This is a genomic window from Erythrobacter fulvus (assembly GCF_028595285.1).
Taxonomy (GTDB): Bacteria; Pseudomonadota; Alphaproteobacteria; order Sphingomonadales; family Sphingomonadaceae; genus Erythrobacter; species Erythrobacter fulvus.
In genome coordinates, this window is sequence record NZ_JAQQXQ010000013.1 from 1 (window position 1) to 57,081 (window position 57,081).

At 65.5% G+C, this 57,081-nt stretch carries 49 protein-coding genes and 1 tRNA gene (1 of these 50 only partly in view); 25 read left to right on the top strand and 25 right to left on the bottom strand.

Going from position 1 to position 57,081, the window contains the following annotated elements; translation table 11 throughout:
- Positions 1-204 precede the first annotated feature (204 nt).
- Positions 205-507, bottom strand: coding sequence for a hypothetical protein (locus tag OIK40_RS13810; protein ID WP_273678938.1), 303 nt, complete (start codon positions 505-507; stop codon positions 205-207).
- A 314-nt stretch (positions 508-821) separates the two neighbouring features.
- Here OIK40_RS13810 and OIK40_RS13815 point away from each other — a divergent pair, with 314 nt between their 5' ends.
- The 6 genes from OIK40_RS13815 to OIK40_RS13840 are packed head-to-tail and all read left to right on the top strand — an operon-like array spanning position 822 to position 7,910.
- Positions 822-989 (top strand): hypothetical protein, encoded by a 168-nt coding sequence (locus OIK40_RS13815; protein WP_273678939.1) that lies wholly within the window; start codon positions 822-824, stop codon positions 987-989.
- Between the two features lie 3 nt (positions 990-992).
- Positions 993-2,453 (top strand): cytosine permease, encoded by a 1,461-nt coding sequence (locus OIK40_RS13820; protein ID WP_273678940.1) that lies wholly within the window; start codon positions 993-995, stop codon positions 2,451-2,453.
- Positions 2,450-3,823: a peptide MFS transporter gene (locus tag OIK40_RS13825; RefSeq protein ID WP_273678942.1), complete on the top strand. Its 1,374-nt coding sequence runs from the start codon at positions 2,450-2,452 to the stop codon at positions 3,821-3,823. Before OIK40_RS13820 ends, OIK40_RS13825 begins: the two co-directional genes overlap by 4 nt.
- 60 nt (positions 3,824-3,883) lie before the next feature.
- Positions 3,884-5,221, top strand: coding sequence for a DUF418 domain-containing protein (locus tag OIK40_RS13830; RefSeq protein ID WP_273678943.1), 1,338 nt, complete (start codon positions 3,884-3,886; stop codon positions 5,219-5,221).
- A complete protein-coding gene (locus OIK40_RS13835; RefSeq protein WP_273678944.1) occupies positions 5,119-6,567 on the top strand; it encodes an MFS transporter in 1,449 nt (482 codons plus the stop codon). The genes OIK40_RS13830 and OIK40_RS13835 overlap by 103 nt, the downstream gene beginning before the upstream one ends.
- Positions 6,564-7,910 carry an APC family permease gene (locus tag OIK40_RS13840; protein ID WP_273678945.1) on the top strand — a complete coding sequence of 449 codons (1,347 nt, stop codon included), beginning with the start codon at positions 6,564-6,566 and terminating at the stop codon, positions 7,908-7,910. The genes OIK40_RS13835 and OIK40_RS13840 overlap by 4 nt, the downstream gene beginning before the upstream one ends.
- Before the next feature lie 488 nt (positions 7,911-8,398).
- Here OIK40_RS13840 and OIK40_RS13845 read toward each other — a convergent pair whose 3' ends face one another.
- The 5 genes from OIK40_RS13845 to OIK40_RS13865 all read right to left on the bottom strand — a co-directional run bounded on the left by OIK40_RS13845 (position 8,399) and on the right by OIK40_RS13865 (position 14,317).
- The gene (locus OIK40_RS13845; RefSeq protein WP_273678946.1) at positions 8,399-9,595 is read right to left on the bottom strand and encodes an ABC transporter permease; all 1,197 of its coding nucleotides are present in this window, start codon (positions 9,593-9,595) and stop codon (positions 8,399-8,401) included.
- Complete coding sequence (locus tag OIK40_RS13850; RefSeq protein ID WP_273678947.1) at positions 9,595-10,308, bottom strand: ABC transporter ATP-binding protein; 714 nt, start codon at positions 10,306-10,308, stop codon at positions 9,595-9,597. Before OIK40_RS13850 ends, OIK40_RS13845 begins: the two co-directional genes overlap by 1 nt.
- Complete coding sequence (locus OIK40_RS13855) at positions 10,308-11,624, bottom strand: efflux RND transporter periplasmic adaptor subunit (RefSeq protein ID WP_273678948.1); 1,317 nt, start codon at positions 11,622-11,624, stop codon at positions 10,308-10,310. The genes OIK40_RS13850 and OIK40_RS13855 overlap by 1 nt, the downstream gene beginning before the upstream one ends.
- On the bottom strand, positions 11,621-13,075 hold the full coding sequence (locus tag OIK40_RS13860; protein WP_273678949.1) for an efflux transporter outer membrane subunit: 1,455 nt from the start codon (positions 13,073-13,075) through the stop codon (positions 11,621-11,623). Before OIK40_RS13860 ends, OIK40_RS13855 begins: the two co-directional genes overlap by 4 nt.
- Positions 13,076-13,285: 210 nt before the next feature.
- Entirely contained in the window at positions 13,286-14,317 is a 1,032-nt protein-coding gene (locus OIK40_RS13865; protein WP_273678950.1) for a LacI family DNA-binding transcriptional regulator, read from the bottom strand.
- 211 nt (positions 14,318-14,528) lie between these two features.
- On the opposite strand from OIK40_RS13865, the gene OIK40_RS13870 reads away from it, so the two are divergent.
- Entirely contained in the window at positions 14,529-15,578 is a 1,050-nt protein-coding gene (locus OIK40_RS13870; protein WP_273678952.1) for a diacylglycerol/lipid kinase family protein, read from the top strand.
- Positions 15,575-16,483, top strand: a complete 909-nt coding sequence (locus OIK40_RS13875; RefSeq protein ID WP_273678953.1) for a hypothetical protein — start codon at positions 15,575-15,577, stop codon at positions 16,481-16,483. The genes OIK40_RS13870 and OIK40_RS13875 overlap by 4 nt, the downstream gene beginning before the upstream one ends.
- Positions 16,484-16,489: 6 nt before the next feature.
- Here the strand turns inward: OIK40_RS13875 and OIK40_RS13880 are convergent, their stop codons facing one another.
- Positions 16,490-17,020, bottom strand: coding sequence for a DUF2141 domain-containing protein (locus OIK40_RS13880; protein ID WP_273678954.1), 531 nt, complete (start codon positions 17,018-17,020; stop codon positions 16,490-16,492).
- A 257-nt stretch (positions 17,021-17,277) separates the two neighbouring features.
- On the opposite strand from OIK40_RS13880, the gene rpe reads away from it, so the two are divergent.
- From rpe to dxs, 7 genes are all read left to right on the top strand, one after another.
- Entirely contained in the window at positions 17,278-17,940 is a 663-nt protein-coding gene (gene rpe / locus OIK40_RS13885) for a ribulose-phosphate 3-epimerase (protein ID WP_273678955.1), read from the top strand.
- Positions 17,940-19,811, top strand: a complete 1,872-nt coding sequence (locus tag OIK40_RS13890; protein ID WP_273678956.1) for a heparinase II/III family protein — start codon at positions 17,940-17,942, stop codon at positions 19,809-19,811. Before rpe ends, OIK40_RS13890 begins: the two co-directional genes overlap by 1 nt.
- A gap of 9 nt (positions 19,812-19,820) precedes the next feature.
- Positions 19,821-21,419 carry a bifunctional phosphoribosylaminoimidazolecarboxamide formyltransferase/IMP cyclohydrolase gene (gene purH, locus OIK40_RS13895; RefSeq protein ID WP_273678957.1) on the top strand — a complete coding sequence of 533 codons (1,599 nt, stop codon included), beginning with the start codon at positions 19,821-19,823 and terminating at the stop codon, positions 21,417-21,419.
- Positions 21,420-21,653: 234 nt separating this feature from the next.
- Positions 21,654-21,842: a hypothetical protein gene (locus OIK40_RS13900; RefSeq protein WP_273678958.1), complete on the top strand. Its 189-nt coding sequence runs from the start codon at positions 21,654-21,656 to the stop codon at positions 21,840-21,842.
- The gene (msrA, locus tag OIK40_RS13905) at positions 21,842-22,525 is read left to right on the top strand and encodes a peptide-methionine (S)-S-oxide reductase MsrA (RefSeq protein ID WP_273678959.1); all 684 of its coding nucleotides are present in this window, start codon (positions 21,842-21,844) and stop codon (positions 22,523-22,525) included. Before OIK40_RS13900 ends, msrA begins: the two co-directional genes overlap by 1 nt.
- 49 nt (positions 22,526-22,574) lie before the next feature.
- Positions 22,575-23,045, top strand: a complete 471-nt coding sequence (locus OIK40_RS13910; protein ID WP_273678960.1) for a Fur family transcriptional regulator — start codon at positions 22,575-22,577, stop codon at positions 23,043-23,045.
- Positions 23,046-23,113: 68 nt separating this feature from the next.
- Positions 23,114-25,036: a 1-deoxy-D-xylulose-5-phosphate synthase gene (gene dxs / locus OIK40_RS13915; protein WP_273678961.1), complete on the top strand. Its 1,923-nt coding sequence runs from the start codon at positions 23,114-23,116 to the stop codon at positions 25,034-25,036.
- A 15-nt stretch (positions 25,037-25,051) separates the two neighbouring features.
- Here the strand turns inward: dxs and OIK40_RS13920 are convergent, their stop codons facing one another.
- A complete protein-coding gene (locus OIK40_RS13920) occupies positions 25,052-26,017 on the bottom strand; it encodes an MlaA family lipoprotein (RefSeq protein ID WP_273678962.1) in 966 nt (321 codons plus the stop codon).
- 77 nt (positions 26,018-26,094) lie between these two features.
- On the opposite strand from OIK40_RS13920, the gene OIK40_RS13925 reads away from it, so the two are divergent.
- Positions 26,095-26,892: a crotonase/enoyl-CoA hydratase family protein gene (locus OIK40_RS13925; protein WP_273678963.1), complete on the top strand. Its 798-nt coding sequence runs from the start codon at positions 26,095-26,097 to the stop codon at positions 26,890-26,892.
- On the opposite strand, the gene OIK40_RS13930 is transcribed toward OIK40_RS13925, so the two are convergent.
- The 4 genes from OIK40_RS13930 to OIK40_RS13945 all read right to left on the bottom strand — a co-directional run bounded on the left by OIK40_RS13930 (position 26,893) and on the right by OIK40_RS13945 (position 32,010).
- The gene (locus OIK40_RS13930) at positions 26,893-27,570 is read right to left on the bottom strand and encodes an NnrU family protein (RefSeq protein WP_273678964.1); all 678 of its coding nucleotides are present in this window, start codon (positions 27,568-27,570) and stop codon (positions 26,893-26,895) included. It abuts the gene before it with no gap.
- A gap of 53 nt (positions 27,571-27,623) precedes the next feature.
- Positions 27,624-28,940 carry an amidohydrolase family protein gene (locus OIK40_RS13935; protein WP_273678965.1) on the bottom strand — a complete coding sequence of 439 codons (1,317 nt, stop codon included), beginning with the start codon at positions 28,938-28,940 and terminating at the stop codon, positions 27,624-27,626.
- Entirely contained in the window at positions 28,937-30,352 is a 1,416-nt protein-coding gene (locus tag OIK40_RS13940) for an amidohydrolase (RefSeq protein ID WP_374211818.1), read from the bottom strand. The genes OIK40_RS13935 and OIK40_RS13940 overlap by 4 nt, the downstream gene beginning before the upstream one ends.
- Positions 30,353-30,459: 107 nt before the next feature.
- Positions 30,460-32,010, bottom strand: coding sequence for a peptide MFS transporter (locus OIK40_RS13945; RefSeq protein WP_273678967.1), 1,551 nt, complete (start codon positions 32,008-32,010; stop codon positions 30,460-30,462).
- A gap of 174 nt (positions 32,011-32,184) precedes the next feature.
- Between OIK40_RS13945 and OIK40_RS13950 the strand changes: the two genes are divergently transcribed.
- Positions 32,185-32,538 carry a GntR family transcriptional regulator gene (locus OIK40_RS13950; protein ID WP_273678968.1) on the top strand — a complete coding sequence of 118 codons (354 nt, stop codon included), beginning with the start codon at positions 32,185-32,187 and terminating at the stop codon, positions 32,536-32,538.
- A 211-nt stretch (positions 32,539-32,749) separates the two neighbouring features.
- Positions 32,750-33,031 (top strand): integration host factor subunit beta, encoded by a 282-nt coding sequence (locus OIK40_RS13955; protein ID WP_273678969.1) that lies wholly within the window; start codon positions 32,750-32,752, stop codon positions 33,029-33,031.
- 103 nt (positions 33,032-33,134) lie between these two features.
- Here the strand turns inward: OIK40_RS13955 and OIK40_RS13960 are convergent, their stop codons facing one another.
- Positions 33,135-34,826: a cation:proton antiporter domain-containing protein gene (locus tag OIK40_RS13960; RefSeq protein WP_273678970.1), complete on the bottom strand. Its 1,692-nt coding sequence runs from the start codon at positions 34,824-34,826 to the stop codon at positions 33,135-33,137.
- A gap of 105 nt (positions 34,827-34,931) precedes the next feature.
- On the opposite strand from OIK40_RS13960, the gene OIK40_RS13965 reads away from it, so the two are divergent.
- A tRNA-Leu gene (locus OIK40_RS13965) sits at positions 34,932-35,013 on the top strand.
- Positions 35,014-35,168: 155 nt separating this feature from the next.
- Entirely contained in the window at positions 35,169-35,810 is a 642-nt protein-coding gene (locus OIK40_RS13970) for a PilZ domain-containing protein (RefSeq protein ID WP_273678971.1), read from the top strand.
- A 12-nt stretch (positions 35,811-35,822) separates the two neighbouring features.
- On the opposite strand, the gene msrB is transcribed toward OIK40_RS13970, so the two are convergent.
- The 4 genes from msrB to OIK40_RS13990 all read right to left on the bottom strand — a co-directional run bounded on the left by msrB (position 35,823) and on the right by OIK40_RS13990 (position 40,144).
- Positions 35,823-36,320 carry a peptide-methionine (R)-S-oxide reductase MsrB gene (msrB, locus tag OIK40_RS13975; RefSeq protein WP_273678972.1) on the bottom strand — a complete coding sequence of 166 codons (498 nt, stop codon included), beginning with the start codon at positions 36,318-36,320 and terminating at the stop codon, positions 35,823-35,825.
- Positions 36,321-36,397: 77 nt separating this feature from the next.
- Positions 36,398-37,753 carry a cytochrome P450 gene (locus OIK40_RS13980; protein ID WP_273678973.1) on the bottom strand — a complete coding sequence of 452 codons (1,356 nt, stop codon included), beginning with the start codon at positions 37,751-37,753 and terminating at the stop codon, positions 36,398-36,400.
- Positions 37,754-37,856: 103 nt separating this feature from the next.
- Positions 37,857-39,137 (bottom strand): ABC transporter permease, encoded by a 1,281-nt coding sequence (locus OIK40_RS13985; protein ID WP_273678974.1) that lies wholly within the window; start codon positions 39,135-39,137, stop codon positions 37,857-37,859.
- Positions 39,134-40,144: an ABC transporter ATP-binding protein gene (locus tag OIK40_RS13990; RefSeq protein WP_273678975.1), complete on the bottom strand. Its 1,011-nt coding sequence runs from the start codon at positions 40,142-40,144 to the stop codon at positions 39,134-39,136. Before OIK40_RS13990 ends, OIK40_RS13985 begins: the two co-directional genes overlap by 4 nt.
- Positions 40,145-40,190: 46 nt before the next feature.
- On the opposite strand from OIK40_RS13990, the gene queG reads away from it, so the two are divergent.
- Positions 40,191-41,243 carry a tRNA epoxyqueuosine(34) reductase QueG gene (queG, locus tag OIK40_RS13995; protein ID WP_273678976.1) on the top strand — a complete coding sequence of 351 codons (1,053 nt, stop codon included), beginning with the start codon at positions 40,191-40,193 and terminating at the stop codon, positions 41,241-41,243.
- Here the strand turns inward: queG and OIK40_RS14000 are convergent.
- From OIK40_RS14000 to OIK40_RS14020, 5 genes are all read right to left on the bottom strand, one after another.
- Positions 41,236-42,480: an NAD(P)/FAD-dependent oxidoreductase gene (locus OIK40_RS14000; RefSeq protein WP_273678977.1), complete on the bottom strand. Its 1,245-nt coding sequence runs from the start codon at positions 42,478-42,480 to the stop codon at positions 41,236-41,238. The two genes, queG and OIK40_RS14000, sit on opposite strands and share 8 nt — an antisense overlap.
- Positions 42,481-42,563: 83 nt before the next feature.
- On the bottom strand, positions 42,564-47,291 hold the full coding sequence (locus OIK40_RS14005) for an NAD-glutamate dehydrogenase (protein WP_273678978.1): 4,728 nt from the start codon (positions 47,289-47,291) through the stop codon (positions 42,564-42,566).
- A gap of 141 nt (positions 47,292-47,432) precedes the next feature.
- Positions 47,433-48,428: an LLM class flavin-dependent oxidoreductase gene (locus OIK40_RS14010; protein WP_273678979.1), complete on the bottom strand. Its 996-nt coding sequence runs from the start codon at positions 48,426-48,428 to the stop codon at positions 47,433-47,435.
- Positions 48,425-49,294 (bottom strand): tetratricopeptide repeat protein, encoded by an 870-nt coding sequence (locus tag OIK40_RS14015; protein WP_273678980.1) that lies wholly within the window; start codon positions 49,292-49,294, stop codon positions 48,425-48,427. The genes OIK40_RS14010 and OIK40_RS14015 overlap by 4 nt, the downstream gene beginning before the upstream one ends.
- Positions 49,295-49,303: 9 nt before the next feature.
- A complete protein-coding gene (locus OIK40_RS14020; RefSeq protein WP_273678981.1) occupies positions 49,304-50,038 on the bottom strand; it encodes an alpha/beta fold hydrolase in 735 nt (244 codons plus the stop codon).
- Between the two features lie 81 nt (positions 50,039-50,119).
- Here OIK40_RS14020 and OIK40_RS14025 point away from each other — a divergent pair, with 81 nt between their 5' ends.
- The 4 genes from OIK40_RS14025 to OIK40_RS14040 all read left to right on the top strand — a co-directional run bounded on the left by OIK40_RS14025 (position 50,120) and on the right by OIK40_RS14040 (position 55,714).
- The gene (locus OIK40_RS14025; protein ID WP_273678982.1) at positions 50,120-51,784 is read left to right on the top strand and encodes an alkaline phosphatase D family protein; all 1,665 of its coding nucleotides are present in this window, start codon (positions 50,120-50,122) and stop codon (positions 51,782-51,784) included.
- Positions 51,785-51,962: 178 nt separating this feature from the next.
- Positions 51,963-52,616 carry a hypothetical protein gene (locus OIK40_RS14030; protein ID WP_273678983.1) on the top strand — a complete coding sequence of 218 codons (654 nt, stop codon included), beginning with the start codon at positions 51,963-51,965 and terminating at the stop codon, positions 52,614-52,616.
- 356 nt (positions 52,617-52,972) lie between these two features.
- Positions 52,973-54,961, top strand: a complete 1,989-nt coding sequence (gene thrS, locus OIK40_RS14035) for a threonine--tRNA ligase (RefSeq protein ID WP_273678984.1) — start codon at positions 52,973-52,975, stop codon at positions 54,959-54,961.
- Positions 54,962-54,970: 9 nt separating this feature from the next.
- Positions 54,971-55,714, top strand: a complete 744-nt coding sequence (locus OIK40_RS14040) for a TSUP family transporter (protein WP_273678985.1) — start codon at positions 54,971-54,973, stop codon at positions 55,712-55,714.
- Here OIK40_RS14040 and OIK40_RS14045 read toward each other — a convergent pair.
- The 3 genes from OIK40_RS14045 to OIK40_RS14055 all read right to left on the bottom strand — a co-directional run.
- Complete coding sequence (locus OIK40_RS14045; RefSeq protein ID WP_273678986.1) at positions 55,711-56,451, bottom strand: DUF1223 domain-containing protein; 741 nt, start codon at positions 56,449-56,451, stop codon at positions 55,711-55,713. The two genes, OIK40_RS14040 and OIK40_RS14045, sit on opposite strands and share 4 nt — an antisense overlap.
- Positions 56,452-56,521: 70 nt before the next feature.
- Positions 56,522-56,656 carry a hypothetical protein gene (locus OIK40_RS14050; protein ID WP_273678987.1) on the bottom strand — a complete coding sequence of 45 codons (135 nt, stop codon included), beginning with the start codon at positions 56,654-56,656 and terminating at the stop codon, positions 56,522-56,524.
- A 36-nt stretch (positions 56,657-56,692) separates the two neighbouring features.
- On the bottom strand, positions 56,693-57,081 hold the final stretch of the coding sequence (locus OIK40_RS14055) for an agmatine deiminase family protein (protein WP_273678988.1). 601 nt of this gene lie beyond the right edge of the window; the window shows 389 of its 990 coding nt (coding positions 602-990); its start codon lies beyond the right edge, outside the window; its stop codon occupies positions 56,693-56,695.

A 57,081-nucleotide genomic window follows, 5' to 3' on the forward strand; every position in this document is an offset into this window, starting at 1 on the left:
TCCGGCGCATCTGCGCCTCGCTCAACAACCAAAGCTCAGACACCCGCAGCACCTCCTCAGTGCCGCGAGTGAATCAAGGCATCGCCGCCAATGCAAGAATTTAATGGGTCCTGAGCCTAGGGATCGACGTAGAAGACGCGCTTGCTCTAGCCGAAAACACGGAAATTTGAGCAATCGGCTCCTCGTTATCCGCGAGGAGCCGACCTAGAACCGCTGATGCTTTTGTGCCGCTCGAAGGCGACGTGTCAGATGGCAGCTTTCGACCCAGAGGCGGTCGTTGACGGCCGTCACAATGAACGTCTGGTTCCACCAGAAGCTGACATACCGCTTTCGGGACTCGTATCGGCCCCGCTCATCACCGGGAATGGGTGAAGCGCTGATGCCGGTATTTAACCGGAGGGACCGGTAAGCCGCGATTGGGTGCACAAAACCTGCCTGATCGCTTTGTCCCTCGATTACGCTCGCGACCGTCTCCACGATCTTCACCAAAATGGCGATGAAAATCACCGGCTAGCGCATCAATCCGGCCGACATGCTCGCTCTGATGATCACGAGGGCAGCTACCAGCACGAATTGACGCTTTTTTGACGGTCCGTCCGGTTGACCACAGCCGTTTAATACAGGCAGCTAAGAGTCACGCGGAAAAGCCGAAATCAAACCACGCTTCACGGCGCGCCAACCACCGGGTTGGCGCGGCCGGGGAAGGTTTGGCGGATCCAATTCGGAGTAAATGAACGATGGGGTCTCGCCGTTTGGTAGGCGTGAATGTCGACGAAAATGATTAAGGCGAGTAACCGTCGAAATCGGCTCGGAGTGGGGCAATGAACCGCCCGCGGCCGACCGCCTTCGAGGGCGAGCTGGAACGGCGGCTGGCGATTCTTGCGCGGGGTGAGGACGTGGATCGTCGTCTGCCCAAAGCGGATACAGTTGCTCTTGCCACGATCACCATCGGATCCTTCGCGATGGTCCTGATTGCGCAGGCGTTCTAGCCATTGGCCGACAACCCACAGATCGAAGGCGCGCTGGCCGAAACGCTTCCGCTGCTCCCTGAGGAACGCAGCTGGTCCTTTCGCGACATGCTGGCGGTCAAGGGCGGCCTTGCGATTGCCACATGGGGATTTCTGGCTGGCGGGGCGACCGGGCAACTGGTTGGCTTTGTCGATGGCATGATGGCGCTGTTCTTCGGTACGGCGCTGGGCCTTGGTCTGTTGTTCTTCGGGTTGCTGCTTCCGGTCTACCGGACTGGCAGCGAAAGCTTCGTCTTCATGCGCAGCGCGTTCGGCCCAAGCGGCACCAGCCTGCTGGCGGTGGTGCTGGTGGTGGGCATCGTCCCGTTCAATTCCGCGATCCTCTCGATCATGGCGGGCGATGCGACGCGTGAAGTGCTGATCGGGCTCGATTTTCTTGCTCCCGGGACTGCGTGGCCGGTGGCGAAAGCAACCGCGCTTGGCGTGCTCGGCCTCAGCTGCCTGCTTGCTGCGCGCGGAAGCGACACCTTGCGGCGCTTTAATCTCGTGGTCGTGCCCTTGCTGGTGCTGCTGTCGGGCGGGCTGCTGATCGCGGTGTTGTGGCAGAGCGGGTGGCAGGCCGTCTTTTCAGCGCAGCCGCCCGCCTTGCCATTCGACCGCGCGACGCGGCTGATGCTGGCGACCGAACTCAACATTGTCGTGACCATCTCGTGGTTCGGGCTGGCCGGCAATATCATGCGCTATGGCAGCAGTGCGCGTGGGGCGATGTGGGGAACTTGGATCGGATTGGTGCCGGTTTCCCTGCTGCCTGCGCTTGCCGGGCTGGCGTCTTCGCTGGTCCTCGGATCGCCTGACCCGGCCCAGTGGATGACGCCGCTGGTCGGGCCGGTGATCGGCCTTGCGATGCTGCTGGTGCTGATCTTCGCCAATATCTCCAGCCTTACGGGGATGTTGCAGGGCAATGTGCCCACGATCGTGCAGAATTTCGGATCACGCGCGCGGAGGCTGGGCTTTGCCGGCAATGTGACGATGCTGGGGATCGGCGCCGGGCTGATCCTGCTGCTGGCGAGCGATGCTCTGTATGCGCGCTTCTATACGATGGTCGCGTTTTCCGGGGCAGTCCTTGCGCCGACGACCGGCATCCTACTGGCCGATTGGCTGGTGCTGCGACGGACAACGGTCGATATCCGCGCGCTGCACCATCCGGCGCCGGGCAGCGCATATGGATTTATCGCGGGGTTCAACCCTGCGGCGATGATCGCGCTGCTAGCAGGGTTCGTGACCTATCTCGCGCTGCTCGAACCCGTCAGCCAGACGCCCGCCGCCGGTTTTCGCTATCTCTCTGCAAGCCTGCCCTCGATGTGGCTGGCCTTCGTCGTCCATCTCGCGCTGTCGCGGTTGATCACGATCCCACGCAGGCTGGGAGGCTATTCATCTCTACCAGACGCGAAGACCGTTACCCATGACATCGAGCCCGCCGAATGACCGGGCGCACCATTCTGGGCCACCCGCGCGGGCTGTTCACCCTCGCCTCGACCGAGCTGTGGGAGCGGTTTTCCTATTACGGGATGGCCGCGCTGCTGGTGCTCTATATGGTGCAGGAATTGCTGCTGCCCGGCCATGCCGAGAATGTCTGGGGCATGGCCGCGTTTCGCGGCGCGCTCGAAGCGGTGTTCGGCCCGCTTTCAGCGCAGGCGCTGGCGAGCCAGATTTACGGCCTTTACGGGGGGCTGGTCTATTTCACGCCAATGCTCGGAGGTTGGCTCGCGGACCGTTTTTTCGGCACGCGGCGCGTGGTGCTGGGCGGCATCGCGCTGATGACAGCCGGGCACTTTGCCATGACCTTCGAGGAAACCTTCCTCATCGCGCTGGCCCTTTTGATCGCCGGTTCGGGCGCGCTCAAGGGCAATATCGCGTCGCAGGTAGGCAAGCTTTACGGGCGTGACGAAGAAGCGCAGCGTTCGCGCGGTTTCGCGATCTTCTCGACCTTCATCAACATGGGGGCGTTTGGCGGTCCGCTGGTGTCAGGCGCGCTGGCACAGACCTATGGCTGGCACATAGGGTTCGCGTTTGCGGGCTTTCTGATGCTGATTGCAATCGCGGTCTATGTAGCGGGGCGCCGGCACCTGCCCGATGATCGGCCTCGCGCGGGCGCAGCCGGGCCACGTGTACCGCTTTCGCAAGCAGATCGACGCGTATTGTGGCTGATGTTGCCGATCCTTGTCGCTGCGATGCTCGGCCACATCGCCTATTTTCAATCGCTCAATGTCGGCTTCGTCTGGATCGCGGACAGTGTCGATCTGGCCACGCCGTTGGGGAAGTTGCCGGTGCCGTGGTTCGCCTCGGTTGATCCGCTCGCCGGGATCGCGGCCATGCCGCTGCTGCTGGCATGGTGGCGCTGGCAGGCAAGGCGCGGGCGCGAGCCGGACGATATCGCCAAGATCTGCATCGGCATGATGATTATGGCCGCCGGGCTGCTGATGTTCGCGCTTGGCGCGCTGTTTGCCGATGGCGGCGAGGCGAGCGTGGCATGGCCTATGCTGGCCTATATCTGCACCGGCATCGGCTTTCTGTGGTATTGGCCGGTAACCTTGGCGTTCGTCTCGCGGCAGGCACCCCCCGCGGTCACTTCGCTGGTCGTGAGCGCGAGTTACGTGACGTTGTTCATCGCTGGACTCGCGACGGGCACGATCGGCTCGTTCTACGAGGCGCTAAGCCCGGCCCCCTTCTTCCTCCTCAACGCCGCCATACCGGCCAGCGGAGCGGTGCTGCTGTTTGCGGCCGGTCCGGTCCTCCGCCGCGCCGTTGCTGCGCCGCCGCCAATCGTGCGGCTCACCGAAGGGCAGGCCACGTGATCGAATTCCTGAAGCAACGGCACCGATGGTGCAGGAATTATTCCAATCGAAGGGGGATACATGGCAACGGCAGCACATGAAGCAGGGGTCATTGCGACCGCCCAATCAACACCGGATCAGACAAAAACCGGGCCGACAAGCGATCGCATCGTCGCGCTCGATTTCGTGCGCGGGGCAGCGCTGTTCGGCATCCTGCTAATGAACATCACCGGCTTCGGTCTGCCGCATGCCTACAGCAATCCCATGAACTGGGGCGGCGCGGAGGGGGCCAATCTGCTTGCGTGGATGATCATCCAGATCGGGTTCGAAGGCACACAGCGCGGCCTGTTCTCGATGCTGTTTGGTGCGGGCATCATCCTGTTCACGTCGCGGCTGGAAGCCAAGGGGCGGACCGATGTCGGCGACATTTACGCCCGTCGAAACCTCTGGCTGCTTGTATTCGGGATGGTGAACGGTTTTGTCCTTCTGTGGAGCGGCGACATTCTCTATTTCTATGGGCTGACCGCGCTGGTGGTGTTCCCGTTTCGTAAGCTCGGTGTGCGGGCGCTCCTGATGATCGGGATCGTCGGAATGCTGGCAAGCGCGCTCTGGAACGCGAAGGACACGGCCGACCTGATGAGCTATCACGAGGCTTACGAAGCCTCGCAGGTGGCAGGCGCCCAACTGAACCCCCAGCAGCAGGCACTCGGGGAAGAGTGGGAGGGCGCGCTCGCCGAATACGCCCCCTCGCCTGAGACGCAGCGTGACTATGTCGAGCAGCGCACGCAGAGCTACTCAGCCGCCTTCGCGCAGGTTGCCGCAGAAACGGTGCACGCGGAAAGCTGGTATTTCTATCGCTGGTTTTTCGACATCTTCAGCATGATGCTGATCGGCATGGCCTTGTTCAAGGCCGGGGTCTTCACGCTCGAGCGATCGACACGGTTCTATCTTGCGCTCGTCGTGATCGGATATGGGGTGGGCCTGACGGTTAACGTCCTCGAGACCCGGTTGATCATCGAGGGCGGCTTCGGCCTGCTGGCGATGAGCCAGTCCCAGATCACCTACGACCTTGGAAGGCTCCCGATGACGGCGGGGCATCTTGGCCTGCTGCTGCTGATTGCGCGATCGGGTATCTTCCCGCTGTTCCAGCATGCGCTCGCCAGCGTGGGACGAATGGCGTTCACCAATTACCTGACGCACTCGCTGGTCTGCGCGATCCTGTTCGTCGGGCTGGGCTATTTCGGCCAGCTTGAGCGGCACGAGCTTTACTATGTCGTCTTCACGATCTGGGCGGTCCAGCTGGTCCTCAGCCCGCTATGGCTTGGCACCTTCAAGATGGGCCCGCTCGAATGGCTGTGGCGCGGGCTGACTTATGGCGAACTGCCCAAGCTGCGGCGCGGCAAGGAGGCCGCGACATGAGCGCCGGAGCCGTCATCAGCCGCGATACGCGCCTCGCGCTCCCCGCCTTTGCTGACAGTTCGCGGCTTCGCCTGCTGCTCGGCACGCTGCTCTACCTCGCGCAGGGCTTTCCGCAGGGCATATTCTTCTACGCCATGCCCACCTGGCTCGCGGCCAACGGAGAGTCGACCGAGGTGGTGGCAATGGCTGCAGCCGCGGCGTCCCTTCCATGGAGCCTCAAGTTCATCGCCGGCCTCATGATGGACCGCTACACCTGGCTCGCCATGGGCCGCCGGAGACCCTGGCTGATCGGTTCGCAGATATGCATCATCGCCAGCCTGCTCGCCGTTTCGGTGATCTCACCGCGGCCCGAACAGACCGCGCTCGTCATCGGTTTCGTCTTCATTCTATCCTTGCTCACAGCGGTGCAGGACGTCGCTCTCGATGCGCTGGTTGTGGACCTCACGCCCGAAAACGAAATGGGGCGCATGAACGGCTTCATGTTTGGCGGCAAGGTGTTTGGCATCGCCGCCGGGATGGCCGGGACCGGTTATCTGCTCGAATACCACGGCTTTGCGAGCGCCATGATGGGAATGCTCGTGCTGTTCCTGATTCCTGCCACGGCAGCGCTCATCATCCGGGAACGCGCAGGCGAGAAGCTGCTGCCGTGGACCGGGGGACAGCGTTCGCCCGAAATCACCTTCGTGAACGACAAGCTGCTCCCCATTCTCTGGGCGGCACTGCGCAATCTTCTGCGGCCACAAGGTCTCGTCACCGTCCTGGTGATCCTGATCTACAGCGTTCATCAAAGGCTCAACGAGATGACCGATGCGCTTTTCGCGATCCGGCAGCTTGGCTGGAACCAGGCCGAGCTCGGATCGCTGATGGGCGTCTCCAACGTTGTGATGGGCCTGCTTTGCCTCACGCTCGGGGGATGGATGGTCGACCGGTTCGGGGCAAGGCGGATCGCTTTGTGGTCAGGTGTCATCGCCTTGCCCGTGATGGGCGTTTACCTGATCGACGATGCCCTGTGGGCCGATGATCGGCTGTATGTCGCGTGGTTCTTCATCAAGAACGTGCCGCTCTTTCTTTTCTATCTGGCCAATCTCGTCATCATGATGCGCGCGACAGCAAAGGAAGCCGCCGCGCTCTCCTTTGCCCTGTTCGCGGCGATCGTGCCGCTGGGATTCATGGTCGGTGCGGCTCTGCTGCCTCTGCTCGAAGACATGGGCGGATGGCAGGCGATGTTCGGCGCGAGCGCAGCGCTGGTTTTTGTCGCCGGCTTGCTGACCCTCTTGTTGAAACCTGAAACCGACCCGCAGCAACCCGACGCCGGGGCCGTCGAACTTGAAGGCAGACTCGCATGAGCACGTCAGTCCCCACTGGGCAGCTTCAAAAACGCCTCGGCCTGCCCTTTGCTATCGCCGTGTGCGTTGGCACGGTTATCGGCACCGGGATCATGCGCGCGCCCGGCGAAATCGCCAACATGGTTCCCGATCCCACAATCGTGCTGGTTCTGTGGCTGGTTGGGGGCTTCTATGTGCTGCTGTCGTGCAATGTCGCAGCGGAAATTTCCTCTGCGATCCCGCGTTCGGGCGGCCATTACATCCCGGTTCACGAAGGGCTGGGGAATTCGATGGGCTTGCTGGTCGGCTGGACGATGTGGAGCGCCTTTGTCGTGGTCAATGCGGCGCTTAGCATCGCCGCAGCCGATTTTCTGGGCACGATCTTGCCCTTTGTTGCCGATAACGCCCAATGGAGCGCGCTGGCGATCCTGCTACTGATGACTGCGCTCAACTGGTTCGGGGTCGAGGAAGGGCGCTGGGTCCAGATCGTGGGGACGGCGCTCAAGATCGGATTGCTTTTGGCAGTGGTTGTGGCCGCCTTGCTGTTTCCTCTCGAGCGCGGTGCCGAAACGGCTGTCGCCCAAAGCGTCCCGCCCGCCGAGCCGATCTCCCTCTTCACTATCCTGCTTGGCCTCCAGTTCATCGTTGCGGTTTATGACGGGTGGTACACCTCGATCTATTTCGCCGGGGAGGACAAGAATCCAGGGCGCAACATCCCGCGTTCGCTGTTTCAGGCGGCTGTCGCTGTCATGGCGATCTACCTGTTGGTTAACTGGAGCCTGATTTCGGCGCTTGATTTCGATGTCTTGCGCTCATCGCAACTCCCGATGGCCGTGGTCATCGGCCAGGTTGCAGGCGAATGGGGGGGCGTTTTCGTGGCGCTTCTGGCCACGCTGATGGCGCTGATCACGCTCAACGGATGCATCATGTCGACCCCGCGAGTGCTCTACGGGCTGGCCGAAGATGGCCTGTTCCTGAAGTCGGCATTGCAGGTCAATCGCGGTGGTACCCCGACCGTGGCCCTGGCGGTCGGCACACTTTTCTCGATCCCGTTGATCTTCACCGGGGGATACGTGTTTGCATTCCGACTGATGGGGGCGATGACGCTGTTTGCCGCCTGCCTCTATATTCTCTCCCATTTCTCTCTGCGAATCCGCCGCCCCGACATGGGGCAGCCCTACCGCGCGCGAGGGCACCCGATCCTTCCTGCGCTCGTCCTGATGATCAACCTTGCGCTCCTGATCAGTTTCGTGATCGCCGAACCGATTAGCGGGGCAATCATGGCGGGGATGATCGCGATCTGCATTCCCGTCGGTGTCCATCTCGAACGCGAAAAACGGCGGCTCGCCCCAACAACCACTTAGGCGCCTTGGCGGGTCGGCGTGTCGAAGGGTGCAGAGCCTTTCCGACAAACGCGGATCACAATTGGGCTGTCATGACGCGGTCCAATGCAAGATATTCGATTGAGAAACGCAGGCATATGCACGAAAGGCAGTTCTGGTCGTAACCGGACGTTTGATAATGCCGCTAGGAATGTCTGAAATGTCCCATACCCGGTCTTTGAGACCCTTTTTTACCGATGTCCGCTTTTGGGTGATCGGTATGCAAACCGCAAAAACCGGAACGGAGGCGCAAAGCTGATATTGCGGATGCTGCCGGTCAGAGCGTTGACGCGAGACGATCCAGTAAATCTTGTCGATCGAGTTTTCCGATCGCTTTGCGATACCATACGAAAATCAATATTTAGAGCGTGATCATCCAGTTCTCGTCTTCATCCTTTAGGGTGCGCCAGTTTTTTCCAGCACACAGTCTTCTTGCCTGCCCCGTCGGAAGGGGGCGGGGCGGATCGCCGCTATTCGTGGCGCAGGGCGTCGATCGGGTCGAGCTTCGAGGCGCGGCTCGCGGGGTAGTATCCGAACACGATCCCCATCCCGGCGGCGAACAGGAAGCTGACGATGTTGATCATCGGATCGAACACGAAGGGCACCTCGATCAGCGCGGCCAGACCGATCGAGGCGGCAAAGCCCAGCGCGATCCCCACCAGCCCGCCCAGCGCGCACAGCACCACGGCTTCGGTCAGGAACTGCAACCGCACCTCGCGCGCCAGTGCGCCGATGGCGAGGCGGATGCCGATCTCGCGGGTGCGTTCGGTGACGGATACCAGCATGATGTTCATGATCCCGATTCCGCCCACCAGCAGGCTGATCGACGCGATCACCGCCACCATCGCGGTCAGCGCGCCGGTCACCGCGCCAAGCGCCTGATTGACCTGCGCGGTGTCGATCACATTGAAGTCGTTGGGCTCGTCCCCTTGCAGCAAGCGCCGCTCGCGCAGCAGGCCTACCAGGGAATCCTGAATGACCGACGCGGCATAGGCGGCATCATATTTGACCACGAAGTAGTCGAGATTGTCGTTGCCGCGGAAGCGCCGCTGCACGGTCTTGAGCGGCATGAAGACGACATCGTCGTCATCCGCGCCGCCGCCGCCCTGCCCGCGTTCCTCCATCACCCCGATAACCTGGCACGCGACATCGCCGATCCGCATCTGGGCGCCGATGGGGCTCGAATCGGGAGGGAAGATCGCCTCGCGCACCTTCAGTCCGAGCAGGCACACGCTCTTGCCCGCCGCCTCCTCGTCGCGGGCGAAGGGGCGCCCATCGCTGATGCTGATCGACTGGGCATCGAGCAGCGCGTTGGTGCCGCCTTCGACTTTCGTGTCCCAGTCCTGCCCGTTGAAATAAGCGGTGGCGTTGGCAGAGACCGAGCCTGCGGCAATCTGCACACCGGCGATCTGCTGTTCCACCGCACGCACGTCAGCCTCGTCGAACGGGCGGATCGTGCCGCGATTGGTGCGGACGGGAAAGATGATGAAGTTGCTCGCCCCGAGCGAGGAGATCTCTTCCTGCACCGACGCGGTGACGCCGTTGCCGAGGGTCACCATCGTCACCACCGCCGCCACGCCGATGATGATGCCGAGCGTCGTCAGGATCGAGCGCAGGATGTGCCGCCGGATCTCGCGCAGGGCCAGAAGGATCGTCGTGCCAAGCATCAGGCGGGGCTGCCCTCGGTCGCCGGCGCGCCGCGCTCGATCCGCTCCACCAGCCCGTCGCGGAACCGCACGATGGTCTTGGCAAAGGCTGCCATCTCTTCCTCGTGGGTCACCATCAGGATGGTGATGCCATCGGCATTGAGGCGGCGCAAAAGCTCCATGATCTCGATCGAGCGTTCGCTGTCGAGGTTGCCGGTCGGCTCGTCGGCAAGCAGCACGTCGGGCTCGGTCACCAGCGCGCGGGCGATGGCGACGCGCTGCTGCTGGCCGCCCGAAAGTTCGGCCGGGGTGTGATCGGCCCACGGCACAAGCCCCACCTGATCGAGCGCGCGCATCGCCGCCGCCCGCCGCACCGCCTTGCTCTCGCCGCGGTACAGCAACGGCAGCTCGACATTCTCCAGCGCGGTGGTGCGCGCCAGCAGATTAAAGCCCTGGAACACGAAGCCGAGATAGCGCCGCCTAAGCAGGCTGCGCTGGTCACGATCCAGCTTCTGCACCTCGACCCCGCGAAACCGGAACACCCCGTCGGTCGGCACGTCCAGACAGCCGAGGATGTTCATCGTCGTCGACTTGCCCGAACCCGACGGGCCCATAATCGCCACGAACTCGCCGCGGTCGATCGCCAGATCGACGCCTTTGAGCGCCTGGAATGCCGCCGCCCCGCTACCGAAGGTCTTGGTAATCCCTTCAAGCTGGATCAGCGGCTCGGCCATTACTTGCGCGCCGCCTTGACGCCGGTGACGACCTTCATCCCCGCTTTCAGTTCCTTGGACGTCACCGCCGTGCGGCGCCCGTCGCTGCGCCCGGTGACCACTTCGACAGCCTTGAGCGTGCCGTCGGCCTGCAGCACCTGCACCTGCTGGCGGCTGCCCACGCCGATAGTCGCCTGCTGCTTTTCCTTTTCCAGCCCGATCTGCGGCTGGAACACGCCGCCGCCGCCTTCCTCCTGGGTGTCGGGGCGGAACCGCAGCGCGGCGTTGGGCACCAGCAGCGTGCTGCCCGTGCTCTGCGTGGCGATGGTCGCTGTCGCGGTCATGCCCGGGCGCAGCAGCCCGTCAGGGTTCTGCACCTCGAGCCGCGCTTCGTAGCTGACCACCGAGCCCGCGCCGGCGCCACCGCCGCCACTGCTGCCCGATTGCCCTTCGACCGTGTTGCGCGAAGCCAGATCGACACGTTCGAGCGTCGCGGGGAAGCGGCGACCGGGATAGGCATCGACAGTGAAGCTAGCCTTTTGCCCCGCCTTGACCTGGCCCACGTCGGCTTCGTCGATCGACACCCGCAGCTGCATTTCGGACAAGTCCTCCGCAATCACGAACAGCGTGACGGTGTTGAACGCGGCGACCACGGTCTGCCCCGGTTCGATGCGGCGGGCCAGCACCACGCCCGTCACCGGCGCGCGGATCACGGCACGGGTGCGGGTGGTGAGGTTTCCTTTGAGCGAGGCGTCGGCAGCCTCGATATTGGCTTTTGCCGAAGCCACCGCCGCCTTGTCGCGCTCCACCGCAGCCTCGGCCCGCTCAAGCTCGATCTGCGAAGGCACCCGCCCGCCCGAAATCTTGCGCACCTCCTCGAGCCGCGCAAGCTGCACCATATCGATATCGAGCGTCGCCTGCGCCTGCCCCAGCGCGGCACGCGCGGCGTTGAGATTGGCGCGCGACTGGGCGATCTGCTGGTCGATGATTTCGGTATTGATCACCGCGATCACCTGTCCCTTGGTCACCCGGTCGTTGACGTCGACCAGCACGGAATCGACCGGCCCGGTGACTTCCGCGCCGACTTCGACCTGATTGGTCGGGCGCAGGTTGCCAGTCGCGGTGACCGAAAGCGACAGCGATTCCTGCGTGACGGCCTCGGCGATGTAATCGGGTTTGGGCTTGTCGGCCGTACACTGCGCAATGGTGATCACCAGCACCAGCAGGATCAGGCCTGGCAACCAGTATTTCATCCAGCGCCGCCAGCGCGGGCGCGGCTTGGTGCCGAGGAATTCGTCGACGCTCGGCTGTTCGGCCGGATTGCTCGTATCACTCACTCGGGAAGCCCTCTTGCCGTCAGGTTATCCGGTTGCGCGCCTTCGGGCACCGCCCATCCGCCGCCCATTGCCCTTGCAAGGGCAATGAAAGCCTGCGCCCGCGCGCCCTGGGCGTTGACCTCGGCCGTGCGGGTGCTCAGCAGCTGGCTTTCCGCCACCAGCAGCCTCTGGAAATCGATCAGCCCGGCCTGATACTGGCTGCGCGCCAGCACGGCGGCGTTCTGCGCGCCGTCGCGCGCTTCGGCCAGCGCGGCGACCCGCGCCCCGCTGGTTTCCAGATCGACGCCCGCGCTTTCGACCTCCTCAAGCGCGACAAGGATACTCTGTCGCCACGCCGCAAGCGATCCGTCGGCGGCGGCCTCGGCCCCTTCGATCCGCCCGCGCACCCGCCCGCCGTCGAAAATCAGCTGGGTGAGGCTGGCGAAGATGTTGCCGGTGACGATGTCGAACAGGTTGCCGACATCGGTCGCACTGGTTCCGATCGTGCCGGACAGCCGGGCCAGCGGATAAAGCTGCGTACGCGCCACCCCGACCCGATCGAGATCGGCGGCGAGCCGGGCTTCGGCAGCGCTTACGTCTGGTCGCCGCCGCAAGGTGTCGGCCGGCACGGCCAGCGCGACCTGCGCGGGCGGGACAGGCACGGCGCGCGGCGCGTCGACCAGTGCCTGATAGACCCGCCCCGGCGGCTCTCCGGTCAGCGTCGAGATCGCGTTGGCCACCGCCGCGAGATTGCTTTCGAGCTGCGGAATGCTCGCTGCGGTCTGCGCCCGCTGGGTGCGCGCCTGTTCGACATCAAGGCTGTCGACCAGCCCTGCCTGGTTGCGCCAGCGCGCGATTTGCAGGTTGTCGTCCTGATTGGCGAGCGTGGCGCGGGCGATGGCGAGCTGCGCTGCGAGCGAGCGCGCGGTTACCACCTGCGCCGCCACCTGCGCGACGATCACCCGTTCTAGATCGCGGAGCGAATAGCCTGCCGCCGCGACGTCATTGCGTGCCGCGTCGATCGACGCGTCGATCCGGCCGAACAGATCCGCCTCCCACGCCGCATCCGCACCGAGCGAGAACAGCACGTCCTCGCTGGCAAAGTCGCCGACATCGCGCGCCGCGCCGCCGCTGGCGTTGATCGTCGGCACACGGTCGGCGCGCGCCTGGCGCAACCCGGCACGGGCAGCGCGAAGCCGTGCGACAGCCTGCGCGATATCGAGATTGTCCGTCCGGGCCTGCGCCACCAGTTCATCGACGAGCGGATCGTCGAGCATCACCCAATAGCGATCGAGCGGGATGTCGGCGCCCTCGGGCTCGGCCAGAACCCAGCGTTCGGGCAAGGGCTGAATGTCGGCCATGGCTGGCGGATCGGTAGCGAGCGAAGTGCAACCGGTCAGAGCCAGCACTGCGAGCGAAGCCGCAAGTCCGGCCCAGAACCTTGCCGCACGACAGGAAATCCCGGTCGGCACTATGTGCAGTCCTGCTGCCGGTTTTCGATCACGCCACCTGCCCCCTTTGGCCTTCGGCCACGGAAATTTCACCGGGACAACCGCGCTCCGAACGGGGGCGGAAAAGGTCCGCAGAGAAATCATGGCGTTGCTATCAGCCTGCTGGCGCCGGCACAACGCGGTTTTGTCGGGCGGCCTAGGCCACTCGTCGATGGGCAACGGCGAGACGTGTCAGATTGCACGCGGCGCACGGGCAATGCTGGGCCGCTCGATCAATTCGAGCGTGAGTTCGAGCGGCAGCTCGGCGGAAACAGCGGTATCGTCGGCGGTCTTGCGAGCGGCCATCAACCGCTCGCACGCGCCAGCGAACAGGGCTGCGACCGGCCGATGCAGTGCGGCAATCGGCGGATCGCAGGTCACAAGCTCGGGATCTTCGGCGAGCGCGATCAGCGACAGGTCGCGCGGCACCGCCAGCTTCAGCGAGCGCGCCACGTGCAGCACCGCCAGCGCGGTATCGGCACGTTCGGTGATGATCGCGGTCGGGCGGATTGTCGGCACCAGAAGGGCCCGCACCAGATCGAGCGCGGTGCAAAGACCGGGCTGGTCCTCGGCAACGAAATGGCGATGCGCACGGCTATCCCTCTCCGCCAGCGCACGGCGATACCCGGCCAGCCACCGCTCTGATCGCTGCGGGTCGCCGGGGCCCGAGATATAGCCGATCTGGCGATGTCCCAATTCGATCAGACGGCGGGCGGCGGCCTCCCCGGCGTTGCCCGATGCCGCCTCCGATCCGGGCAAGGTGGCGCGGGGAATGCCGCGGCTGTCGAGGAGTTTGCGCAGTTCGGGTGCACGATCAAGCGGGGGCAACAGGATCACGCCCTCGGGCTGCAATGCGCCGATCGTTCCGGCCAGCTTCGCCGCCGCACCCGGATCGCCTGCGGCTGCGCAAAGCGGTTCGAACAACAGGCGGTAGCCCTGCGCGCCGCATGCCGCGCTTCCGGCCAGCAGCATGCCGCCCAGTTCCTGCGCGGTGCCACTGCCGGTCTGGCTTTCGGGAAACACCGCCAGCAGCACACCGCTGCGCCCCCCACCCATGCTGCGCGCTGCGAGGCTGGGAACATAGCCGAGCGTCGCGATCGCTTCTTCGACCCGGGCCTTGGCTGAAGGGCTGACGCGCGGACTATGGTTGATCACGCGCGAGACGGTCTGGCGCGAAACGTCTGCGGCACGCGCAACGTCCTCGATGGTGATGCCTCGACCCATCTCGCGAGTTGACGACAATGTGAACGATCACGCAAGCGATTTTCCGCAATTCCCGCAGGATTGGCCCAAGGCGGCCCGCACCGGTGCGGAATGTGTCGTTCATCGCCCGGCACCACCAGATGGTCGAAAATAATCGCCGCGATCACCGAATGTTACAGAAGCGGGAAACATGAGAGTAGAAAGTTAGCCGCCGGGCAACTATAGAATCGCCATGGCAACCCCGATCTATGAATTTGCGCAGATACCGCGTGTCGATGCCGCCGATCAGGCGCGCGCCGGCGCGGGCCGGGTGCGTGCGGAGGGGCAGGCGCCGGTCGTCGGCGTGATCTACAATCCGCGCAGCCATCGCAATCTCGGGGCAGATTTCGACTGCGGCCTGTCGCCGCATGTCCATATCGCCCGCCCGGGCGACCGCTCGCAGCTGCCTATCGCCCTCGCCGATTTTGCAGCGCGCGGGATCGATCTGCTGGTCATCAATGGCGGCGACGGGACCGTGCGCGACGTGCTGACCTGCGGGCGGCCGATCTTCGGAGACAATTGGCCCGCGATTGCCGTCCTGCCCAAGGGCAAGACCAACGCGCTGACCGTCGATCTCGGCATCCCCGACAACTGGACTCTCCAGGACGCGATCCAGGCGCTCGATCACGGGGGCCGTGTGTTCCGCCGCCCGATCGAGGTCGCGCCGCTCGACCAAACCGATCCTGAGGCGATGCAGACGCGGGTATCGGGTTTCATTCTCGGCGCAGGCGCCTTCACCACTGCCATTCGCGCGGGGCAGGGTGCACACCGTCTGGGCGCATTCAACAGTCTGGCGGTGGGTGTCACGGCCGTGTGGGCGCTAGCGCAATCGCTGTTCGCCGGGCGCTCCAATCCGTGGCGCAAGGGGGCGAGAATGCGGATCGGCCTCGGCGCCGCTGATGTACCGATGGAACATAGCGGGCGCGGCGATCCCGAAATGCGGCAGATCCTGTTCGCTTCGACTCTCGAATGCCTGCCCGCAGGCATCCGCCCGTTCGGATTTCTCAAGAACGGGCTCAAGCTGGTCGCGGTCGACCAGATCTCCCGCCGCACCACTGCGCTGATCCCGCTGGTGCTGCTTGGCAAGCTGCGCAGCGGCCTGCGCGAACGCGGCATCCACCAGCTCGCCGCAACCCAGTTCAACCTTTCGATCGACGATCAGTTCATCCTCGATGGAGAGGCCTTTCCCGCGGGCGATTACCGCATCGAGCAGGGGCCGGAGCTCGCCTTCGTCAGACCATGAGCGGCGCATCCGGGCCGCTTGAAGAGCGCATCGCAGCAGGACTGGCCGCGTCGGTCGATCCGGCAGTGGCGGAATTCGCTGCCGCGCTTGGTGCGGCGGCAGGGGCGCGTGCGGTGCTGTTCTACGGCTCCAACCTGCGCACCGGATCGCTGGAAGGCGTGCTCGACTTCTACGTTCTGCTGCCCGGCACAGGAGAGGACGAGGCCGCGATCTGGCCGACCGTCAGCTATCACGAGCGTCCGCACGGGGACGTTGTGCTTCGCGCCAAGGTCGCGACCATGCGACTGGCCACTTTTGCGCGCGCTGCAGGCGGCGATTTGACCGATACCACGATCTGGGCCCGCTTCGTGCAGCCCAGCGCGCTGGTGTGGACGGCAGATGAAAATGCGCATGACGCAGTGGTGGACGCGATCGCCGCCGCCTGCACCACCGCGGCACGGCTGGCGGCGGCGCTGGGGCCGGAAAGCGGCACGGCGGATGATTACTGGCGGGCGCTGTTCCGTGCCACTTACGAAGCCGAATTCCGGGTCGAGAAAAGCGGGCGCGAGAACGACATTCTCAGCGTCAACGCCGCGCATTTTGCAGGGCTGCTGCCGCTGGCGCTGGAGGCCGGAGGCATCCCTTCGCGGCAGCAGGGCGAGCGGCTGAGCCCCGATCTGCCGCACTGGCAGCGCGGCGTCATCCTCAAATGGTGGGCGCGCCGCCGCCGGATGGGCAAGCCGCTCAATCTGCTGCGACTGGTCAAGGCGAGCACCACGTTCGAAGGCGCAACGCGCTATGCCGCGTGGAAGATCGAACGCCACACCGGCATGCCTGTGGAAGTGACGCCGTTCCGCGAACGCCACCCGCTGCTGGCCGCGCCGGGCGTGCTCTACGACCTATGGCGTCATCGCCGCCGTGCCTGACCGGCGTCAGTCCTGATATTTCATCTGGATCGCGATCCGGGTCACGCCATCACCCGCGCGAAACCGGGTCTTGTCGAGCCCCGGCGGGCGCGGAATGCCGAGGAAGGTCCTGATTTCCGGATTGTTCGACATGCCTGCGCCGTCGGACGAGAAGTCCTTGCTCTTGTTGCCATTGGCGTCGTGCTGCACCGCGATGGCGTATTCGCCCGCCGCAGGCAGCGGCACGCACACGGTCGTCGTTCCCTTGCGCGGGGTGGTGTCGATCCGGTGGAGATAGCGGCGGCTTTTGAGCCAGTCGCTTTCCCGCGCGCGGTATGTGCGCACGAACAGATAGCCATTCGACGACCTGAGCCCGGTGACGTCAAGCCGCACCGCCGGCCCTTTGCCCGGGGCGCACTGGCTCATGTCGTTGTCGATCTTGATGCCGAGCGACTGCGCGGCGAGTGGCGCGGCCGCTCCGGCAAGGCCGAGCAGGCCCAGCGCGGCCACGGCGAGCGCCGGAGGCGGCGTCAGTCGGCCAAGGGCAGGGATGGTCATCGGCAAATATTCCTGTCGCTTCGAGAGAGGTCAGGGGCGCGTCGCGCTGCTTGCGCTTTTGTCGTATATCGCCCCGCAGTTTCGGCGCCGCAATGGCAGGCGCGGCCTGAATTGCGGCTTAATCACGCGCAGAACCCGGATTTGCGCCGATTCCGCGTGCGCCACGGTGGAAAAGGCGCGCACAGCGCTTGTCGCGTGATTCGCGGCTCCCGTATTGCGGTTAACGCACCTTTGCAAAGGGGCCCACGCGCCGCATCATGCCCACGCCGCTGATTTCACCTTCGATCCTCTCGGCCGACTTCGCCCGGCTCGGGGAGGAAGTGCGCGCTATCGACGCAGCCGGCGCGGACTGGATCCATATCGACGTGATGGACGGGCATTTCGTACCCAACATCACCATCGGCCCCGACGTCGTGAAGGCACTGCGCCCGCACAGCGCAAAAACCTTCGATGTCCACCTGATGATCTCGCCGGTAGATCCCTATCTCGAAGCCTTCGCGGCCGCCGGCGCGGACATCATCACCGTTCATCCCGAAGCAGGGCCGCATATCCACCGCACGCTGCAGGCGATCCGCGCGCTGGGCAAGAAAGCGGGCGTCGTCATCAATCCCGGCACGCCGGTGGAGGTGCTCGACAACCTGATGGACATGGTCGACCTGATCCTGGTGATGAGCGTCAATCCCGGCTTCGGCGGACAGAGCTTCATCCCCTCGCAGCTGGCCAAGATTTCTCGCATTCGCGCAATGATCGATGCCACGGGACGCGACATCCGGCTTGAAGTCGATGGTGGCGTCAATGCCGAAACCGCGAAGCTGTGCGTCGCGGCGGGGGCCGATGTGCTGGTGGCGGGCTCGGCCACATTCAAGGGCGGGCCGGAGCATTACGCCGCCAATATCGCCGCATTGAAGGGGGAAAGCTGATGGCAACGCTGCTGCGCACACCCGCAGGCCGCCGGGCCGACGCGCTGGTGGAGCGGGTGGCGGACAATCCGGTGCTGGCGCTGGCCGATCGCGGCGAACCAGTGGTTCAGCCCGAACCCGCGCCGCCCCCGCCCGAAGAGCCGGGCCGCGCGCTGGCGCTGAGCGATGTCATCGCCGCACCGTCCGGCGCGGGAGAAGCGCTGATCCGGCTGGCCTATCGCATGGGGGTTCCCGGCCACGCGCTCAGCCAGCCGTTCCGCCGCCCGCAAGCGCTGCGGGTGCTGGCGACGGTCGAAAGCCCCAATCGCGGCGACCGCGCTGCGGGCACCGCGCTGCGGGCGGGCCATTTTCTGGTCCATGGCGTGCGGCTGCCGATTTCCGGCATCGACTTCGCCGGTTCGGGGCGCCCGGCGCCCGCAGTCGAGCGGGTGCTGCATTCCTTCTCGTGGCTGGCCGATCTCGCCGCCAGCGCGCCGCGCGCCGATTGCACGCCGGTGGCAGAGCGGATCACCGGGTTGTGGCTCCACGCGCACCGCCAGCCGGGCAAGGGTCCGGCGTGGGAGGTGGAGCACGCAGGGCTGAGGCTGGTTGCCTGGCTGGTGCATGCGCCGCTGGTGCTGGCCGGCAACGACAAGGCCCTGAAGTCGAACATGCTGGCCGCCATTGCCGAAACGGCCAGCTGGCTTGATCGCAAGGTGCCGCGCGAGGGAGCGGGGCTGGGGCAGGTCGCGGGCTGGGCCGGGATCGTCGCCGCCGGACTGCTGCTCCCCCACGGCAAGCCGCGGCGTCTTTATGGTGAAGCGGGCCTCGTCAAAGCGCTGGGGGATATGGTGGGCGAAGACGGGGGCGTGTTGTCGCGCTGCCCCGCCGCGCAATTGGACGCGATCCGGCTGCTGACCGATCTGATCGCCTGTTACGAGGCCGTTGAAATCACGCCGCTGCCCGCGCTCGAAGTCATGCGCGAATTGCTGGTGCCGCCGCTTCTGGCGTTGCGCCACGGCGACGGGGCGTTGGGCAACTGGCAGGGACAGGCGGCTATCCCCGCCGACCGGGTCAATGCCGCGATCGAGGCGTCGGGCGTGCGCACCCGTCCGCTCGCCGCGGTCGAGGGGTGGGGTTACAGCCGGATCAAGGCAGGCGATACACTGGTGCAGTTCGACACCGCGCCGCCGCCACGCGCGCGCCACGTGCGCACCGGCTGCGCATCGACGCTCGCCTTCGAGCTATCGGACGGCCCTGCGCGGGTGATCGTCAATTGCGGCGGCGCGGCGCTGGCCGGCGGGCAGGTGCCTGCACGCATCGGACAGGGGCTGCGCGCTACGGCGGCATTTTCCACCCTGACGCTCGACAATGCCAATTCCACCGCGGTGCTGCTCCACGGCCAGCTTGGCAAAGGGGTCGAGACGGTCGAGCTGGAACGCCGGATGATTCCCGGACGCGGGCGCGAGGCGACCCGGATCGAAGCCGCGCATGACGGCTATGCCCAGCGTTTCGGCCTCACCCACCGCCGCATCCTGACGCTGTCAGGCGACGGCACCGAACTGGCGGGCGAGGACATCCTCGTGCCCTCATCGAACAAGGGCAAGCGCGGCAAGATCGCCTTTGCGATCCGTTTCCACCTCGGTCGCGGGGTCGAGGTGCAGCTTTCGGGCGACAGGCGCGGGGCAAGTCTGCTGTTGCCCGATGGTCGGCTCTGGCAATTCCGGCTCGGCGGGGATAGGGCGGGCGCCGGCGAGATCACCCTGTCTGCCGAGGACAGCCTGTGGGTCGACGGCGACGGCCGCCCGCACGCCACCGAACAGCTGGTGATCGAGGGACTGGCATTGCGCAGCGGGGGCCAATTCTCCTGGCTGCTGAAGAAGACAGGATAGGTTTCCTCCATGAGCGATAAGGCGATCACCCGGGCGCTGCTGTCAGTGTCCGACAAAAGCGGTTTGGCCGAACTCGGCGCAGCGCTGGCGGCGCGCGGCGTCGAACTGGTCAGCACCGGCGGCACCGCCAAGGCCTTGCGCGATGCGGGCCTGACGGTGCGCGACATTTCCGACCTCACCGGCTTTCCCGAGATGATGGACGGACGGGTGAAGACGCTGCACCCCAAGGTGCATGGCGGCCTCCTCGCGCTGCGCGACAATGCCGAACACGTCGCCGCGATGCAGGCGCACGATATCGGCCCGATCGATCTGGTGGTGGTCAACCTCTACCCGTTCGAGGCGACCGTCGCGAAGGGCGCGAGCCGCGAGGAGATCATCGAGAATATCGACATCGGCGGGCCGTCGATGGTGCGTTCGGCAGCGAAGAACCATGGTTTCGTGACGATCCTCACCGATCCGGCGGACTATGCCACACTGGTCGAGGAAATGGACGCCAACGGTGGCGCCACCACACAGGCCTTCCGCACGCGCATGGCGGGCAAGGCCTATGCCCGCACCGCAGCCTATGACAGCGCCATCGCCAGCTGGTTCGCCTTTGCCGATCCCGAAGGCGATCGGACGCCCTTCCCCGACACGCTCCCCGTTGCGCTCAAGCGCGCCGACACGCTGCGCTATGGCGAGAACCCGCACCAGTCGGCGGCGATCTATGTGCCGCAAGTGGTTGGCACGGCCGGGGTTCCGCAGGCGCACCAGTTGCAGGGCAAGGAGCTGAGCTACAACAATCTCAACGACGCCGACGCCGCGCTCGAACTGGCGGCGGAGTTTGCAGGCCAGGAACCGGCTGTCGTCATCGTCAAGCACGCCAACCCCTGCGGCGTGGCGCAGGGCGGCTCGCTGCTGTCGGCGTGGGAAGCGGCGCTGGCGTGTGACAGCGTTTCGGCCTTCGGCGGGATCGTCGCGGTCAATACCGAACTCGATGCCGCCACCGCCGAGGCCATCAGCGCGATCTTCACCGAAGTCGTCATCGCGCCGAGCGTGAGCGCCGAGGCCAGAGAAATTTTCGCGAAGAAGAAGAACCTGCGCCTGCTCGAATGCGGGACACTGCCCGATCCGCGCCGGCCGGGCCTTGCGATGAAGACCATTGCGGGCGGGGTGCTGATCCAGTCGCGCGATGCCGGAGCGATTGGCGAGGCCGATCTCAAGGTCGTGACGAAGCGCGCGCCCACGAGCCAGGAATTGAAGGACTGCCTCTTCGCGTGGACCGTGGCCCGCCACGTCAAGTCCAACGCCATCGTCTACGCCAAGGACGGTGCCACCGCAGGCATCGGCGCAGGCCAGATGAACCGCCGCGATTCGGCGCGCATCGCCGCGATCAAGGCAAAGGAAGCCGCCGAGACCTATGGCTGGGCCGCCCCTCGCACAGTGGGCAGCGCGGTTGCCTCGGACGCTTTCTTCCCCTTCGCCGACGGATTGCTCGCTGCGGCAGAGGCGGGCGCGACTGCAGTGATCCAGCCGGGCGGCTCGATCCGCGACGACGAAGTTATCGCCGCCGCCGACGAAGCCGGCCTCGCGATGGTGTTCACCGGGATGCGGCATTTCCGGCACTGATGATATTTCGCACCCGCTTCGGCGGGTGCGTCTTCCTTCTGCAGCTTTCGCTTCGGCTCGTGCATCGCACGTTCCGCCGGGCCTTGGGCGCGGGCGCAACTTTTTGTCTGCCGTTTCGTAACTAACAAGGCCCCTGCGCCCTAATAGCAGCTGAGCGCCACGTTCATCGCGGTGCAATTTGCATGCCTCCATGGACGCGGCAACGAACAGCAACCCGAATCACGAGCAAGCCCGATGCGCCTTTTCTCTTCCGACCTCGCCCGTAATTTCTCGATCGGGTTCGTCATCGGTACGCTGCTGGTGGCAGGCGCCAATGCGCATGAGTGGAGCGAGGAAATCAGCCCGCCAGCGCATGCTGCGGTAATGGCCAAGGCGCCGCAGCCTTCCGCAGAATTCGTGATCCTTCCCGAAAGTGCCCGCTGATGAAGCCCGTCGCCACCCTGCTGATCGCCGGATCGCTGATGCTGTCGGCCTGCGCCGGCCCCGCCATCGCCGCCGAAGAGCCGGTCGACGCGCCTGCCGCCACCCGCGTGGCCAAGGAAAACAAGGGTCTCAAGACAGCGATCTTTGCGGGCGGCTGCTTCTGGGGCGTCGAGGGAGTGTTCAGCCATGTGAAGGGCGTGACTTCGGCAGTCTCCGGCTTTCACGGCGGCGCGGCGGGAACCGCAAAATACGACCGGATCATTTCCGGCGGCACCGCCCACGCCGAAAGCGTGAAGATCACCTATGATCCCGCCGTTGTGCGCTATGACGAATTGCTGCGCATCTTCTTTTCGGTGGTGGCCGATCCGACTCTCAAGAACCGGCAGGGGCCGGATGTCGGCACCCATTACCGCAGCGCGCTGGTGCCGATGAACAAGGAACAGGCGGCAGTGGCGCAGGCCTATCTGGCCCAGCTCGGCAAGTCGGGATTGTGGTCGAAACCGATCGTCACCGCGATCGAACCGTACCGCGCGTTCTACCCGGCCGAAGGCTACCATCAGGATTTCATGGCGAAGAACCCCCGCCACGGTTACATCCTGCGGTGGGACAAGCCCAAGGTTGAGGCGCTGAAGGCGATGTTTCCGAACCATTATCGGTCAACCTTCCTGACGGACGCGGGCTGACGCGCTTCTTGCTTGGCGAAAGCCCGATTGCGCGCCTATATTTGCAGATATGGGACAGCACGCACACAGCCATGCGCATCACGAACTTCACGGCCCCGGTCTGGTCGAGGCCGCAGCGCGAGCGCTGACAAGCGCGGGCGAACAGTGGACCAGCATGCGCGAGGCCGTGTTCGCCGAACTGGCGAAGCACGAACGCCCCGTTTCGGCCTATGACATTGCCGACAACCTCTCCGCCGCACGCGGCAAACGGGTCGCGCCCAATTCGGTCTACCGTATCCTCGACGTGTTCGTGGCGAACAATCTGGCCATGCGGGTCGAAAGCGCCAATGCCTATCTCGCCAACACCCATCCGGGCTGTGCGCATGACTGCATCTTCCTCGTCTGCGACGAATGCGGCGAGGCGACGCATGTCGATGATGAGGACGTGAGCCGCGCCGTGCGCGCAATTGCCGCCGCGCACCAGTTCCGGGCGGAACGCCCGGTGCTCGAAATCCGCGGACTGTGCAAAAGCTGCGCCTGAACGCGCGGATTTGATCCGGCTCAAGCCTGCATCGACAGGCTCGTTTCCAATGTGTAAAGCTGGGCGTTATGACACAACCGCCTTACACGCCTCTGCTCGATCAGGTTGACACACCCGACGATCTTCGCCGCCTCAAGCCCGAACAACTCCGTCAGCTTGCCGATGAACTGCGCGCCGAAATGATCGACGCGGTCAGCACCTCGGGCGGGCATCTGGGCTCGGGCCTCGGGGTGGTCGAGCTGACCGTGGCGATCCACTACGTCTTCAATACGCCCGAAGACAAGCTGGTGTGGGACGTGGGCCACCAGTGCTATCCGCACAAGATTATCACCGGCCGTCGTGACCGGATCCGCACCCTGCGTCAGGGCGGCGGCCTCAGCGGCTTCACCAAGCGCTCCGAGAGCGAATACGACCCCTTCGGCGCGGCGCATTCGTCGACTTCGATTTCTGCGGCGCTCGGCTTTGCCATGGCTAACAAGTTGCAGAACCGCCCCGGTCGCGGCATCGCGGTGATCGGCGACGGCTCGATGAGCGCGGGCATGGCCTATGAGGCGATGAACAACGCCGCGCAGGCGGGCAACCGGCTGATCGTGATCCTCAACGATAACGACATGTCGATCGCCCCGCCTGTGGGCGGGCTGTCGGCCTATCTCGCGCGGATGGTGTCGTCTTCCGAATATCTCGGCATCCGCAGCCTCGCCAGCCGCGCGGTCAAGAAGATGAGCCGCCGGTTGCACGACACCATCGGCAAGGCCGAGGAATTCACGCGTGGCATGGTGACCGGCGGGACTTTGTTCGAAGAGCTGGGCTTCTACTACGTCGGCCCGATCGACGGGCACAATCTCGATCACCTGCTGCCCGTGCTTGAGAATGTCCGCGACACCTCCGAAGGCCCGGTGCTGATCCATGTCGTGACCGAAAAGGGCAAGGGCTACGCGCCTGCCGAAAACAGCGCCGACAAGTATCACGGCGTGCCCAAGTTCAATGTCGTCACCGGCGAGAAGGCGAAGAGCGCCCCCAGCGCGCCCGCCTATCAGGACGTGTTCGGCGAGACACTGGCCAAGCTTGCCAATGATGATCCGCGCATCTGTGCGATCACCGCCGCCATGCCGTCGGGCACCGGGGTCGACAAGTTCGCCAAGGCGCATCCCGGCCGCAGCTTCGATGTCGGCATTGCCGAACAGCACGCGGTGACCTTTGCCGCAGGTCTCGCGGCAGAAGGTATGCGACCCTTCGCTGCAATCTATTCCACCTTCCTCCAGCGCGCCTATGATCAGGTGGTGCACGACGTGTGCATCCAGAACCTGCCGGTGCGCTTTGCGATCGACCGTGCGGGTCTGGTCGGCGCGGACGGGGCGACCCATGCGGGCAGCTTCGACATCACCTATCTCGCCACCCTGCCCAACATGGTGGTGATGGCGGCATCGGATGAGGCGGAACTGGTCCACATGACCTACACCGCCGCCGAATATGACGCGGGGCCCATCGCGTTCCGCTATCCGCGCGGCAGCGGCACCGGCGTGCCCCTGCCCGAAGTTCCGCAGAAGCTCGAAATCGGCAAGGGTCGGCTGGTGCGCGAAGGCACCAAGGTCGCGATCCTGTCATTGGGCGCGCGGCTGCCCGAGGCCCTGAAAGCCGCCGACCAGCTGGAGGCCAAGGGCCTGTCGACCACGGTCGCGGACATGCGCTTTGCCAAGCCGCTCGACGAAGAGCTGATCGCCAGGCTGATGCGCAGCCACGAGGTGGTCGTCACCATCGAGGAAGGTGCGATAGGCGGGCTGGGCGCGCACGTGCTGACCTATGCCAGCGACGAAGGCCTGACCGATGCGGGTCTGAAGGTGCGCACCATGCGTCTGCCCGACCGTTTCCAGGATCAGGACGATCCCATGAAGCAGTATGACGAGGCTCGCCTTAACGCCCCGCACATCGTCGAAACGGTGCTTAAGGCGCTGAAGCACAACAGCGCGGCGATCGAGGAAGCGCGGGCGTAACGCGATTCCGGCAGGTCAGCGCGTCCCGGGAGCAGTCCGCGCGGTGATCTGGACCTGTTCGATCAGCGATAGCGGCGGGCTGTCCGAGCTGCCGGGAACGGCGGTGTCGTCCACCATGTCCTCCGGCTGCGCGGCCTCTACTTCCGGCACCACCTCGCCCTTGAGCGCCGCGATCTCGCGCTCGCGCTTGGCGAGATAGGTGTCGCGCCGCACCGCGTAGGGATCGTCGGACGCGGCAATATCCTTCAATTCGTCATCGAATTCGAGCCGCTGGTCGAGCCCGTTCACCACGAAATAGGTCACGGCATATTCGGGCTTGTTGAACGGCTTGCCCACCGCGAAGGGCAACAGCGCCTGATCCAGTGTGCTGCCCACCAGATCGCGCACCGTCGTCGCCCCGGTCACCGGCAGGTAGAGATAGGCACCCGGCCCTGCCCCGTAATAGCCAAGCGTGTTGGCAAAGCCGTTGCGGCGATAGGGAATGCCGATGCCCGGCTTGCCCGCCACGTCGATCAGCCCGCCAATCCCGAACGTCGAATTGATCGCCAGCCGGCCGAGACTGCCGAACGCCTTGCCGATCTTGCCCTGCAACAGGAAATTCAGCGCATTGCTCGGCTCGCCCAGATTGCGCACCACATTGCCGAGGCCTTCGCGCACCGGGCCGGGCAAGCCGTCGCGATAGGCATAGGCGACCGGCTCGATCACCGCGCTGTCCACCGCCTGTGTCAGGCGGTAGCTTTCGGCGTTGAACTTCTCGACCGGATCACCCTCGGGCGGGCCGTAATCGCCTTCGACCACGATTTCGTTGATTTCCTCGGGCGGCGGCTCCTCGCCTGCGGGCTGCTCCTCGCCCTCGGCCTGTTGCAGCGACCATTCCAGCGCGGTCACAGGATGTTCGGGCGCGCGCGGCGGCACGCCGGGCACGGCCAGCGCGGCGCTGAGCAAAGGTTGCGAGACTGTCAGAAGCGCGAGGTTAGGCATGGCATTCCTTTGTTCCCTCGTTGACGCCCCCTGCCTATACGCAGGCTGAATTCCCGGAAGCGAAAGTGCAAGGCCCGATGTCGTTTATCCAGATCACCCGCGAAGGCCCCGTCACCATCCTCACGTTCGATCGTGCGGACTCCATGAACCCGCTTGGCGCTCCCGGCGACGGAGATGCGTTCGCCAGCATTGCCAATACGATAAACCGCGACATGGAATGCCGCGTGGTCATCCTGACCGGCGCGGGACGGGCATTCAGCGCCGGCGGCGACATCAAGGCGATGAAGGACAAGACCGGCACCTTCGGCGGCACCGCGCCGGCGATTTCGGACGGATATCGCGATAACATCCACATGATGCTGCGCGCGCTGCATGGCTTGCGGGTGCCGGTGATCGCGGCAGTCAATGGCCCCGCAATCGGACTGGGCTGCGATGTCGCCTGCCTTGCCGACATCAGGATCGCCAGCGAGAACGCGAAATTCGGCGTGACCTTCCTGAAGCTCGGCATCATCCCGGGCGACGGGGGCACATGGATTCTCCCCCGCGTGATCGGGATGAGCCGCGCGGCCGAGCTGTTCTATACCGGTGATGTGATCGACGCGCAGACGGCAAAGGACTGGGGCCTGGTTAGCCGCGTGGTCGTGCCCGAGGCGCTGATGGACGAGGCCCGCGCGCTGGCGGGCCGGATCGCGTTGCTTCCCCCGCACGCGCTGCGCCACACCAAGAACCTGCTGCGGCAAGGGCAGCAGGTGAGCTATGATACCGCGCTCGAAATGGCGGCCAATACGCAGGCGATGATGCACACCACCGCCGACCATGCCGAGGGCGTGGCTGCGCTGATCGAGAAGCGGCAGGCCGTGTTCAAGGGCGAATAATCACGCCAGCCACTTCCACACACCCGCAGGAATGTCCGCCTGCCACAGGTGCAGCCAGCTTCCGCCAAGCCACAGCACGGTGCCCGCGATGAGCGGCACCGCACCGACCGAAAACAGCTTGCCGAGCCGCGGCCAATAGCTGGTCTTGCTCTCCCACTCGGCCCAGGCCTCGCCCATCAGCACTTCCTTCTTGGCGTCCTGCAGCCGCGCACCGACCAGCGCGAGAATGCCCATGGCAAGCGCGGTGACGAGGGTGCGGATGCTCCAGAACAGGATGATGTGCGATGCCGCCCACAACCCGATCCCCCACATCATCGGGTGACGGGTAACCCTGAAAACGCCCTTGGGTTCGGCCCGGGCCTGTGCTTCGGCCATCGGGGTCGGCAATGCCGGATTGCCGATCAGCGAACCGGCCAGCAGCACCATCGCAGGCCAGGTCAGCACAGTGGCGATGATCCAGCCGATATCGCCCGAGCCGCCAAGGTCGGCACCCGGCGCTGCCTTGAAGGCGAACACCACCCAGCCCAGCGTCGCAAAGCTGACGATGCTGTAGACGGCCTGAAATCCGCCCGCGCCCAGCAACTTGACCATCGGGGCGCGCAAGGGATGCGACATCGCGAAATGCGTGCCCACGAAGGCGGCGTTGGCCGCCACGAGATTGATGATCGACCCGTCCATGCTGTCTCCCCCGGTTGTGCCGGGAAAGACTATAGCACGGGCATTGCCGCTGCCTACCGGTCGTAAGCCTTGGGCAGATCGCTTTCGTCGAGATCCTTGTAACGTTCGCGCAAGCGGCTCTGGTGGCTTTCAAGGCTCTGTTCGACACCGCCGATATAGACCTTCACCGGCACCGAGCCGACTTCGAGCGGATCGCCGTCCCACAGCACCACGTCGCCCAGCGCGCCGGGCTTCAGCACGCCAGCCTTGCCGCCCATGCCGCTGATTTCGGCGGGCACGGAGCTGATTGCGGCAAAGGCCTGATCCCAGCTCATCCCTGTCGCCCCCGGCATCCGGGTCAGCGCGACGAGATTGCCCGCGACCTGCTGCAAACGGCGCGGGTCCTGCAGGGTTGACGCGTTGATCGCCACCTTGACCCCGGCCCGCATCAGCCGGCCCGCGTTGGACTGGGTCGCGCCCAGCTGCTCGAAGCTTTCGGGCAGGTCGTTAAGGCCGTTGGCGATCACCGGCACGCCCGCAGCGGCGATTTCGTTCGCCACCATCCAGCCTTCGGTGACGCCGACGAGCACCATGTCGAGCTGCGCGAATTCTTTCTTGAGCGCCAGCACGCCGCGGATGTCGGCCGCGCGTTCGACCGCGACATAGAGCTTCTGCTTGCCCGTCACCACCGGCACCAGCGCTTCGGCATCGAAACGGCCGAGCAGCACTTCGTCGTCCTTGACGATTTCGGTAGTCTGCGGGGTGCCCGTCTTGCCGACCAGCGCCTGCGCCTCGCGCAGCGCTGCCCGCAGCAGGGTATGCGCCGCCGCGCGGCTGCCGCCTGCAAGCTGCGCGCCGCCTTCGCCGAGATTGACCATCTGGAACGCGCGGGGCTGCATCACCGCGTTGGCATCGCCATCCAGATCGATGATCGCGCCCTGCCCGGCAAAGATCGAACCCGCCGGCTGCGTGGTCGTTGCTGCGCGGGTGATCCCGACAGCACGGTGCACAAGGATATGCTGCGACGTCGGGTTGATCGCGGTCGAAGCGTCGAGCGCCGCGCTGAACGGTGCGTTGCCTGCGCGGATATCGTTCGAATCGCCGACAGCCGAAACATCCGCCAGGCCGAGCGAGGTCAGCGTGGCGAAGATGCCGGGCGTCACCCATGCGCCGCCCGCGTCGATCACGACGTCGGTTGCGTAGGTCTGGCCGGCGGCCGCCTTGCCGGCGAACACCACCTTGCCGCCTTCGATAATGACGGTGCCGCCTTCAACCGGCGCACTGCCGTCGCCGATCACAAGCCGGGCGTTTGTGACGATCATGTCCTGCGCCAGTGCGGGCGCTGCGGCAAGGGCGAGGCCGCTGACGGCCAGTGCGAGGAGGCGCTTCATTTCACATCTCCTTCACCGGGCTGGCCAAGCTCGAAATCGCTCACCGGACGACGTTTCGGATCATTGGCATCGAACATCAGCGCGCCGTCGATCCAGACCTTTTCGGGCCGCGAATAAACGCTCAGCGGATCGCCGTTCCACAGCACCACGTCGGCCATCTTGCCGGGTTCAAGGCTGCCGGTCATCTCGTGGATGCCCATCGCCTTGGCGGGGTTGTAGGTGATCCACTGGATCGCGGTGGCATCGGAAATTTCGATCCCCATGCGCTGACCCGCCTTCTGGGCCTTGCGCGCTTCCTGGTTCAACCGCTGGATATCGTTCTGATCGTCCGAGTGGATGACCACGCAGGCGCCTTCGCGCTGGAGGAAGGCGGCGTTTTCAAGGATACCGTCATAGCTTTCCATCTTGAAGCCGTACCAGTCGGCCCACACCGCGCTGCACACGTCGTTTTCGCGCAGCAGATCACCGATCTTGTAGCTTTCGACCGCGTGATGGAAGGTGCTGACCTTGTAGCCCATCTCCTTGGCCATATCCATGACGATGGCCATTTCGTCGGCGCGGTAGCAGTGGTTGTGGACGAGGATTTCGCCCTTCAGCACGCCCACCAGCGTTTCCTTGGCAAGATCGCGCTTGGCTTCCTTGTTGTTGGCATAGTCAATCGCGGCGAGCCACGTCTGGCGGTTGACCGCAAGGTTGCCCATGCGGGTCGAGGGCATGCGCCCGCGACTGCCGTAAACGCGCTTGGGGTTCTCCCCGCAGGCCATCTTGAGGCCATAGGGCGCGCCGGGGAACTTCATGCCCTGCGTGGTGCGCGCCGGCACGTTCTTGAGCGTGACGGAACGCCCGCCCATGAGGTTGGCCGAGCCGGGCAGGATCTGGAGCGCGGTGATCCCGCCATTGGCAAGCGCGCGGGAAAAGCCCGGGTCCTGCGGCCAAACCGAATGTTCGGCCCAGACTTCGGGCGTGGTCGGGCTGGTCGCCTCGTTGCCGTCCGAATGCGCGTCGACGCCGGGCGAGGGATAGTCGCCGAGGTGCGAGTGGATGTCGATGATGCCGGGCGTGACGAACTTTCCCGTGCCGTCGAACACCGCGATGTCGGCCGGGACCTGGGTGTCAGGGCCGCCGACAGCGACGATCTTACCGCCGCTGAAGAACACCACGCCGTTCTCGATCTTGCCGCCGCGTCCGTCGAACACGGTCGCGCCAACCAGCGCGGTGGCGACGCCGGGATAGGGTTTGTAAGTCGAGGAGAAGACCCCGTCGCTCTCGCGCTTGGCGGTAAAGGCCGGAGCGGCGGTTTCCGCCTCCTTGTCGCGCTTCTTGTCCTTGTCCCGCGCGTCGGCGGCGGTGGCGCCCGCAATCAGCGCAAGCGCGCTGACGATCGTAGCCAGCGCGCCCGTACCGGCGCGCATCTTCTTATCTGCGAACATTCAAACCTCGCGTTGTTCCGATCCGGGTGTTGGAACGGAAAACGCGAGGTTTGTCCATGGTCTTGGACGACAAATGCGTACCGCGGCGATTACTCGGCCGGGCGTGCGGCAACCGGATAGGCCTCGTCGGCACCATCGGCAGCGGCGGTATCATCGTCCTTGAGCGTATCGAGGTGCATCAGCTTCTTGATCAGCGGGCTGATTACCAGCACCACCGCACCGATTCCCATCGCGTACCAGCCGACGGTGGAATAGACGCTCAGCACCAGTTCCTTGCCGGCTTCGGCGCCCTCAAGGCCTTCGCCCCCGGCTGCAGCCGAGATCAGGCCCGCGGCGAAGTTGCCCGTGGCCGAGGCGAAGAACCAGGTGCCCATGATCAGTGAAGCCATGTGCGCCGGGGCCAGACGGTTCATCGCCGAAAGGCCGACCGGGCTGAGGCACAGTTCGCCGGTCGTGTGCAGCAGGTAGATCAGGAAGATGAAGATCACCGGCACCGCCGCGTCCATGCCCGAAGCCTGCGCGCCCCACACGAGCACAAGGAAGCCAAGACCGACCTGGATCACGCCGAGGCCGAACTTGAACGGCGCGGAAGGTTCCAGCCCCTTCTTGCCGAGCGCGGTCCAGAGCCATGCGAACAGCGGCGCGAGCAGGAAGATGTAGGCGGCGTTGAGCGACTGGAAGACCGATGCGGGCACGCCGGAGCGATCCACATGGCGGTCGGTGAACAGGTTGAGCGAGTTGCCCGCCTGTTCGAACAGCGCCCAGAACACGATCGACACGAAGATCAGGAACATCGCCGCGAAGATCCGGTCGCGGTCTTCGGACGGCAGCTTGAACACAGCAATGCCGAGCACATAGGCCACCAGAATGCCGCCGAAAATGCCGAGAAGCCCGCCGACGACGGCCTGATTCTGCACCATCCACCACGCCACCGCGACGGCGACGAGGCCGACCGCGTAAAGACCCCATTCGAGGCCTTTTCCGAGCGGCTTGGGCGGCTCGCCGCGGCCGAGCAGCAGCGGCTTGCCCCGGGTGAAGACGATAAGGCCGAGGAACATCCCGAAGCCGGCAAGACCGAAGCCGTAGGACCAGCCGTAAGTCTCCCCGATATAGCCGCACAGCAGCGAACCGAGGAACGCGCCCAGATTGATGCCCATGTAGAAGATCGTATAGGCCGGATCGCGGCGCGTGTCGGTGCGCGGGTATAGCTGCCCGACGATCACCGAGATATTGGCCTTAAGAAAGCCCGAGCCGACGATGATGAAGGCCAGCGCCAGCCAGAAGACGTTGAGCACCGCAAGATCCTGCCCGCCGTCGCCCTCAACCCCCATCAGGATATGGCCGAAGGTCAACAGCACCGCGCCAAAGACCACCGCTTTTCGCTGCCCGAGATACTTATCGGCCAGATAGCCGCCAAGCACCGGGGTGATGTAGACCAGCGCGGTATAGGCGCCGTAGATCACCCCCGCCTCGCCGTCGGAGAACAGCCAGTGCTTGGTGAGGTACAGGATCAGCAGCGCCCGCATGCCGTAGTAGGAGAAACGCTCCCACATCTCGGCGAAGAACAAAACGAACAGACCCTTGGGGTGGCCGAGGATCGTCCCGGCGCTGTCCCCGTGCGGAAGCTCAGCAGTAGCCATGTATTCGGATATCCCTAAAGCGCGCCTCTCGCCGGCGCGGTCCCATGGGAGCGCAACCTAGCGACTCAATCGCCTGTGTGAAGCTTTTGTTTCGGGTGAAACCGTATCTGACCCAAACTTGACGCGCATGGCTGTATTATGGCACTGATGCACCTCGCAAGGGACACTGAGATCATGAACCCCAACCGCCCAAGCTCGAACAGGCCCGTCTATCTCAAGCTGCGCGACCAGATTGCCGCTGCCATCATCGACGGCGATTATCCCGAAGGCGCAATGCTGCCGTCGGTGCGCGCACTGGCAGCCGAACAGGGCGCCAATCCGCTGACCGTGGCGAAGGCCTACCAGCAGTTCCAGAACGACGGACTGGTCGAAGTGCAGCGCGGGGTCGGCATGTATGTGGTGAAAGGCGCGGCCGAGCGCTTGCGCGCCCGCGAGCGCGAGTCCTTCCTGCGCGAGGAATGGCCCGATATCCGCAGCCGGATGGAGCGGCTCGGGCTCGATCCCGTGGATCTGGCGGTATCTTCCTGAATTCTTGGCAAGCTGGCTATTGTGCGCATTGCACAACCCTGTGAATTCTGACAATCTGTTCATCTTGGTATCGAACGGGATTGCATCGCGCCCGATGCCGGGACTAAAGGGGGGCGCCTTTCGGGTCGGAGGCGAGTTGAGGAAACCGCGGGTTTATCCCGCATGCGGCGTCATATGGCGGAATACCGTCCATGAACGTCGGGAGAGCGCCATGATCAGATCCGAATTGTTGCAGGAATTGCACAAGGACAACCCCGACCTGCGTAGCGAAGAAATCGAGCAGGTCGTGGATATCTTCTTCGATGAAATCGCCCAGCGACTGGCCGAAGGCGGCCGGGTGGAGCTGCGCGGCTTCGGAGCCTTCTCTACCCGCGAACGCGAGGCCCGCAGCGGCCGTAACCCGCGCACCGGGGAAACAGTCGACGTTCCGGCCAAGCGCGTGCCTTACTTCAAGGCCGGCAAGGAAATCCGCGAGCGTCTCAACCAGGGCTGACGCACGCCGGGCGGGCAATGTTCGCCAAATGTTTCACGTGAAACATTGCCCGCACAGTTCCGGCATGGCGCATTCCGGTTTGCGAAGCACGCCGAAGAACCTTTCAGGCTGCCTCCAGCGCGGGTGAATCGGCGTCATCGGCCCAGCCCGACGACGCCAGCCGGCGTTCCCGGCCGAGCGCCGCGAACACCAGATCGGCCAGCCGCTCGTGTCCGCCCTCGGGCGCGGTATCGACCGCGACCATCCCCAGTGCAGCAGCCTCTTCCACGGCATCCCTGCCTGTGAGAGCGATCACACGCGAGATCCCCGGCAGCCGCTCCTCCACCAGCGGGGTCAACTCGCGCGAGGCGGCAAGGCTGCCGGTCGCGACCACGATAATCTCGCGCCGGCCCATCCCGATCGCGTCCCAGCTGCGCGGATCGGCCGGGTTGGCCTGATGCACGTGGTACCCGTCGGCGAGCGCCATCTGGAAACGGTCGTGACCGGGTTCCAGCGCGAGATAGCCGATGTCGTTGAACGCCAGCGCGTCCGCCACCGCACGCCCCGCAGCGGTCATGCCGATGATCACCACCGGCGCATCGTCGCCCGCCAGCTTGGCGTCGGGCGGCCCGGCGCGCAGGCGGCCCGCCAGCTTGCGCCCGATATTCGAAACCGGCGGGGTGACCGCCAGGCTGATCGCAATGGCCGTTACCATCGTGGAGATCAGACGCGGCTCCACCAGCCCCGCCACCGCCGGCAGCGCCAGCAGCACCAGCGTGAACTCGCTTCCCTGACCGAGCAGGAATCCGAGCTGGATCGAACCCGGCACCGACCAACGATTGACCAGCGCCGCCACGACATTAAGCGCGCATTTCAATGTGATAAGGCCCGCAGCGGCCAACACCACCCACAGCCAGTCCTGCACCAGCGCGGCAGGATCGATCCCCAGTCCGACCGAGATGAAGAAGAAACTGAGGAACAGCCCGCGAAAGGCGTCGATCTCGGTCTGCACCAGGATGCGATAGCGCGAATCCGCCACCGCCATGCCGCCGAGAAACGCACCGAGCGTGAGAGAAAGCCCCGCCATCCCCGTCGCCCAGCCCGCAGCCAGCGCGATGAACAACGCGGTTGCGGTGTAGACCTCGGTCGTGCCCGCGCGGGCGATCAGGCGGAACAGCGGCTCGGTCAGATAGCGTGCAAACAGCACCGCGATGACGAAGGCGGCCAGCGCCTTGGCTCCGGCAAGGCCCAGCGCCGGCAGCAACGCGCCGCCGCCCGCCAGCGCGCCTGCGGCCACCAGCAGCAGGATCGCGGCAATGTCCTGAAAGATCAGGATCGCCTGTGCCGCGCGGCCGACCGGACAATCCTCCTGGTCGCGCTCGCGGATCAGGCCGATCACCACTGCGGTTGATGACAGACCGAGTCCGAAACCGGCGATGATCGCGAAAGCAAGCGGCAGGCCGAGCGCCGCCAGCAGCGCGGCAAAGGCCCCGCCCGATACCAGCATCTGCAAGGCGCCGAAGCCGAAAATATTGCCCGCTTCGGCCCGGATCCGCCCGAGCGAGAAATGCAGCCCGAGGTTGAACAGCAGGAACATCACACCCGCTTCAGCCATTGCGGCAACCAACGGCCCGCTGAAATCCTGCGCCATGCCGAGGCTCGCCAGCCCCAGCCCCAGCCCGATATAGCCGACGATCGGATTCAGCCGCAGCGCGCGGCTGGCCAGCGCCGCGCCGATGCCCAGACCAAGCAGCGTGATCGCCGGCTGGATCGTGGCGACCACCGAATGCGCGCCATCAACTGCCTCGCCTGCCATTTGTGCGCCCCTGTCTTGCGAATGCCGTTGGTGAAATGGGGCTTTGCATGCGCGCTGGCAAGCTCTGGCGCTAGCAGGGCAATCTGTGGCAAGGGCCTGTCCCATGCGGGCGTGGCGGAATGGTAGACGCCGGGGACTTAAAATCCCCTGAGCTTTGCTCGTGCGGGTTCGAGTCCCGCCGCCCGTACATCCGGCCCGTGGCCGTCCAACCTGACGGAAACCGCAGGGCTGCCATTATCCACCGCTTAACCTGTTGCACTTACTGCTTTGTCTTAATCATGGGACACACGCGCCCCCTTGTTTCCGCCCGGCGGGAGCAAGGCCGCGCAAGGCGATACGGGCATGGGCAAGGCTGCGAATACCGTACAGCTGCAGGAAGGGCCGGATCCGGCGGGCGCGGAACAGCGGGCCGCGCCGCGTTTCACCTTGCTGATCCGCGCCGCCAAACTGGTTTCCGCGCAGGGCGAATTCGTCTGCGTGATCCGCGACGTGTCGGAAACCGGAATCAGTGTGCGCCTGTTCCATGGCCTGCCGGGTTGCCAGCAGTTTGAGCTGCACATGCCCGCCGGGGCGGTCTATCTGGTCAACCGCGTGTGGCACCGCGACAACGAAGCCGGTTTTGCCTTCGATGCCTCGGTCGATGTCGCGCGGCTGATCAACGAATCCGGCGAATATCCCAAGCGCGGCTTGAGGCTCGGGCTGTGCTTCCCCTTGCGCGTGACCACGCTGGCGGGGAGCTGCGAGGGGGTGGTGGAGAACCTGTCCCAGCAGGGCGCGCGGTTCGAATGCGACGCCTTGCTGGCAATCGATCAGTCGGTACGAATCGAATTGCCGGATGCGACCGGCGCGATGCGCGAGGTGCGGGCCAAGGTGCGCTGGCGGCGCGGGAAGTCTTACGGGGTGGTGTTCGACGACACGTTCACGCTCGGCGATTTCGCCCGCCTCGCCGCGCGGCTGCAAGCCCCGGCGCTACTGGAACATTAAGTCGCGGCCCCGTCAGCCAAGCGTGAATGTCAGCGCCAGCCCGTTGATGCAGTGGCGCTTGCCGGTGGGCTTCGGCCCGTCCCCGAAAATATGGCCAAGATGTCCGCCGCAATCGGCGCAATGCACCTCGGTGCGCGGATAGCCGATCTTGTAATCGGTGCTGGTGCCCACGGCGCCCTTGTCGATCGCCTGCCAGAAGCTCGGCCAGCCGGTGCCGCTGTCATATTTGTGCTCTGACGAATAGACCGGGTTGCTGCATCCCGCACAGCGGAAAGTGCCCTTGCGCTTTTCGTTGTTGAGCGGCGAGGTGAAGGCGCGCTCCGTCCCGGCTTCGCGCAGGATGTAATATTGCCCTTTGGTCAGCACGCGGCGCCATTCGGCCTCGCTCCGGCGGACAGGAAAATTCCCGGTCTGGGCCTCGGCCACGCCGCAGGCGGTCACCAGCGGCAGGGCCGCGCCGATGCTCGCGGCAGAGAGCAGATTGCGGCGGGAAATTACGGGCGTGCGCATGGTGTGGTTCCGGGTCGTCATGCCTTCAAATACGCACGAAACGCCCCGGAAGTTTCACACCGATCCGCATCCTGCGTTCAGAAGGTCGTGACCTCGACCTCGAGCTTGCGGAAGCCGTGGACGAAATTGGCCCGCACCCGCTCGACGTCGCCCGCAACATGGACGCGCATCCGGCGCTTGTGCATTTCCTCAAGCAGAACCCGCAGCTGCAGCTCGGCCAGCCGCGCGCCGACGCAGCGGTGGATGCCGTAGCCGAACGACAGGTGCCGCCGCGCATTCTCGCGGGTGATGTCGAGCTTGTCGGGGTTGTCGAACACCTCCTCGTCGCGGTTGGCGGAGAGGTACCACAGCACCACCTTGTCGCCTTTCCTGATGGTCTGGCCGAACACCTCGGTATCCTCGGTGCAGGTGCGACGCATGTGGGCCAGCGGGGTCTGGTAGCGCAGGCATTCCTGCACCGCGTTGGGGATCAGATCGGGGTTTTCCTCGAACAGCTTTCGCTGGTCGGGGAACTTGTCCATCGCATGGATGATCCCGCTCATGGTGTTGCGGGTGGTGTCATTGCCGCCGACGATCAGCAGCACGAGATTGCCCATGAATTCCTCGGGCCGCATCTGGTTCATCGCCTCGGAGTGGAGCATCATCGAGATGAGATCGTTGCCCGGCTCCTTGTCCATCGTGCGCTCGATCCACAGCGACTGGAAATAGGCGCCCATTTCCTGAAGGAAGCTCCAGCGCATCTGGTCCATTTCGCGCACGGTGGCGAGTTCGGTGTCACCCGCCCAGTCCGACCATAGGGTCAGCAGGCGGCGGTCTTCCCACGGGAAGCCGAACAGGATCGCCAGCATTCCGGTGGTCAGTTCGATCGAGACCTTGTCGACCCAGTCGAACACCTCGCCGCGCGGCAGGCTGTCCAGCAGATCACCGGTGCGCTGACGGATTTCAGCTTCCATGTCGGTGACTGCCGAAGGCGTGAACTTGGGCGCGACGGTGCGGCGCTGGCCGGTGTGCTGCGGGCGGTCCATGGCGATGAACATCGGCAGCTCGCGGGTGTCGATGCCAGAGGCTGCAGCCTCTTCCTCGGTCAGGCGGTTGAGAATCGTGATCCCGCCATATTCCCAGCTCGACGAGAAGGTTTCAGGCAGCGCTTCGATATGCTGGATCGCCTTGTGGCCCACCACCGCCCAATAGGGGCCGAGCGGGCTTTCAGGGATGTAGTGCAGCTGGCCGGCCTTGCGCATCTCGGCGAAGATCGGTTGCCAGGTATCCTCGAAATAGATGTCGGAGCGGCTGACGTCCCACGGGTGCGTGTGTTCAAGCCGCTGTTCGGGATGCGCGGCGAAATGCGCCTTCAGGGCATCGTAAGCGGTCGGTTCGCGGCGCACCTGAGGGCGCTGCACACCCGGGTTTGCTGGGGGCGCGATTGTAGCCATGTCTCTCTCCCGTCCGGCGACCTCGTCCTGAAGGGTCGCTCTGGTCCGAATCGCATCCTGCCCTAACTGACAGCGATGTCAATAGTGGGTTGCGAAACGGAACCTATTCAGCCGGTTCGGCCGTGCCGGAGTTGCGGCGGGCGAACCAGCCGCGGCACACGCGGCCGGCACCGCCCGACTTCATCACCCGCTTGCGGAACAGCAGCGATCCGCCCTTCACCAGCGCCAGCACCGCCAGTGCCTGCCATGCCAGAGCCAGCGCATGGGTCCACAGCTGCGGCTCCATCGCCGCACGCGCCAGCATCGCGAAGGGCGAGGATAGCGGGAAGACAATCGCCGCCATCTCCAGCCCCGAACCCGGCTGCTTGATAGTGTAGGCGGCAAGGAAGAACACCATCAGCTGCATCATCGTCACCGGCATCGACAGCGTCTGCACCTCGCGCACGGTATTGGCCATCGCCCCGATGGTCAGGAACAATGCGCCGAGCAGCAGATAGGCCATCGCGAAATAGGTGATGCCGAGCGCGATGAATAACGGCCAGCCGACCGCAGGCGCGGGCAGGCGTGCAGGATCGAAACCGCTGGTGGCGGTGATCGCATCGCTGCCCACGCTCCACATCGCGAATCCTGCAAGGCCCCACACGGCGATGCCGACGAAGGACACGCCAAGCATGGCGAACAGCTTGCCCGTGAACACTGCATCCATCGGGATCGCCGCGGCAAGGATTTCGATGATCTTGTTGGCCTTTTCCTCGACAAGATTGGACAGCACCATCCCGGCAAGCAGCATCGTCAGCAGGAACAGTAGCATCTGCGCGACCTGCGCGGTCTGGATCCGGCTGGAACGTTCCGCGGCGGCGCTGGTGGTGACGATCGCTTGCGCCACTTCGGGGAAGGCGGTCGGCTCGGCGCTTTGTGCATGGCCCGCGATCAGCCCGACCGGGCCCTGCCAGCGGCGCACCTGCCCTTCGGTGCCGACCAGTTCGGGGCGGGCAAGCGTGCCGGTGAGGATGGCGGCGTAATTGCCGCGCCGCGCTTCCATGAAAGCCCGCGCATCGAAATCGGGATCGCCTGCTGCCTCGGGCACGTCGCGCAAGGCGGGCAGGGCGCCGCCCAGTTGCGGGATCAGACGCTGGCCCGCCGCCCGCATCGCCGCGTTTTCCTGCGGCGACATGGCAAGCCCGACCTCGACGCTCACCGACTCGCGTTGCACCTCGCCGCCGATCGCGCCCGCAAGCCCGCCGACGAATACCGGAAACAGCGGCCCCAGCAGGAAGAACAGGAAGGCGCGGCTCAGCAGCACGGCCAGAAAATCGCGCCGGGCGATGACCCATGCGGCTTCAAATGCGGAAAGCCGCGGACGGAGGGTTTCTGCCGGGTTCATGCGCGTTCCTCCGCCTGATCTGCCTCGAGCTGGCGCGCGGCCGCCTCGCCCGCGATCGCGACGAAAGCATCGTGCAGCCCCGCACGTTCGATCGACAGCGACAGGATCCCCGCCTCGCCTTCGATCAACCGGCGCAGCAGCGGCTCAACCCCGGTTTCGGGCAGCGGGAACTGGAAGAAATCGCCGTTGCGGCGGGTCTCGGGCGGCAGGGCGGAAAGCCACGCCCCCTCGCGCGCTCGCGTCTCCAGCCGCACCTGCGCCGGAATCCGGTCGCGCGCCGACTCGACGCTGCCGGCATAGGGAACCTTGCCCCCGGCGATGATCGCCACGCCTTCACACAGACGTTCGGCATGGTGGATCACATGGGTCGAGAAAATCACCGTCACGCCTTCGTCCGCCAGCGCACGGATCATCATTTCAAGCTTGCCTTGATTGATCGCATCGAGGCCCGAAAACGGCTCGTCCAGCACCACCAGCTTCGGGCGGTGGACCAGCGTGCCGAGCAGCTGCACGGTCTGCGCCATGCCCTTGGACAGCTGGCGGATCTGGCGATCCGCGGCGTGCCCCAGGCCGTGGCGTTCAAGCAGTTCGACCGCGCGCCTGCGCCCTTCCTTCAGCGGCAATCCGCGCAGCGCGCCCATGAAGGCGATGGCGTCTATCGCCTTCATTGCCGGATAGAGCCCGCGTTCTTCGGGCAGGTAGCCGATCAGGCGGCCGATATCGTGCGGACGATCATGCCCGAACACGCGGCGCACGCCTTCATCCGGATCGATGATGCCCAGCAGCATGCGCAGCGTCGTGGTCTTGCCCGCGCCGTTCGGCCCGAGCACCCCGTAGATCGCGCCTTCGGGCACGGAGATGTCCACGCCGTCCACCGCGCGGGTGCCGTCGAAGCTTTTCACCAGCCCCTTGGCCTCGATTGCCAGCGGGCGCGCATCATCGGGAATGGTGGTGAAACCCGTCCCGCGATTGCCCGGAAGATTCTGTTCGCTTACCGCCATGTCCATGCCTTACGCGGTTAGCGCGCCAGATTAAACGGGAGCCTCCCCAAGTATGGTTAATGCCGCTGAAACAGCAGGCCTTAACGAAAGGATCGCAGCCCAGGCGCGCGCGCTGGGCTTTGCCGCCTGCGGTTTTGCGGGCGCGGGCGAAGACCCGCTGCGCAGCGCCCGGCTGGAACAATGGCTGGGCGAGGGGCATCACGGCAGCATGGAATGGATGGAGACGCGGCTTGACCACCGGCGTTCGCCGCAGGGGCTGTGGCCGGAAGCCCGCAGCGTCATCGCGCTCGGCATGAGTTATGCCCCCGCGCATGATCCGCTGGCACTGGAAGATTCGTCCGAACACGCGCGGATTTCGGTCTATGCGCAGGGGCGCGACTATCACGATGTCGTCAAGAAGCGCCTGAAGGCGCTCGCCCGTTGGTTGGTGGAGCAAGAGCCCGAAGCGCAGGTGAAGGTCTTTGTCGACACCGCGCCGGTGATGGAAAAACCGCTGGGCGAGGCGGCGGGGATCGGCTGGCAGGGCAAGCACACCAACCTCGTCAGCCCGACCCATGGCAGCTGGCTGTTTCTGGGCGCAATCTACACCACGTTGGAACTTGCCCCGGCGCAAGCCCATCGCGACCAGTGCGGTTCGTGCCGCGCCTGCCTTGATGCCTGCCCGACAGATGCCTTCCCCGCACCCTACAGGCTCGATGCGCGTCGCTGCATTTCCTACCTCACCATCGAGCACAAGGGGCCAGTGGCGGAGGAATTCCGCAGTATGCTGGGCAACCGCATTTACGGCTGCGACGATTGCCTTGCAGTGTGCCCGTGGAACAAGTTCGCTTCCGAAGCCCAGGCGATCCGCGAATTCCTGCCCCGCGCCGAACTGGTCGCGCCGCGCCTTGGGGAGCTGCTGGCATTGGACGATGCGGGCTTCCGCGCGCTGTTCTCGGGCTCTCCGATCAAGCGGATCGGGCGCAACCGGTTTGTGAGGAACTGCCTCTACGCGGCGGGCAATAGCGGCAATGCGGCGCTGATCCCGCAGGTTGAGGCGCTGACGGGTGATCCCGATGCAGTCGTGGCCGAGGCCGCAGATTGGGCGCTGGCAAGGCTCAGATAAGGTCCTTCAGCGGCACTTCGGGATCGGCCAGCAGAGCGGCATCGATCCTGCCCGCCCCGCTTTCCAGCAATTTTCGCGCCTGCACATAATCCTTCATCGTGCCTACGCAGTCGAAAGCGATGGGCTTGCCGTCGCGCAGATAGACCACGGTGAATTTCCGCGTCGCCGGATCGCCGCGCAGGATCGTCTGGTCAAAACCGAGGCTGAGGCCGGCTGTCTGCAGCTTCAGATCATACTGGTTCGACCAGAACCACGGCAGCGCGTTGTAGGGCTCTTTCTCGCCCATGATCGCCTTGGCCACGGTGTTCGCCATGTCATGCGCGTTCTGCACCGATTCCAGCCGGATGACGGCATTGTCGGCATAGGGGTTGGCGTGGGCGGCGCAGTCGCCGATGGCGTAGACATCGTCCAGCGTGGTGCGGCAGCAGAAATCGACGTCGACCCCGTTCGATCCCGCCGCGCCCGCCGCGATCAGCGGAGCGACGGCAGGGACGATGCCGATGCCGACCACCACCATGTCGCACGGCACCTCCTCGCCATTGTCGAGCCGCACACCGGTGACCTTGCCCTGATCCTCGCCCAGCACCGCGCTAACGCCGGTTTCGAGCCGCACGTCGACGCCTTGCCGGCGGTGTTCCTCGGCATAGAAGGCGGACAATTCCTCGCCCGCCACGCGTGCAAGCAGGCGGGGCAGCATCTCGACCAGCACGACCTCGCAGCCGAGCTTGCGCAGCACCGCCGCTGCTTCGAGCCCGATATAGCCGCCGCCGATCACCACGGCGCGCCTCGCGCCGCCGGACAATGCCTGCATCATCGCATCGGCGTCGGACTTGTCGCGCACGTAGAATACGCCCGGCAACACCGCGCCCGGCACCGGCAGGCGGCGCGGATCGCCGCCGCCCGACCAGATCAGCTTGCGGTAGGTCACCGTGCTGCCGTCCGACAGGGTGATGCGGTGCGCGTGAGGATCAATCGCGGTCACAGCCGCGCCCAGCTTCAGATCGATGCCCTTGTCCGCCCAGAACTTTTCGGGCCGGATCATGATCCGTTCGAAGCCTTTGTCGCCGGCGAGATATTCCTTCGACAGCGGCGGGCGCTCGTATGGCGGCGCGTCGTCGCGTCCGATCATCAGGATCGAGCCCTCGTGCCCCTGCTGGCGCAGCGCGATTGCCGCCTGCGCACCGCCGTGGCCGGTGCCGACGATGACGATGTCGGCGTGGTCGGTGGTAGATGTCATTGCCTGCCTATGCCCTTCCGGCTGCTTTGGGCCTTTGATGTGCCGCAAACAGCCGGAGGGTCAACCCGCCAGAAGGAAGAGTGCTACCGTTCGAGCAGATTGCGCGCCTGACTGGCGATCTGGGCCAGCATTGCCGGGCCAACCGGCGGGCGGGCCTGTGCGCGGGCGACCATGCTGCGGAACTGCACCACCGCGCCGGCATTGCGATCCGACCATTCGTCCACCCGTGCGCGGGGATCGTCCTTACCGGTCTTGCGTTTCATCAGACGACGCAGGAAATCGAGCCGCATCTGCTGGAAATCGCGCGCGAGGCCGGACACCAGCAACCGGTCCCACACGTCGGACGGCGACATGTGCGCGGCGATGCCCTGCGCCCAGTCGAGCCCCAGCCGTCCGCCGATATCGGTGAAAGCGTGGGTCAGCAGCTTGGCGTCGATCCCGGTTTCCAGCGCCAGTTTGGCAAGGCCCACCGCTCCGTCGAAATCGAACAGGTTGGCGACCCGCGCCGCCAGCGCATCGGTCGCTCCGGCGGCAACGAAGCTCTGCCGCAGCTCGCGCGAACGCGCCCGCGGTTCGGCGGCGAGCAATTCCTCGCGCGCGGCGGCAAGCAGACCGACCCCGGTTTCCAGCTCGCCGATCATGGTGCCCGCCGCGACCTTGCCGGATGCCGTGCGCAGCACGTCGGACATGAGGTTGCCCACCGCCGCTGCCAACCGATCGAACAGCGCGAGGCGCGCGGCTTCGGGGATCGCGGCCTCGTCAAGCTCGCGCCACAGCGCATCGAGCCCGAACAGCCGCTCGGCCACCACGAAAGCACCCGCGACTTCGGCAAGGCCGACGCCTTCTTCCTCCGCCAGCTCAAAAGGATGCACCATGCCCAGCCGGTTGACGATGCGGTTGGCAAGGCTGGTCGCGATCATCTCGCGCCGCAGGCGGTGGCTACGGATCTGCGCGGCGAAAGGCTTGCGCATCGCGGTGGGGAAGCGGGCCAGCAGCATCGGCTCCAGCACCGGATCGTCGGCCAGACTGCTCGCCTCGATCGCGTCCTGCAGCGCCAGCTTGGCCGAAGACAGCAGCACCGCCAGTTCGGGACGGGTCAGACCATGGCCGTCGGCGGCGCGGCGCATCAGCGTCTCGCCGTCGGCCAGCCCTTCGGTGCGACGGTCGAAATCGCTGATTTCCTCCAGCCGCTCGATCAGACGGACGTAGGACGCCGTCGCGGTGGCTCCCCCGGTCTCGGCAACAGACAGCGCCAGTGCCTGCAAGCGGTTGTCCTCGAGCACGATCTCGCCGACCTCGTCGGTCATCGCGGCGAGCAGCGTGTTGCGCTTCTTTTCGGTCAGCTTGCCTTCGCGCAGCGCCGCGGCGAGCGCGATCTTGATGTTGACCTCGTTGTCCGAACAATCGACCCCGGCCGAATTGTCGATGAAGTCGGTGTTGATGCGTCCGCCATTGAGCGAGAAGGCGATGCGCCCGGCCTGCGTCACGCCAAGGTTCGCGCCCTCGCCGATCACCCGCGCACCGACTTCGCCTGCATCGATGCGCAAGCCGTCATTGGCCGGATCGCCGACCTGGATGTTGTTTTCCTGGGGCGCCTTCACATAGGTGCCGATCCCGCCGAACCACAACAGGTCCACCTGCGCGCGCAGGATCGCGGAGATCAGCGCCTCAGGCTCGATCTCCTTGTCGGCGATGCCCAGCAATTCGCGCGCCTGCTTCGACAGCTTGATGCTCTTCGAAGCGCGGGAGAACACCCCGCCGCCCTTGGAAATCAGCGCCTTGTCGTAATCCTCCCAGCTTGAACGCGGCAGTTCGAACATGCGCTTGCGCTCTTTCCAGCTGGCCAGCGGATCGGGCGAGGGATCGATGAAGATGTGGCGGTGATCGAAGGCCGCGACCAGCTTTATCGCCTTGGACAGCAGCATGCCGTTGCCGAACACGTCGCCCGACATGTCGCCGCAGCCCGCGACGGTGATGCTGTCCTTCTGGACGTCGATCCCCATCTCGCGGAAGTGGCGCTGCACCGAAACCCACGCGCCGCGCGCGGTGATGCCCATCGCCTTGTGGTCATACCCGTTCGATCCGCCGCTGGCGAAGGCATCGTCCAGCCAGAAGGCGCGCGATTGGGCGATGCCGTTGGCGATGTCGGAGAAGGTCGCGGTGCCCTTGTCGGCGGCGACCACGAAATAGGGGTCTTCCCCGTCGGTCACGGTCACGCCCTTGGGATGGACGACTTTGCCCTCGACGATGTTGTCGGTCACCGACAGCAGCGTGCGGATGAAAATCTCGTAGGACGCACGGCCCTCGGCGGCCCAGGCTTCGCGGTCGAGCGCAGGGGATGGCAGCTGCTTGGGATAGAACCCGCCCTTCGCGCCGGTCGGCACGATGACGGCGTTCTTCACCCGCTGCGCCTTCATCAGTCCGAGGATCTCGGTGCGGAAGTCGTCGCGCCGGTCCGACCAGCGAAGCCCGCCGCGCGCCACCGCGCCCGAACGCAGGTGAATACCCTCGACCCGGGTCGAATAGACGAATATCTCGCGCCACGGCACCGGCTTGGGAAGGTTCGGCACAAGGTGGCTCTCGAGCTTGAACGCCAGTGCCTCGGCGGCGGCGGGGGCAAAGGCATTGGTGCGCAGCACCGCGCCCACTACCGCACGATAAAGGCGCAGCAGACGGTCGTCGTTAATCGCCGTGACTTTCGCGAGGCCGCGGGTGAAGGCGGCTTGCGCGGCGGCAAAAGCCTCCTCGCGGTCGCCTGCGAAGGCCGGATCGTGACGCGCGACGAACAGATCGATCATTGCCCGCGTCACCTGCGGCGCGCCAACCAGCGCGTCGACGACGGTGTAGATAGTGTAGCTGACCCCGGTCTGGCGCAGGTAGCGGTAGATCGCGCGCAGCCAATTCGCCTCGCGCGGGGTAAGCCCGGTGGCAGCGACCAGCCGGTTGAAGGGATCATCCTCGGCCGCGCCGTTGGACACGTCGGCCATGGCCTGTTCGATCAGCTCCGCGCGCGCCAGCAGCGTCCCCGCATCGAGCCCGGCGGGCACTGTGAGGATGAAATCGTGGATCGAACCCAATGCCGGATCGGCCAGAAAGGTCGGCACTTCGGCGGCTACGCGGAAGCCGAAATTCTCCAGCGCGGGAACCGCATCGGACAACGCGAGCCGCGCACCAACGCAGTAGATCTTGAGCCGCAGCGTGTCGGCGCCGTCGCTGTCCATCCGGTAGAGGCGGGTGGCGCGGGCCGGGCGCGTATGGGGCGCACCGTCCTCGCCCTCGCTCTGCGCCAGCTTGCGCAGCCGGTCGATATCGCGCGCGGCTTCGACCGGGCCGTAGGTCAGGCGGTAACCTGTCGGGAAGGCAGGGGCGTAGCGCGCGGCGAGCGCGGCGGCGCGGCCGTCTTCCTCGCCTGCGGCAAGATGGGTTTCGACCGCCTCGTTCCAGCCGCGCAGCAGATCGACCAGCTCGGCCTCGATCTTCACCGGATCGGGCAGGGTGTCGCAGGTCCGCACGTCGATCAGGAACCGCAGCAGCGCCAGATTGCTGCCTTCAACCTCAAGGCTCCAGTCTAGCAGACCGGCGCCCGGCGCTGACAGCAGCATGGCCTGGATCTGCAGGCGGACATCGGTGGAAAGCTGATCGCGCGGGAGCCAGACGAAGGCGAAGACGTGCCTTTCGAGCGTCGAACGCAGCATCACCAGACGCGGGCGCGGACGGTCGATCAGCGCCATCTTGGTGGTGGCGAGTTCGGCAATGCGGCTACGTCCGAAGGCGATCAGAAGATCGTTGGGGAGCGAGGTGAAAGCATGCACCAGCGCCTTGCCGTTGTGGCCGGCGGGATCATAGCCCAGTTCCTCGATCAGCTCGGCCACGGCGCGGCGCAGCACCGGCACTTCGCCCGGGCGCGCGTTGAGCGCGGCGCTGGTCCACAATCCGGCATGGATCGACAAGGCGGCGATCCGCCCGTCCTCGCGCAGCGGGACAATGAACAGGTCGAGCGGGCTGGCCCGGTGGACGCGGGCATGAACGTTGGACTTGATCACCAGCAGCGTGCGCGGGTTTCCTTCGGCCTCGTGGCGGTCGAACCAGTCGAACGCCCGTTCGAGCGAAACCTCGGCCAGCAATTCGCGCGCCGAGCTGCGGCAGATGCCGAGCACCGCGTCCTCGCGCCCGTCGCGATAGCGGGTGAGGTGGCCAAGCTGGGTCAGCATCCCGCCATTCAGCCAGCCGAGCAGCGCGCCGGCTTCTTCGTCGAGGGCAGCGGCGCGGGCAGCGTCCTCGCCCATCGTCGCCTGCATCGCGCTCCAGTCGCCAACCGCGGCGCGCACATCGGCGAGCGTGACTTCCAGCGCTTCGAGCAATTCGCGGCGCTGGCGGGCATCGACGCGCGGGGTTTCGACATAGATCAGCGATTCGCGTGCGCCTTCGGCCGGTTTTACACCGGGCTTGCCCAGCGCGGTGACGGTGCCCGCGGCATCGCGTGCGACCGTGGCAACAGGGTGCAGCAGACGGTCGATCGCGAGTCCCTGCGCAGCGATGGTCGCCGCGACCGAATCCACCAGAAAAGGCATGTCCTCGTTGATCACCGCGATCCGCAGGCGGCGACGCTCGCCCGTCTCGGATTCGATGTGCACCAGCGATTCGCCCGGCTTGCGGGTCTTTGCCGCGACGAGCAGGTAATCCGCGGCTTCGTCCAGCTCGGCCGCGCCCGGCGGCAGATCACCCGGCAGCAGCGAGGCTTCGAGATGCGCCCGCAGCGCGCCTTGCAATGATTTGCCTGCGGAACTGGCGGTTTTCGTGGATCCCTTCATCGGTTCCTGCCCATCCTGCTTCCCGGCGTGTGGCTGCGTCGATAATAAAGCGCAGCAATATTATTATGCCGGATTGTTGTTATCGTGTCTGGCGCGATACGCCTTTACCCCCACCCCCTGCAAGCGCGATCATTGCGGATCTCACGCCGGAACGGCGTTTTCGCAGGCCTCCATCGTCAGTTCGAGGCTGCGGATCCGGGCTTCGGGATCATAGGTCGCTCCGCACAGCATGATCTCGTCCGCACCGGTCCGCTTGACGAAGGCGGCGATCCCCTCTCGCACCTGTGCCGGAGTCCCCACGGCGGCCGCCTGCCCGATATGGGCGAGCATCGCCTGCGCGCTGGCGGGGAGCGTGTCGGTGTAATCGGCCACCGGCGGCGGCAGCTTGCCGGGTGTGCCGGTGCGTAGCCGGACGAAGCTTTGCTGCTGGCTCGACGCGAGCAGCCGTGCCCCGGCCTCGGTGTCGGCGGCGAAGACGTTCATCGCCACCATCACATGCGGACGATCAAGCGCTTCGGAGGGCTGGAAATCGCGGCGGTAGAGCGCCAGCGCAGCATCGAGATGGTCGGGCGCAAAATGCGCGGCGAAAGCATAGGGCAGGCCGAGCTTTGCGGCGAGGCTGGCCCCGAACAGGCTCGATCCCAGCATCCACAGCTCTACCTTCGCGCCCAGGCCGGGGGTGGCATGGATCGGCAGATCGATGTCCCCCGTCAGCAGCGCGCGCAGTTCGACCACGTCCTGCGGGAAATATTCGGCGGCCTGATGCAGATTCTTGCGCAGCGCCCGCTGCAATTCCGGCCCCGCCCCCGGCGCGCGGCCCAGCCCCAGATCGATCCGCCCCGGGAACAGCGCGTCCAGCGTCCCGAACTGTTCGGCAATCTGGAACGGGGTGTGGTTGGGCAGCATGATCCCGCCCGATCCGATGCGGATCGTGCTGGTGGCATTGCCCACATGCGCCAGCACCACCGAGGTCGCCCCGCCCGCGATCCCGTCCATCGCGTGATGTTCCGCCACCCAGAACCGCTTGCAACCCACCCGTTCGGCGGCGCGGGCGAGTTCGGCGGTGGCGGTGAAGGCTTCGGATAGCGTGCCGCCTTCGCGCACGGGAACGAGATCGAGGACGGAAAAGGTCGTCATGCGGGCGGCTCCTCTTCGGGTGCGGGAACGGATGCGTTGTCCGGCGGGCCGAGCTGGCCGAGATAGTCGCGGGCGGTCGCCGCGGCGAGGCTTTCGGGTTGCAGATCGATCACCGATTGCCAGCTTCCCCGCGCCGCTTCCTCGCGGCCGGAAAGGACGGCGATCACACCGGCTTCCAGCCCGATTTCGGGATTGCCGGGCGCGAGGCCCGCGGCCTTTTCGATCGCTTCCTGCGCCAGCCCCAGCCGTTCCAGCCTCCGCAACAGCGTCGCCTTCAGCAGCCAGCCTTCGCTGCTTTCGGGCGCGAGCGTGGTCGCAGTGTCGAGCGCCGCCAGCGCGTCTTCGCCGCGCCCCAGGCTCACCAGCACCCGCGCCCGGTCAATCGCGGCGAGCGCCTGCAACGGCGCGGAAGCGGCGGCGCGGGCATCGGCCTCGGCCTGATCGAGCAGGGCGAGCGCACCTGCCGCATCACCGCCGGCCAGCGCGGCGTTGCCCGCCATCGCGGCAAAGCGCGCACGGGCACGCGGCTCGTTTGCCGGGGTTTCGTCATGCGCGGCGATAAAGGCGGTGCGGGCGTCCTCCCACAGGCCCAGTTCGGTCGCTGCCGTGCCGAGACAGTGATTGGCCAGCACCCGGTCGGCCCCGGTGGTTTCGCTGCGGCGGATCTGCGCCATGGTATGCGCGCGCGCCGGGTCTTCGGTCAGCCGGTCGAGACAGGATTGCAGCCATACGCTGGCGGGATCGATCATGTCCTGCGCGCGCGCCTCTACACGCGGCGGCCGGTCGCGCACCAGATCATCATTGGCCATCGCGCCGCCCATGGGATCGGGACCGACCTGAAGCAGCAGGGCAAGGATCAACGGCACACGGGCGTCCTATTCGTAGAAACCGGCCACAAGGGCCTTCAGCAAGGCAATGTCGCTTTCCCGCGACAGGCGGTGGTCGCCGTCCTCTACCAGCGTAACCTGTACGTCGTCCGAACGCAGCGCCGCCTTGAGCCTGAGGCTGATCTCCCACGGCACATCGGCATCCCGCTTGCCGTGGATCAGCCGCACCGGGCAGGTAATGTCGATCTGGCGTTCCAGCCGCAGATGGCATTCGGCATCGGCAAAGAAGCCCGCGTGGGTCGGCGTCGGTTCGGGGCCGTAGGGATTGGGTTCGTAGATCGTCTCCCCCGCCGCAAGCTGCGCGCGCTGTTCCTCGCTGTAACCCCAGCGGGTGAAATCGGGCGCGGGGGCGATGCCGATCAGCCCGGCAAGGCGATGCCTGAGGTGTTCGGCCACCAGCAGCATCAACCACCCGCCCATCGAGGAGCCCGCCAGCACCACCGGCCCGCTGACATAGGACGCGACCAGCGCCAGCACCTCGTCCCGCCAGCGCGACAGCATGCCGTCGGCGAAATCCCCGTCACTTTGCCCGCAGCCCGAATAATCCAGCAGCAGACAGGCACGTCCTTTTTCCTGCGCCTCGGCGAACAGCGCCGTCGCCTTTCCGCCAGCCAGGTCGGACATGTAGCCGGGCAGGAACACCAGGCACGGGCCACTGCCATGGGTGTAGCGGAAGGCAATCCGGCGGCCGTCGTAAAGGGTGTGGTGCATCACTTCGCTCATGCAGGGCACCATGCCTTGCGCGGGGCGCGGGACGCAAGCATTGTCACGCAAGCGCAACGCGAGAGGATTACCCGCACAGTCATGATCAAGACCGACCCCGCCGCCCAGCCGGCCCCCTCCGCCACGGCGCTGACCCGCCGCAGCCTGTTCACGCTCGCAGGTGCCTCGGCGGCGCTGGCGGCAACACCGCTCGCCGCGCGCAGCTTCGGCACCGGCTTCACCCACGGGGTGGCGAGCGGGGAGCCGGGGGTCGACAAGGTTATGCTGTGGACCCGCTTCGTGGGCGAACAGACCACCGATCTGGAATGGCAGGTGGCCGAGACCGAGGATTTCGCCAGCCCTGTCGCCGAAGGCAGCGCCCGCGCCGAGGCGGGGCGCGACTGGTGCGCCAAGAGCTGGGCCGACGGGTTGATGCCCGGGCGCTGGTATTTCTACCGTTTCATCGCCCCCGACGGCAGCATGTCGCAGGTCGGCCGCACACGCACCCTGCCCGAAGCGGGCACGCAGAGCTTCAGGCTGGCGGTATTTTCCTGCTCCAATTACGGGTTCGGCTGGTTCAACGCATATGGTCACGCGGCCGAGGCCAACGACGCCGACCTTGCGGTGCATCTGGGCGATTACATCTACGAATATGGCGCGGGCACCTATCCCGATCCCAAGGATGCCGACCACGCGCGCGTGCTCGAACCGGCCAGCGAGATCGTGACGCTGACCGATTACCGCCTGCGCTATGCCACCTATCGCGCCGATCCCGATTGCCAGCGCCTGCATCAGGTGCTGCCGATGATTTCGGTATGGGACGATCACGAAAGCGCGAACGACAGCTGGAAGGACGGGGCGCAGAACCATCAAAGCGATACGGAAGGCGAATGGGCCACCCGCAAGGCGATTGCCAAGCGCGTCTATCGCGAATGGATGCCGGTGTCCGACGAGGTCTACACCACCTACCAGATCGGCGATCTGGCGACCCTGTTCAAACTCGACACCCGGCTTGAAGGACGCGACCAGCAGCTCGATCTGGGCAAGGTGCTGGCCGGCCAGAAAGACCCCCAGGCTGCGATCGAGGCATTGAACCGCGTCCGCGAAGGCGACTGGGCCAATCCCGAACGCCAGCTGCTTGGCGCGGCGCAGGAAGAATGGCTGGCCGAAGGTCTCAAGGCCTCCACCGCAAGCGGCACCGCGTGGCAGGTGCTGGTGCAGCAGGTGCTGATCGGCAACCTGCGCTCTCCCGCCAGCCTGATCGGCCAGATCGGCAGCGGGATGCCCGATTACGTCCGCCGTCGGCTGATGGCGGCAGCGGCGGCGAGCCAGGCCGGTCTGCCCTCCAACATGGATGCGTGGGACGGCTACCCCGCCGCCCGCGAGCGGGTGTTCAAGGCCGCGCTGGAGGCCGACGCCAACCTGCTTGTGCTGGCGGGCGACACGCACAATGGCTGGGCCTTCGAGCTGGCACAGGACGGCGCGAAGGTGGGTGTCGAACTGGGGGTGTGCTCGGTCAGCTCGCCGGGGTTCGAGAGCTACCTGAGTTTCTTGCAGCCCGACACGCTGGCGCGCGCGCTGGTGGAGGAGAACGACCAGCTGGTCTGGGCCGACACGGCGCAGCGCGGCTACATGGTGGTGGAATTGACTCCGTCGCGTGCCGTGACCGAATACCGCTTCACCGGCAGCGTGAGGCAGCGTTCGGCAAAGCTGGCGGGGACAAAACGGATCGGAACCGAGAAGGGTTCGTCCGCGCTGGAAATCTAGCTAGTCGCGGCTGAAGATCGCCTCGATCGACAGGGCAAAAGGCTAGACTAATCAGAGCGTTTGTGAAAACGTTAAGGGCTGTCGCTTGCCCGGCGGGGTTGGCTATGCGCGTTTTTGGTGCGGAGCGTTTAGGATACGCTTGGACACCTCGGTCTCTTTGTTCTGATTGGTGTCTGTCATGAAAGACCCTTTTGAGTTTCAGCCCGGCTATGTCTCGCCACTCACAGACAAAGAGCACGCGACAATCGGTCGGATTGCGATCCTGTGGGGGCAAATCGAAAACAGCGTCGACGATTTGCTGCCACACATTTCGGGCCTCACGGTTGCACAGCTTGAGGCACTTCAGCTTTTTGGCAAGCCCATGAACCAGAAAATCACGTTTCTGAAGAGCAGCGCCAAGGCATTTCCTCATGAGCCATACAAGAGCCAAATAATCGTTCTTTGCACCCTTGTGGACGAGACAAAATCAAGCAGAAACCATGTATTTCATGGAATGTGGGGCTGGCGAGGCGACGAGAAGACGAAGCGGGTCTTCCCAGCAGCACGCAAAGGCGAAAATCCCGAAGCCCCGTTCCCCGCGTCAAAACTGCCAGCCCTAGAAAAGAAGTTGTGCAAGTGCGCTAGGCTGGGGCACGATCTTGTTTGCACCCTTGTTCTCGGACAGCTGGAACGCCATCGTCAGTCTAGGTTTTTCCATCATGGTGCCGAAGGGGACGTCCCAGAATGGCTTCTGCAATGGTCGCAACGAAATCCCTGGCCTCATGACGACCCGGATCAAATCTCTCCAATAGGTCAGCTACCGCGTCGACCCTCGCTGTATCCCGAGCGATAACGTCCGCTCGGGATGGCACTGGGTGTATCAGCGTTATTTGACTGATTTTCCATATGCTTTGACAGGCATATAATGGCCAGTCACCTTTCCGCGCCCTCCCGCTCGCGGGCTGGGGTAATGACATCGCAATCCTGCCTCGCTATATCCGCGCCATGGCCAAGCTGACCGCCACCACCCGCACCACCACTACCCGGACGACTATCCGGGGGCGGCGGCGCGCGGGGTAAGCCCCGGCAGCCCGCCGCCCGGATCGGGGCGGCGCGGTGTCCTTCCCGAACCGACAATCGTGCAACACCGCTCTTCCGGTGCGTAGTCCTTTGTCCTAAGGCGCGCCCAAACCAGACGGAATTGCGACAATGACCGAACTGCTCAAGATCAGCCTGCCCGACGGATCGGTGCGCGAAGTGCCTGCCGGATCGACCCCGGCGGACATTGCCGCCGCGATTGGCCCCGGCCTTGCCAAGGCGGCGCTCGCGGCGCGGGTGGATGGCGAGCTGCGCGACCTTAATCGCCCGTTCGAAGGCGACGCCGAACTTGCGCTGGTGACGAGCCGCGACGAGGCGGAGGCGCTCGAACTCGCGCGCCATGACTATGCCCACGTGCTGGCCGAGGCGGTGCAGGCGCTGTTCCCCGGCACGCAGATCACCTTCGGCCCCGCGACCGACGACGGCTTCTATTACGACGTGAAGGCGCCCGACACGCGCGAGCCGTTCAGCATGGACGATCTCCCCGCCATCGAGGACAAGATGCGCGAGATCATCCGCGCCGACAAACCGCTGCGCCGCGAGGTGTGGAGCCGCGAGGACCTCATCGCCAAGTGGTCTTCCGAGGGCGAAACCTTCAAGGCCGAATGGGCGAAGGAACTGCCCGAGGGCGAGGAGCTGACGGTCTACTGGAGCGGCAACGACTGGCTCGACATGTGCCGCGGCCCGCACTTGCCTTCGACCGGCAAGCTTGATCCCGATGCCTTCAAGCTGATGCGTGTCGCGGGCGCATACTGGCGCGGCGACCAGCGCAACGCCCAGCTGACGCGCATCTACGGCACCGGCTGGCTCAACAAGAAGCAGCTTAATGCCCACCTCACCCGGCTGGAAGAGGCGGCCAAGCGCGATCACCGCAAGCTGGGCCGCGAGATGGATCTGTTCCACCTGCAGGAAGAGGCGCACGGCAGCGTCTTCTGGCACCCCAAGGGCTACCGCATCTGGCGCGAGCTTGAAGCTTACATGCGCCGCAAGATGGACGGCGCAGGCTACCGCGAGATCAAGACCCCGCAGGTGATGGACGCGCGCCAGTGGGAACAGTCGGGCCACTGGGGCAAGTACCGCGAGAACATGTTCGTCATCCCCGACGAGGTGCCCAATACCGAGGACGGTGCAGAACTCGTCTCCAAGGATGCCGAGTGGATGGCGCTGAAGCCGATGAATTGTCCGGCGCACGTGCTTGTCTTCAAGCAGGGCATCACGTCTTACCGCGACCTGCCGATCCGCCTCGGAGAGATGGGCTGCTGCCACCGCAACGAACCCCACGGCGCGCTGCACGGGCTGATGCGCGTGCGCCAGTTCACGCAGGACGATGCGCACATCTTCTGCACCGAAGCGCAGGTCGTGTCCGAAGTGCAGGCCTTCATCGCGCTGGCCGATTCCGTCTATCGCGACTTCGGCTTCACCTATGACATCAAGCTGGCGCTGCGGCCCGAACAGCGTTTTGGTTCGGACGCCGACTGGGACAAGGCCGAACAGGAACTGCGCGATGCTTTGACGGCGAACGGGCTGGAGTGGGAAGAGCTGCCGGGCGAAGGCGCATTCTATGCCCCCAAGCTCGAATGGCACCTCACCGACGCGATCGGGCGCACCTGGCAAGTGGGCACGATCCAGTCCGACCGCGTGCTGCCCGAAAGGCTCGATGCGCATTACATCGGCGAAGATGGCGAAAAGCACCGCCCCGTGATGCTCCACCGCGCGATCTTCGGTTCCTATGAACGCTTCATCGGCATCCTGATCGAACATTTCGCCGGGCGTCTGCCCGCGTGGCTCGCGCCGGTGCAGGCGGTGGTGGCGACGATCGTTTCGGACGCCGACGGCTATGCAAACGATGTTGCCGCGCAGCTTCGGGCGGCAGGCATCCGGGTCGAGACCGACACCCGCAACGAGAAGATCAACTACAAGGTGCGCGAACACTCGCTGGCCAAGGTTCCGCACCTGCTGGTGGTCGGCAAGCGCGAGGCCGAGGAAGGCACCGTCGCGGTGCGCACGCTGGGCGCGGAGCACCAGAAGGTGATGCCGCTGGCCGATGCCATCGCGATGCTGCGCGCCGAAGGCACCCCGCCCGATCTCGTTGCGAACTGACGCATACTGATGGACCTGCTGGCGGGCTTCACCGCGTGGCAAATCGCGGTGGCCATCGCCGCGGCGCTGGGCGCATCCTTTGTGCGCGGGCTGACGGGTTTCGGCATGGCGATCCTGCTGGTGCCCGTGCTGGCGCTGGCGCTACCGCCGGTTGCCGCAGTGGTGATGGGCAATTGCCTGTCGCTGCTGATCGGCCTCACCGAACTGCCCCGGCTGGTGCGCGAATCGGAACGCAGCGCCTGGACGATCTCCGCTTTGGTGGTGCTGGCGACCCCGTTCGGACTTTTGGCGCTGGCAGCGACGGGTGCGGACGTGGCGCGGCTGGTGATCGCATTGATCGCCTGCAGCGCCTTCGTCGCGATCCTGCTGCCGCGCCGGAAGGAAGGCGTGCCCGGGCGGCTGATGACGGGAGCTGTCGGCATCATCAGCGGCTTGATGACGGGCTATGCCGGGATGCCGGGACCGCCGGTGGTGCCCTATTATGCGGGTCGCAACCTGCCGCGCGTCACCATCAAGGCCTCGATGCTGCTGATCTTCACCTTCGCTGCTGCGGCCGGGCTGGTGGCTGCCGGCTGGATGGGACTGCTGCGCGGCGAGCTTGCGCTGTTTGCGCTCTTCCTGCTGCCGGTGATCCTGATCGGCAACCGGATGGGCATGGCGGTGTCGGGCCGGATCAGCGATCCGGTATGGCGTACGGCGGTTGGCCTCGTGCTGGGGGCCGCCGCAGGCGGAGCGCTCCTTCGCCTGCTCTAGAGCCAGCGCGCCGCCAGCACCCGGCCGCCGCCCGGCTCGCGCAGCACCAGCGCATGGGCATCGGCGTCCGTCGACGACAGCTGGTCAGGCCCGATCACCAGGCTCGCCTTGCCGCCGCGCCAGTCGGCGATGCGTCGCTCGTCCTTCAACACGTTGACATATTCCACCGCACGCCCGCCGTTCTCGCCGCGCCCGATCGCGACTTCGGCCCGGCGCCTGACTGCAATCAGCACCAGTTCCGCCGGACGCTCCGCAGCTCCCGCGATCCCGACCGCAAAGCGCTTGTCCCCGATTGCACGCACCCGCAGCGCCGCGCCGCCCGTGCCGCCATGACGTGCTATCCCGCGGGCGATGGCGTCCTGATGCGATCCGACCGCCCCGAAGCGCCCGTCGATCACCAGTTGCGGGGTGTAGACCCCGTTCTGCCCCGCCAGCCCGGCCTTGGCATAGGCGCGCTGCAAGGCGGTGTTTTCCTCACGCGCGAGAGTGTCTTTCCAGCCGAGCCGGTCCCAATAGGTCACCGGGCGGGAGATCACGACAAGGGCCGGATCATCGGCCAGCTTCGCCGCCAGCCGGTCGGCCGGGGGACAGGACGAACAGCCTTGGCTGGTGAACAGTTCGAGCAGCACCGGCTCTCCGGTAGCGGCAGCGGTGGTCGTGGTGCCCGATACAGGGGCAAGCGCCAGTCCCGCCAGCCCGGCAGCGGCGGCGAGGAGAGCGAGCAAAGGCTTGTGCAAGGGGCGTTCCTTTCCGGTGAAGTCTCCGGAAAGGTTCGCCCGATCGGCGCGAAAGGTTACGCGGGACCGCTTAGAACGGTAGCGGCTGACGCGCGAGGATCAGCGCAGCAGCGCATCCGAGCACAATGAGGCTGCGGAGCGCATCGACCGGATCGAGGCGGGCAAGGCGGGCCGCAGGAGCGGCAAGAGCGATGGCGCGGTTCATAGCCTGCACCATCACCCCTTAATCCCTAACGAAGGGTTAAACCCGCGGTGCTGCGGGCATCTGCTGGCTGGCGCAGTGGAAGCCGCCGCCGCCTGCCAGCACCGCTTCGCCCGGCAGGCCGACGGTATCCCGGTCGGGGAACAGCGCGGCGATAGCGGCGACACCCTCGGCATCGTGCGGGCTGCCGAAGGTCGGCACCACCACCAGATGCGAGGTGATCGCGAAGTTCACGTAGCTCGCCGGTTCGATCACCCCGTCCCGTTCGATCCGTCCGGGCGAGGGGATACGCACCACCTCGACCCCGAAGGCCTCGGCGCGCGCGGCGGCATCGGCATAGATCGCGGTGTTGGGATCATCCTTGCCGGTCGCTTGCGGCACCACCAGCCGGTTCGGCCCGACAAACCGCGCGAGGTTGTCAACATGCC

Excerpts from the sequence above, each read along its gene's own strand:
- OIK40_RS13815 (WP_273678939.1), top strand. The coding sequence starts at position 822 with ATGAACCGCCCGCGGCCGACCGCCTTCGAGGGCGAGCTGGAACGGCGG.
- OIK40_RS13845 (WP_273678946.1), bottom strand. The coding sequence starts at position 9,595 with ATGCTTGGCACGACGATCCTTCTGGCCCTGCGCGAGATCCGGCGGCAC.
- OIK40_RS13955 (WP_273678969.1), top strand. The coding sequence starts at position 32,750 with ATGATCAGATCCGAATTGTTGCAGGAATTGCACAAGGACAACCCCGAC.
- OIK40_RS13950 (WP_273678968.1), top strand. The coding sequence starts at position 32,185 with ATGAACCCCAACCGCCCAAGCTCGAACAGGCCCGTCTATCTCAAGCTG.
- OIK40_RS13835 (WP_273678944.1), top strand. The coding sequence starts at position 5,119 with ATGGCTTGGCACCTTCAAGATGGGCCCGCTCGAATGGCTGTGGCGCGG.
- OIK40_RS13850 (WP_273678947.1), bottom strand. The coding sequence starts at position 10,308 with ATGGCCGAGCCGCTGATCCAGCTTGAAGGGATTACCAAGACCTTCGGT.
- OIK40_RS14005 (WP_273678978.1), bottom strand. The coding sequence starts at position 47,291 with ATGAAGGGATCCACGAAAACCGCCAGTTCCGCAGGCAAATCATTGCAA.
- OIK40_RS14030 (WP_273678983.1), top strand. The coding sequence starts at position 51,963 with ATGAAAGACCCTTTTGAGTTTCAGCCCGGCTATGTCTCGCCACTCACA.
- OIK40_RS13875 (WP_273678953.1), top strand. The coding sequence starts at position 15,575 with ATGAGCGGCGCATCCGGGCCGCTTGAAGAGCGCATCGCAGCAGGACTG.
- OIK40_RS13920 (WP_273678962.1), bottom strand. The coding sequence starts at position 26,017 with ATGCCTAACCTCGCGCTTCTGACAGTCTCGCAACCTTTGCTCAGCGCC.
- OIK40_RS14040 (WP_273678985.1), top strand. The coding sequence starts at position 54,971 with ATGGACCTGCTGGCGGGCTTCACCGCGTGGCAAATCGCGGTGGCCATC.
- OIK40_RS13935 (WP_273678965.1), bottom strand. The coding sequence starts at position 28,940 with ATGAAGCGCCTCCTCGCACTGGCCGTCAGCGGCCTCGCCCTTGCCGCA.
- OIK40_RS13880 (WP_273678954.1), bottom strand. The coding sequence starts at position 17,020 with ATGACCATCCCTGCCCTTGGCCGACTGACGCCGCCTCCGGCGCTCGCC.
- OIK40_RS13840 (WP_273678945.1), top strand. The coding sequence starts at position 6,564 with ATGAGCACGTCAGTCCCCACTGGGCAGCTTCAAAAACGCCTCGGCCTG.
- OIK40_RS14000 (WP_273678977.1), bottom strand. The coding sequence starts at position 42,480 with ATGACATCTACCACCGACCACGCCGACATCGTCATCGTCGGCACCGGC.
- OIK40_RS13870 (WP_273678952.1), top strand. The coding sequence starts at position 14,529 with ATGGCAACCCCGATCTATGAATTTGCGCAGATACCGCGTGTCGATGCC.
- OIK40_RS13900 (WP_273678958.1), top strand. The coding sequence starts at position 21,654 with ATGCGCCTTTTCTCTTCCGACCTCGCCCGTAATTTCTCGATCGGGTTC.
- OIK40_RS14020 (WP_273678981.1), bottom strand. The coding sequence starts at position 50,038 with ATGAGCGAAGTGATGCACCACACCCTTTACGACGGCCGCCGGATTGCC.
- queG (WP_273678976.1), top strand. The coding sequence starts at position 40,191 with ATGGTTAATGCCGCTGAAACAGCAGGCCTTAACGAAAGGATCGCAGCC.
- OIK40_RS13830 (WP_273678943.1), top strand. The coding sequence starts at position 3,884 with ATGGCAACGGCAGCACATGAAGCAGGGGTCATTGCGACCGCCCAATCA.
- OIK40_RS13945 (WP_273678967.1), bottom strand. The coding sequence starts at position 32,010 with ATGGCTACTGCTGAGCTTCCGCACGGGGACAGCGCCGGGACGATCCTC.
- OIK40_RS13970 (WP_273678971.1), top strand. The coding sequence starts at position 35,169 with ATGGGCAAGGCTGCGAATACCGTACAGCTGCAGGAAGGGCCGGATCCG.
- OIK40_RS14010 (WP_273678979.1), bottom strand. The coding sequence starts at position 48,428 with ATGACGACCTTTTCCGTCCTCGATCTCGTTCCCGTGCGCGAAGGCGGC.
- OIK40_RS13980 (WP_273678973.1), bottom strand. The coding sequence starts at position 37,753 with ATGGCTACAATCGCGCCCCCAGCAAACCCGGGTGTGCAGCGCCCTCAG.
- OIK40_RS13930 (WP_273678964.1), bottom strand. The coding sequence starts at position 27,570 with ATGGACGGGTCGATCATCAATCTCGTGGCGGCCAACGCCGCCTTCGTG.
- OIK40_RS13825 (WP_273678942.1), top strand. The coding sequence starts at position 2,450 with ATGACCGGGCGCACCATTCTGGGCCACCCGCGCGGGCTGTTCACCCTC.
- dxs (WP_273678961.1), top strand. The coding sequence starts at position 23,114 with ATGACACAACCGCCTTACACGCCTCTGCTCGATCAGGTTGACACACCC.
- OIK40_RS13985 (WP_273678974.1), bottom strand. The coding sequence starts at position 39,137 with ATGAACCCGGCAGAAACCCTCCGTCCGCGGCTTTCCGCATTTGAAGCC.
- thrS (WP_273678984.1), top strand. The coding sequence starts at position 52,973 with ATGACCGAACTGCTCAAGATCAGCCTGCCCGACGGATCGGTGCGCGAA.
- purH (WP_273678957.1), top strand. The coding sequence starts at position 19,821 with ATGAGCGATAAGGCGATCACCCGGGCGCTGCTGTCAGTGTCCGACAAA.
- rpe (WP_273678955.1), top strand. The coding sequence starts at position 17,278 with ATGCCCACGCCGCTGATTTCACCTTCGATCCTCTCGGCCGACTTCGCC.
- OIK40_RS14025 (WP_273678982.1), top strand. The coding sequence starts at position 50,120 with ATGATCAAGACCGACCCCGCCGCCCAGCCGGCCCCCTCCGCCACGGCG.
- OIK40_RS14050 (WP_273678987.1), bottom strand. The coding sequence starts at position 56,656 with ATGAACCGCGCCATCGCTCTTGCCGCTCCTGCGGCCCGCCTTGCCCGC.
- OIK40_RS13940 (WP_374211818.1), bottom strand. The coding sequence starts at position 30,352 with ATGCGCGCCGGTACGGGCGCGCTGGCTACGATCGTCAGCGCGCTTGCG.
- OIK40_RS13865 (WP_273678950.1), bottom strand. The coding sequence starts at position 14,317 with ATGGGTCGAGGCATCACCATCGAGGACGTTGCGCGTGCCGCAGACGTT.
- OIK40_RS13925 (WP_273678963.1), top strand. The coding sequence starts at position 26,095 with ATGTCGTTTATCCAGATCACCCGCGAAGGCCCCGTCACCATCCTCACG.
- OIK40_RS13890 (WP_273678956.1), top strand. The coding sequence starts at position 17,940 with ATGGCAACGCTGCTGCGCACACCCGCAGGCCGCCGGGCCGACGCGCTG.
- OIK40_RS13910 (WP_273678960.1), top strand. The coding sequence starts at position 22,575 with ATGGGACAGCACGCACACAGCCATGCGCATCACGAACTTCACGGCCCC.
- OIK40_RS13960 (WP_273678970.1), bottom strand. The coding sequence starts at position 34,826 with ATGGCAGGCGAGGCAGTTGATGGCGCGCATTCGGTGGTCGCCACGATC.
- OIK40_RS13990 (WP_273678975.1), bottom strand. The coding sequence starts at position 40,144 with ATGGACATGGCGGTAAGCGAACAGAATCTTCCGGGCAATCGCGGGACG.
- msrA (WP_273678959.1), top strand. The coding sequence starts at position 21,842 with ATGAAGCCCGTCGCCACCCTGCTGATCGCCGGATCGCTGATGCTGTCG.
- msrB (WP_273678972.1), bottom strand. The coding sequence starts at position 36,320 with ATGCGCACGCCCGTAATTTCCCGCCGCAATCTGCTCTCTGCCGCGAGC.